Raw genomic sequence first — 56415 nt, forward strand, 5'->3', positions numbered from 1 at the left:
TCGTGTTGGTCGACCCCGCCTACACCTCGCAGGCGTGTCCGGAGTGCGGGTGGGTGTCCAGGGCGAATCGGCCGGCGCGGGGCCGGTTCGTCTGCACCGGGTGTGGCCTCGCTGGGCACGCCGACCACATTGCGGCCCGCAACATCGCCACACGCGGCATTGCGGGCTGGGCTGTTATCAATTAGCCACACGCTACCGGCCTCCCTTCACCCAGACGGGACCGCGAGAGCAAACCACCAGCTTCAAACGGTGGTAGTTGATACGGGAATGCTGCTGTGGCCGTCCATTGATGCGCGGGCTGTTTCTCCGCACCATTCTTGGAGTAGGGCAGACTTTTACCCGGCGCCGAGTTCGTAGACCGAGCACTGGCCGCTGCGGAAACGCAGCGTCGCGAAGCCATCAAGGGCCGTGTCATTCTCGGTGAGCGCCCATTTAACGCCATATTCGCGGACGAGCCGCGCGACATTCTCCGCCGACGGCTGCCGGAACATCGTGTCGTTCGCCGCCAGCCGTTCCTGGTCCGCGAATGGGAGGGCCAGGTAGGAGAGGCCGAACGGCTCGCTCCGCGACATCGTGCTCTGAGCGTACGCCCACCCCTCCACCAGCACCCGGCGCTCGCTGTAGGCGGACACCCAGAAATGGCGACTGTCGCACACCTTCCAGCCGACGGGCCGGCAGTGCGCGTTGGTCGCCACCACGTCGTCGGGCGAGGAGTGATCCCGCAGCCACCGCCCGGCCTCCAGCGCACCCTGCGGCACCATGCGCACAGGCGGCGGCGCCTCGTGGTGGCTCGACGGCCCGACCCCTTGGGCCAAGGTGGCCGGCACCGCGTAGCCGGTGAGCAGCGCGACCACCGCCAGCACTACGGGTCCGCGCCGCAGCGTGACGGTCGCGACGACCCCCGCGAGCACGAGGTATGGCAGCGCGAGGGGGAACAGCCCGTGGACCGGCACGTTCGGTCCGAGCAGCGCTCGGACCCCCACGGCCAGCCCCACTCCCAGCGCCACCCACCACTTGGCGGCGGCGAATCCGCGCTCCCGGCCGAGAGCGGCCACCCCGGCGATGGACGCGATCGAGAGGTACGGTCGAGCGCCCTCCAGGAAGTAGTACTGGCTGGCCGACGGATGCCCCAGCAGCACGACGGCGCCGATGCCCCCCGCCCCGATCCCGAGCAACAGCAGCATGCCCGGATCCCGTAGGACCGCCCGCCTGGCCAGCACGCCCAGCACTCCCGCCCACACGCACGCCAGGCAGATGAGGTGAATCCCCGTCAGCCCCGCGATCGGCCACACGGAGGCCCTGGCAACCTGCTTGGGTCCGAGGTCCATCACCAGCCCCCAGACCGGCCGCATGCTCGCGAACGGCGCGAGCACCAGCCCCTGCCGCTGACCCCCGAAGACCACGAACTGCGCGAACGCCAGACCGGCCAGCATGATCCCGATGCCCACGAGTGCGGGCCGCGACCACCGCTCGGTCAGCGTGCTCCTGACGTTCACGAGTGCGGGTCGTGACCACGGCTCGGTCGATGTGTTCTCGGCACCTACGAGTGCGGGCCGCGACCACCGTCTGACGATCAGTACGAGCACCAGCCCACCCAGCAACAGCGGCAGGAACGTCGCCTTTGCCCCGGTCAGCGCCACCGACAGCACCCCGACCAGCACCCACCCGCCCCACCCGGTCTGCTCCCGGCGCAGGTACCCAACGAGCACCAGCACCACAGGGACGCAGAGCAACGCCCCGAACGTCTGCGTCGGACTCGTCCACACCGTGAACATCGACCGCGACGTGAACAGATTGCTCGCTCCCCAGTACAGCTCCGGGCTGAAGGCGAAGTACGTCACGAAGACCGCAGCCACGCCCGCCCACCACCGCCCGGTCACCCGCCTGGCGAGCACCGCCAGCAGCACGACCATGGCCACCATCATCGGCAGCATCGACAGCCGGTAGAGGAGCGTCTGTGGTTCGATCCCGGTGACCCAGCTGGTGGCGGCCATCTCGGCGTAGACGTACCAGTGGTAGGACAGCGGCTCAGCCAGGACCGTCGGGACCGTCGGGGGCATGTGATGCTTGAGCTCGCCGAGCAGGGCGAGGTGGTAGGGCATGTCGACGTAGGGAGTCGCGTTGCCGGGCCAGGTCAGGCCATGGCCCCCGTAGAACGACAGGGTGCTCCAGACGACGAGATAACAGACGACCGCGGCCAGGGCCCACGCGCACCACAGGGGCATCCACTCGCGACCAGCCGTCCCCGGTCCCGGCCCCGACCGCCAGTACCGTCGTAGTCGGGGTACGGCGACGAAGGCGGCGATCACCGTAACGGGCCAGACGAGCACGAGCAGCGGTAGCCCGACCGCGCGCGCCGGGATGTAGGCCAGCACCTCGACCGCGTACCCCAGCGCCAGCCCTGCCGCCAGCTCCTCGGCGAGCGACCCGCGCCCCCGTGCCAACGCCCGCCACAACAGCGTCCCGGGAACCAGCACGCCGACACCGGTATAGCCCCCGAAAGCGGCAATGTCCCGGACGGAAACCCCGCGCCAGACGAGCGCCGCCGCAGCCACCAGGCCCACCAGCCCAACCGGCACCCAACCGGACCACCCCCGCTGCCCGGCCACCGGCGAGGCCACCGCGCTCTTTGTGGCTGTGATGGTCATGCGATCGCCACGTTCTGGTCCGCCGTGACCGTCACGCTCTTTGCGGCTGTGATGGTCGTGCGGTCCTCACGTTTTGGTCCGCCGTGACCGTCACGCTCCTTGCTGGCCGCCACGTTCTTCGCGGTCGTGATCGTCATCTTGTCGCCACGCTCTTGTCCGCCCCGGTCGTCATACGATCACGGTCACCAGACGGGTGAACTCGGCGGTCAGGTCCACTCCATCCCAAACCCGGTGAAAGCTCAGCGCGCTCCCCACCGGCACCATCCGATCGACCCCCCGACCCGCCAGCGCCCCCGCCAGCAACTCCAGCTCGGCCGGGACGAACCCGAAGTGCGTCATCGTCTGATCCCGGCGCTCCACCAGCCGAGCCAGCTCGCCAAGGCCATCGAGCCGGGCGTGTGCGAACGTCCCGGCGCCCAGCCACCGTCGTGGCGCCGCCTCGGGACCGGCCAGGGTGACGCTGGCCAGCGCGTTGCTGTGGAAGTCGATGGCGTGGGCGTCGCCGTCGGCGGCCAGTCCGTACGTGGCGACCCGCTTCTCGACCGCCATCGCGGCGTCCACGGACCACCCCCGCTTGGCCACGGCCCGCGCGAGCCAGGCGGTGAACTCCTCGCGCGCCACATCGCAGTCGGCGACCGAGCCGACCCAGTAGACGGTGCGCGGCGACGAGCAGGCCGCCTGGTCGAACCAGTAGGCGTCGTTGGCGAACCCCTCGGCGACCGCTCCCCGCGTGGCGGCCGACGCCGACAGCCAGGCCGTCGCCCGGAGCACCGCGAACGACGTCCGATCGGGAAAGGTCAGGTCACGCGCGTGCGGGGCTAGTGGATGGCGGCGGATCTCGCCGACCGCGGCGTCGCCGCCCCAGATGACCCGCAGGTCGCACGCCGCTGACAGGGCCGCGGTGACGGCGTCGGACCGGTCGTACGTGACGATGCGCTGCGTAGCGGCCACCACCGGATCGGCGTCGGCCAGCGACTCCCGCAGCGTCCGCGTGATCGTCTCGGCCACGGCGCCCGCGCGCGGCGACAGGCGTACCACGTTGCGGTTGCCCATCAGCGCCGACAGGGCCCAGGAGTAGACGAAGACGGTGTCGACGTTCGCGGGCGGGACGTGGAACACCAGGCCGCGCGGCGCCCGCAGGTGATCGCCCCGGGGCCCGTCGAGAATCCGCGTCAGCTCGCTGGGCCGCAGGAAGAAGCCCAGCGAGGCCAGCTCGGGATGACGTCGCGCCAGCTCCGGACTCAGCAGGCGCCTGCCGAACCCGGTGAGGAACCCACGAATCCGCTCATCACCCACCGCGAGCGGCTCGCCCCCGGACATCTGCCCGATCAGCGTCTCAACTGAGATCTCCCGGCAATCGGGGAACCTGGACGAGACGTCGCTCATCATGCCGCCGACCGTGCCGAGGTGTCGCTGCAGCCGCGCGCCTCCGCTCTGGGCAGCCGCCCGAGCACCGAGAACCGCTTGCCCGGCCACACACCGTCGTCCACCCCGTGCACCACGCCGAGGTCCTCCGTCAGCAGCACGTGCCCCGGATAGGACGTGGGCAGCGTACTGACCACCTCGATCAGCCCCGGCACGCCGGGCGGCGCCTCCTGCCACGTCTCCGGATCGCGGATCACGACATCGGCGAAATCAGGGCAATAGAGCCCGCCGCCGTCCGGCCCCTCCAGGAACACCGTGCCGATCTGCTCGACCATCCCGTAGAAGTCGTGGATACGCCGCAGCCCGCACTCCTCGCCCAGCCGCCGGCGGAACGTGGCGTTGTCGACGGCCTGCTCCGCCAGCCGTTTCCAGCCCCCGGAGTGGATCAGCACCCCTTTCGAGAGGTCTAGCTCACGCAGGTGAGACCACACCATGAACGTGAACCCGAAGATCAGATAGGGCGCACCACCGTGCCGCGCGAGAAAGCCCTTGACCGCCTCGGCATCCAGCTCGCCACCCTCGTCGAGCACGAAGGTGTGGTCTCTGCCGAAGTGCATCATGCCGAGCACGCCCGCCCCACGAGCGCTCAGCGTGGCGGCGCGTATCGCCGATCGGCTGTCGACGATCAGCATCGGCAGCCGCCGCTCGCCCAGCACCGCGCGGAGCGTCGCCGCCAGCATGCGCGGCTGCGCGGCCGCCGCCTCGCGGTCGAGATAGACGCGGCTGGGCCGCTGCCCGGTCGTACCGCTGGAGGTGAGCACCCTGAACACCGCGCTCTCCGGCACACTGCGCAACTCGTGCGTCTTGAACAGCCGCACCGGCAGCCACGGCAGATCCGCCACCCGCTCGTAGGGCCCCACCGCCCCGATCGCGTCGAGAATCCGGCGGTACGGCAGGCAGGCCCGCCGATGCCGCTCGGTCAGCGCGACCAACTCGGGCAGCAGCGCGGCTTCCTTCGCGTCCTGGGACAAGGTGAAGACGCTCACGTGCGGGCCTCCAGAGCGAGGTAGTCGATCTTCCCGGTGCCGAGCAGCGGCAGCCGGTCCACGCCGCGTACGTCGAACCCGCTCCAGTGGAGCCGCAGCTCGGACCCCAGCCGCCGGGCGAGCGTGGTGCATCCCTCGGCGTCGAGGCCCTCGGCCCAGACCGTGACACGGTCGTCGCCGCTGGTGGCCGCGACGGGGCCGCGGTCGCGCAGCAGGCGTTCGATGTCGTCGAGGTTGACGCGTACGCCGAAGACCTTGGCGATGCGTTTCATCCGGCCGGTGATGTGGAGGAAGCCCTCGTCGTCGAGGTGGCCGAGGTCGCCGGTGCGCAGCACGCCGCCCAGGTCGTCGCCCCTGGCCAGGTCGTCGGCCGTTTCGGCGTAGCCCATCATCACGTTGGGGCCGTGGTAGACGACCTGGCCGTCGTCGATGGTCAGGTGACCGCCGGGGACGGCCAGGCCCACGGAGCCGGGCTTGGCGGCCAGGCGGTCGTGGGGGAGTACGGCGATGCGGGCGGTCGCCTCCGTCTGGCCGTACATGACGAGGAAGCGCTGGGCCTTGGCGGCGAACTCGGTGACCAGGTCGGCCCGCAGCCGCCCGCCCGCCTGGGTCATGGTGGTGAGCGCGGGATGCTCGACCGGGTCGAAGCGGAGCTTGCGCAGCATCTCGTACTGGTAGGGGACCGCCGCCAGTGAGGTGCACCGGTGTTCGTCGAGCATGGTCCAGAAGGATCGCTCGAGCAGGCCCGCGTCGGTCAGCACCACGGTGGCGCCCGCGGCGAGATGGCTGTTGAGCACCGACAGTCCGTAGCTGTAGTAGAGCGGGAGGCTGGTCGGCGCGATCTCGCCGGGCGCGATGGCCAGGGCGGTGGCGATGGCGTGGGCGTTGGCCGACACGGCCGACCGCGACAGTCGCACGAGCTTGGGGTTGCCGGTCGAACCCGAGGTGGCGAGCAGGACGGCCAGGTCCGGATGGGGCTCGGGGGTGCCGCCCCGGGCACGCCGTAGGCCGTCGGCGGCTCGCGTGAAGCCGAGCAGGGCGGCGGGCTTGAACCTGGCGGCCAGCTCGGCCAGCGCGCCGGGCGGCAGGTCGGGGTCCAGCAGCGCGATGGGCCTGCCCGCCTGGAACGCCGCGAGGTAGCGCAGCACGGACGGCAGATCGTTACGCATGCCGCAGAACACCGGGCCGGGCGGCAGCGCGGCCAGCGCCTGCGTGGCGCTCGCGATCCGAGCCGCCAGGTCGTCACCGGTGAGCACTCCCGGCTCTCCGGCGACGACTATCCGCGCGTCCGGATGCGGAAGGCACAGCGGTGTCTGCGCGTCCGGGTGCGGAAGGCACAGCGGTGTCTGCGCGTCCGGGTACGGAAGGCCCTCCCGAGGGGTCAGGTCCTCGCCGACCCGCGGTGAGGAACCGTCGGCGGGTTGGGGTGCGCCGGAGTGTCCGGAGTGTAGGGAAGCGTTCATGAAAGACCGCCCGTCCATCGTGTCGGAGACTTACAGCACCAGCCCGCCGTCCACCCCGATGACCTGCCCGGTGATGAAGCAGGCGTCGGCGGAGAGCAGGAAGGCGGCCGCGGCGGCCACGTCGCCGGCGGTGCCCAGGCGGCCGAGCGGGGTCGCGGCGACGGTGTCGGCGCGGGCCCGGTCGTCGAGCGTGGAGAGCATGTCGGTCTGGATGTAGCCGGGTGCCACCGCGTTGACCCGGATGCCCTGGGGCCCGAGCTCCTTGGCGGCGGCCAGGGTGAGGCCGAGCACGGCGGCCTTGGTGGCGGAGTAGACGGCCTGGCCCGGCGCCCCTTTGCGGCCCATGACCGAGGAGACCAGGACCACGGCCGGGTCGGTGCCCCTGCGCAGCAGCTTGACCGCGGCCTGCAGGGTGTGGGTGGCGCCCAGCGCGTTGACGTGGAAGAGCCGGCTCACCACGTCGCTGTGCATCATGCCGAGCAGGCTCGCCGCGTGCCCGCCCGCGTTGATCACCAGGGCGTCGAGCCGCCCGTGCCGCCGGTGGATCTCCCGCATCATGGCGGACACCGCGGCGGGGTCGGCCACGTCGCCGTGGACCGTGTCGGTGCGGCCCCCCGTCTCGGCGGCCACCTCGGCCGCCGCCTTGGCGGAGCGCTCCTGGTCGCGCCCGTGGAGGACGACCTCGTGACCGGTCAGGGCCAGCCGCGCGGCGACGGCCCGGCCGATGCCCAGCGTGGAGCCGGTGACGAGCGCGACCCGGAGGTCAGGTGACGGCGTCGGCACCGTGCTTCTCCAGCAGCTCGGCGGCCTTGGCGAACGAGCTCATGTCGATCATCTCGTCCGTGTCGATCATGATGCCGAACTCGTCCTCCATCGCGGCGACGAGGGCCATGTGGGCCAGTGAGTCCCACTGCGGGATCGCCCGGTATTCGAGCCCGTCGACGTCCCGGTCGGCCGGCAGGCTCAGCGAGGCGCGGAAGACGCCGCGCAGGCGGTCGAGCTGGCTCATCTCTGCTCACTTTCTGTCTTCGGACAACCACGTAGTGTAGCCGTGATCGTCCGTCAACAGAAACCAAGCACCCGTCGTGAGTAATAGAACCGTATAACGGCGAGTGCCCGCTGTGCCGGGCTGAGAATGTCGCCTGGGGCGCGTCAACCGCTACAGGGGGAATGATGGACGAATCCAATCACTGGTACGGGCACTCTCGCATACTAGGCCGATACTGTGAAATGGCTGATGACACTCCCCGGCGAATACAGGGTTTTCTGCAGCACGGCTGGAACTATCTCCACGGATTCCCGCCCAACGACCACTGGTGCAGCCCTGGCTACCCCCGTTTCGTCTGGTCAGACGTGCTCAGGCGGCGTGGCTGGTCGATGGGTCGCCGTGGTCACTATGTCATCGGCGCGCCGTGGATCTACCTTCTTGATATGGAGCCTGGAAAGGCGGCGGCCCCCGAAAGGAAGGGTACGATCTGGTATCCCTTCCACGGCTGGGAAAAGCATTCGGTCACCGGCGACCATGCCCGGCTGGCTGCCGAAATATCCGAAGTGGAGACGGAGCCGGTGACAATCTGTCTTTACTGGTTGGAATTCGCTAATCCGGACATTCGGCGGGCTTATCGGTCGGCGGGTTTCCGGGTCATCTGCCATGGTGAGCGCGGTTCGCGGTGGGACGGCAGGGGGCGCGACTTCCTGTCCGGCCAGCTGGCCGAGCTGCGGCGGCATCGCCGGGTGGCGTCCAACCGGCTCGGCAGCGCGCTGTTCTACGGCGCCTCTGTGGGCTGCGACGTCGCCGTCTACGGAGACCCGATGCAGCTGGAGGACGAGCGGCCCGAGTACGGCGGCACCGCCCGCCGCATGCGGCTCTGGCCCGAACTGCACGGCGCGCGCGTCGACCCCGAGGCGGCCAGGGAGGCGGCCCGGCAGGAGCTGGGATTCGAGTATCAGGCGACACCGGAGGAGCTACGGCGAATGTTCGGCTGGAAGCGGGCGCGATGCGCATGAACGAGGCACCCGAGAATGTCCGGCTGATCGGCGGCGAGATGCTGCTGTGGTCGGACTCATCCCATACGTCCGGTGTCACGGACTGGCGGGGCGTGGCCCTGGAACTGGTCAGACGCCTGCTCCCCATCGAGACCTGCGAGGGCCGTGAGGGCCGCCAGGGCGGAGAGGGCGGAGAGGGCGGAGAGGCCAACGGAGCCGAGAGGGGCGCGAGGGCCAGGGTGCTGCTGGTCGGGCCGCACCCGCGCGGCTTGGTGGACGAGGTGGTGGCGCGGGCCGCGTCGGTGGCCGTGGTGCTGCGCTCCTATCCCGACGCCTGCGCCCTGGCCGAGCGCCATCCCGATCTGGCCGTGCACTGCGGCCGTCTGTCAGCGCTGCCCGAGGGCGAGCCGTACGACCTGGTCCTGGCGCTCGACGGGCTGCGGCGTACGCACTCGGCCGAGGAGGTCGCGCCGCCCTGGCGCGAGTCGCTGGGCGCGCTCGCCGCCCTCGTCGCGCCGGGCGGGCGGTTCGTCCTGAGCGTGAGCAACGACCTGGGCATCGACCGGTTCGTCGAGGCCAGGCCCGCCGACCGGGACGGCGGCGACGAGCACTGGGAGCCGCACGGGTTCGACCAGGGCTACCCCGACGGGCCCGGCGCCCTCGACGAGGAGCTGGCGGCGGCCGGGCTGACCCCCGAGAGGTGTTACGCCGCCTATCCGGGCCGCGCGGCGCCCCGCGCGCTGCTCGCCCGCGAACTGCTCGGGTGCGACCTGCCCGACGCGCTCACGGTGCCGTTGAGCGCCCGTGGCGGCGACAGGATGCTGGTGGCCGATCCGCTGCGGCTGACCCGGCTGGTGTTCAGCCACGGCCTCGGCGAGCAGCTTGCCCCGCTATGGGTGGCCATGGCGACCAGACCCTCGGCCGCGCCCACAGCGCGGGGGGACGTGCCGCTCGGCCAGTACGAGGACGCGCCCACGGACCTCGGCCAGTACGAGGACGTGCCCACGGACCTGCCGCTCGGCCAGTACGAGGGGTCGCCCACGGACCTGCCGCTCGGCCTGTTCGAGGAAGGTCACGCCGTACACGAGGTCACCTGGGGCGCCACCCGCCGGCTGCCCGACGGCGTCGAGCGAGCCATCCCCGCGGGCCGCGTCGTGGAGGAGGTCCTGATCGAGGCGTGCGCCCGCGAGGACGTACGGGCCGTCCGTGACCTGCTCACCGTGCTGGGCGACTGGGTCGAGATGGGCGGCGACGCCGCGGCCGACAATCTGGTCTGGGACGGCGAGCGGTTCGCCGCCATCCATGCCCTGCCCGCGCAGCCCGACCGACCGGCCGACCGCGTGGTGTTGTGCCGGGTGTTGTGGCGGTTCGCGGTACGCCTGCTGGCCGCCGGTCACCACCACCCGTGGCCGTGGCCGCGGCAGGCCGAGCAGCTGGCGTTGACGCTCTGCGGCATGGCGAACCGGCCGTGCGACCAGGCGGATCTCGACCTGGCCCGCAAGCTCGACGCCGAGCTGGGGCAGCCGGCCGAGCTGAGCGACGCCGCCCCGACGTACCGGGACCTGCTGGGCGCGCGGGACCGGCTGGCCGACCAGCTGACCGCCGCGCTGGCCAGGGTGTCCCGCCTGGAGACCAAGCTCACCTACCGCGAACGCGAGCTGCTGCGGGCCAAGGGCCGGCTGAGAAAGACCCAGCGGAAGTCGGCCGCCTACCGCAGGACGCTCGGCTACCGGCTCTCGCGCCGCCTGGCCCGCCCGCGCAGGGTCGCCCGCCGGGTTCTGCGCCTGCTGTCCGGCTGACGAATGCGCCTGCTGTCCGGCTGACGAAGAGGAGTTTCCGTGCCGGTTCTTTCGGTGATCGTCCCGTTCTACAACGTTGAGAAGTACATCGGTCCCTGCCTGGATTCGCTGGCCGCGCAGAAGCTCCAGGACCTTGAGATGATCTGCGTGGACGACGGCAGCACCGACGCCAGTGCCGCCGTGGTCGAGGCCCGGATGGCGGCCGACCCGAGGATCAGCCTCATCCGGCAGGCCAACCAGGGGGTGGGGCGGGCCCGCAACATCGGTGTCCGCCGGGCCACGGGCCGCTACCTGGCCTTCGTCGACGGTGACGACAAGGTGCCGCCCCGCGCGTTCCAGCGGCTGGTCGCCTCCCTGGAGGCCACCGGTTCCGATCTGGCCTGCGGCAACGTCATGCGGCTGCACCGCAACCTGCTCGTACCCTCGTGGGCGCACAAGCAGGCGTTCGCCGAGTCGCGCAGGCGCACGCACATCACCCGCCACCCGCTGCTGATCCGCGACCGCATGCTGTGGAACAAGGTCTACCGGCTCGACTTCTGGAACGCCCTTGGCCTGGTCTTCCCCGAGCGCATGTACGAGGATCAGCCGGTCGCCATGGCCGCGCACGTGGGCGCCTCTTCGGTCGACGTGATCAAGAGCATCGTCTATCACTGGCGGCAGCGCGACGAGGAGTGTTCCTCGATCACCCAGCGCCGCCTGGAGCCGGCCAACCTGCGGGACCGCCTGCTGTCGGTGCTGGAGACGGCCGCGCTGCTCACCACCGGCGCGCCCGCGCTCAAGCCGGACTTCGACCGCGACACGCTCGAGATCGACATGAGCGTCGCGGTGGAGGCGATGGCCATGATGGGCGCCGCGGCCGATCCCGGCCTCGTCGACCTGGTCGTCCGCTATCTCGACGGCGTCGCGCCGGAGGCGTGGCAGAGCATCCCGTTCGCGCAGCGGCTCCAGGTGCACCTGCTCCACGGGCGTCGCCTGGACGAGCTGGCGCGCGTCTTCGAGCAGGACCGCGCGGGCCGCCTGCTTCCGCGGGTCAGCCCGCCGGGCCTGCTGCGCAAGCGCTGGTACGGCCGGCACCCGGCCATACCCAGGCACCTGTCGGAGGTGTCGGCCGAGCTCAAGCTGTCGGCCCGGCTGGTCGAGCTGGATTGGCGCGACGGCGAGCTCGGTGGCATGGGCCGGGTGAGCATCGGCCGGTTCGACGTGTCGGACCTGCGCCGTACGAGTGCGCAGGTGTGGCTGCAGGAGCGCAGGACCGGCGAGCTCGTCGCGCTGTCCGACCAGCGCGTCTCACCGACCTGGGAGAGCGTCGAGCAGGAAGAGGGCGGTGCGGTGGCCGAGCACGGGTTCTCCTTCGCGTTCGCGTTCGACCCGGCGACGCTGACCCGCGCGCAGCTCGCCCGGCTCGGGCACTGGGATCTGCGGGTACGGTTGCGCGGCCCCCGGCTGAAACTGGAGGCGAAGGTCGTCGGATCGCGCTGGCTGCTGCCGCTGGTGCCCGCGCCGAAGCGCAGGGCGGGCGTGTGGCTGGTGCCGGTGCGCGGCGGCGGCGGGGCCTGGGGACTGCGGCTGCGCCGGGCCGAGGCGCTGATCGGCGAGTGCCGGGTGGACGGCGACGACCTGGTCTTCTCCGGCGAGCTCAGTGACCCGGGCGACGGCGATCCGGTGTTGCGGCTGGTGCGCAGGAGTGACGGCGAGGAGATGTACTTCCCCGTCACGCTGGCCGGGCAGAACTTCCGGGCCCGGGTGTCGCTGGTGGACATCGACGAGGTCGTCGGCCGTGAGGCGCGCTGGGACTTCGTCATCGACCAGGGCCGGGAGATCCGGCCGCTGGTACGTACCCGGGCACGGCCGCTCGTGACGGTCGCCGAGCGGCGCTTCCTGGTGGACCGGGGCGACGACGGCTGCCTCATGCTCGCCGAACGATGAGACAGCCGTCAGTCCAGGATGGCCCGCAGCCGGTCGGCGACTTCGTCCTGCTGCTGGTCGGTGAGATCGGGGAAGAGCGGCAGCGAGAGCTGCTCGGCGTAGTAGGACTCGGCTTCGGGGCAGATCCCGCGCCGGTAGCCGAGGTCCTCGAAGACCGGGTGCCAGTACGCCGGGATGTAGTTGACCTGCACCCCGATGCCCTCGGCCCGCAGGCGCTCGTAGACTTCCCGCCGGCGGCCGCCGCGGATCCTGACCGGGTAGAGGTGCCAGCACGGCGTGGTGTACGGGCGCCGCGCGGGCAGCGTCAGGCCCGGCAGGTCGCCGAGCAGCGCGTTGTAGCGGGCGACCAGCTCGATCCGCCGCGCGCGGAAGCCTTCGAGCCGCCGCAGCTGGCTGAGGCCGAGCGCGCAGAGCACGTCCGGCAGCCGGTAGTTGAGGCCGAAGTCGTGGACCTCCTGGTGCCAGCCGCCGTGGCCGGGATCGCGCTGCTCGGCCGGGTCGCGGACCAGGCCGTGGTTACGGAAACGGGCGGCGCGGACATAGCGGTCATGGTCGCGTACGGCGACGGCGCCGCCCTCGGCGGTGGTCACGGTCTTGGTCGGGAAGAACGAGAACGTGGTGAGGTCGGCCTGCTCCCCGACCGGCCGGTCCTTGTAGCGCGAGCCGAGGGAGTGGGCGGCGTCGCCGATCAGCACGGCTCCGGTCCGGTCGGTGATCGCGCGGAGTTCGTCGTAGTCGGCGGGGTGGCCCGCGTAGTCGACCGCGGTGATCGCCTTGGTGGCGTCGCCCGTCAGTGACTCGACCGAGGCGGGATCGAGGTTGCCCGTGTCGGGCTGCACGTCGGCGAAGACGACCCGGGCGCCGCGCATGGCGGCGGTGGCGGCCGTCGCCACGAACGTCAGCGGCGAGGTGATCACCTCATCTCCCGGCCCGACCCCGGCCGCCGCGTACGCGACGTGCAGGGCCGCCGTGCCCGACGTGACCGCCAGGCACGGCACGCCGCCCGTCCACCGGGCCAGCTCGGCCTCGAACGAGCCGACCATGGGCCCGGTCGTCAGCCACTCGCCGAGCAGCACCTCGGTCACGGCCTGGACATCGGTGTCGGCGATCGACTGCCGTCCGTAGGGGAGCATCAGACGCCCACCGTCACCATGGCGCGCAGGTCCTCGACCGACAGCCAGCGGTCGTTGGTGTCGGAGCGGTAGGCGAAGCCGTCCGGCAGCAGCTCGCCGCCCTGCGGGGGCACGTAGCCCCAGCTGGCGATCGTCGGCTGCACGACGTAGCGGTCGCTCAGGCGAAGCGTCCTGCGGCCGTCGTCGGGGCCGATCATCTCCTCGTGCAGCTTCTCGCCTGGCCGGATGCCGATCTCGTAGACCGGGCTGCGGGGCGCCAGTGCCTGGGCCAGGTCGGGCAGGCGCATGCTGGGGATGCGCGGCACGTACAGCTCGCCGCCCTGCATCAGGTCGAAGGAGTCGACCACGAACCGGACGGCCTGGTCGAGCGTGATCCAGAACCGGGTCATCCGCTTGTCGGTGATCGGCACGCTGCCGCCCTCCTGGGCCAGCCGCAGGAAGAACGGCACCACCGAGCCCCTGCTGCCCACCACATTGCCGTAGCGGACCACCGCGAAGCGGGTGACGTGGCTGGCGGCGTAGTGGTTGGCCGAGACGAACAGCTTGTCGGCGACCAGCTTCGAGGCGCCGTACAGGTTGATCGGGCTGGACGCCTTGTCGGTGGAGAGCGCGACGACCTTGCGCACGCCGCAGTCGATGGCGGCCTCCACCACGTTCTGGGAGCCGGAGACGTTGGTCCTGACGTATTCGAACGGGTTGTACTCGGCCGTGTCGACCTGCTTCAGCGCCGCCGCGTGCACGACGTAGTCGATGCCGTGCATGGCCCTGGCCAGGCGCTCCCGGTCGCGTACGTCGCCGATGAACCAGCGCAGCCGCTGGTCGTCGTCGAACAGGTGACGTGCCTCGTACTGCTTGAGCTCATCGCGCGAGAAGACCACCATGCGGCGCACGTCGAGGTGGTCCAGCGCGTGCCGGACGAACGCCTTGCCGAAGGACCCAGTGCCTCCGGTGATCAGAATTGACGATCCACTGAGAATGCTCACGCGGCCCCCCGCCGTAGTCATCCGAGCTGCCCGGTAGCATAGCGCGATCGTTCGATGACACAGGGTCGCAGAGGGGAATGGGGCTTCGGTGCGGATTGTCGGAATCATCCAGGCGCGCATGGGCTCGACGCGCCTGCCGGGCAAGGTCTTGCGCGATCTCGGGGGCCGCTCCGTGCTGGGCTGGGTGGTCCGTGCGGTACGCGAAGCGGGCGCGGTCGACGACCTGGTGGTGGCGACCACCACGGAGGCGGCCGACGACGTGGTGGTGGCGGAGTGCCGCCGGCTCGGCGTGTTCTGGCACCGAGGGCCGGTCGACGACGTGCTCACCCGGTTCACGCAGGTGCTGCGGGGTCGCCCGGGCGACGCCGTCATGCGGTTCACGGCGGACTGCCCGCTACTCGATCCGGTGGTGATCCGCGAGGCCGCGCTGGTCTTCCGCGCCGTGCCCGGCCTCGACTATCTGAGCACGAGCCTGGCGCGCACACTGCCGCGCGGGCTCGACGTGGAGATCGCGGGGCTGGCCGCGCTGAAGCGGGCCGACCTGGAAGCCACCGCGCATCACCGCACGCACGTCACCTCCTACCTCTACACGCATCCGGGGGAGTCGCGGCTGCTCGGCCTCGCCTACGCGCCGTCGGCGGCCGACCTGCGGGTCACGCTCGATACCGAGGACGACTGGCGGCTCATCTCACGGGTCGTCGCGGAGCTTGGCGATCGGTGCGTGCCGGTACGGTCGCTGGTCGGCTGGCTGCGGGAGCGGCCCGAGGTGTGCGAGCTCAACGCGCACGTGACGCAGAAGGCGTTGCAGGAGGCGTGACGCACCGGGTGGGGTTCCGCTGCGACGCGGGCGTGGCGAGCGGGGTCGGCCACCTGATGCGCTGCGTGGCGCTGGCCGAGGAGCTGTGCGGGCGGGGGGCCGAGGTGCTGTTCCTCGGGGACGTGGCGGGGTCGGCGTGGGCGGAGTCGCAGTTGCGGCAGCGCGCGTTCCCGCTGTGCCCGGCGCCTTCGGAGCCGCGGGCGCTGGCCGAGCTGGTGCGGGTGCTCGGGCTGGACGCGGTGGCGCTGGACTCGTACGTGCTGGCTCCCGATACGGGCGCGGCGCTGCGGGCGACGGGCACGGCGGTGCTGGCGATCGTCGACGGCGACCCGCTGGGCCAGGAGGCGGACCTCTACCTCGACCAGAACCTCGGCGCCGAGCTGCGCCCCTTCCGACACTCGGGGCAGGCTGCGGATGGGCCGTGGGGTGGGCGGCTGGCGGGGGCTCGCTACGTGCTGTTGCGGGACAGCGTCCTGCTGATGCGGGGGACCGCCCGCCGCCGCCCGGCCCGGCCGGAGGGGCCGCTGGTGCTGTGCTTCTTCGGCGGCACCGACAGTGCCGGTGTGGCTCCGGCCTGGGCCGGGGCGCTGCGTGCCACCGGGCTGCCGTTCCGGGCGACCGTGGTCAGCCCGGTGCCGTTCGAGGTGGACGGGCCCGTCACGGTCATCCCGCCGACGGACCGGCTGCCCGGCCTGATGGCCGAGGCCAACCTGGTGATCACGGCGGCTGGCTCGGCCGTCTGGGAGCTGCTGCACCTGGGCGTGCCCACCGCGCTGAGCTGGGTGGCCGACAACCAGCTGATCGGCTACGAGGCGCTGGTCGGCGGCGGGCTCGCGGCGGGGCTGGGACCGGCCCCGGACGCGGCTGCCGTCGGCGTCCTGACCCGCCTGCTCGCCGACCCGGCGGCCCGCGAGGAGTACGGCAGACGCGGCGCCGGGCTGATCGACGGCCGCGGCAGGGAACGCGTCGCCGACGCGCTGCTGGCCCTCCTCTGAACGAGCCCTCCGCTGAACGAGCCCTCCGCTGAACGAGCCCTCCGCTAAACGAACACTGAGCCGGGCGCTCGTCAGACCAGGTCCCAGGTCAGCGGGGTGCCGAGTGTGGCGTCTCTGGCGAAGCGGCGGCCCATCACCTGCGCCGCCGCCGCCGGCGGCAGCCCCCCGGCCGGCCGGATGGAGCGGACGTTCTGCTCCGTCACCGGCTCGCCCGCCCGCACATCCCGTACGACATACAGCGACCGCCGGAACCGCAGCCCCTCGCGCTCGGAGGCCCGCGGCCCGATGACCGCGCTGCCCAGCGACTGCCAGGCCCGCTCGCTCTCCACCACGAGCGCCGCGAGCTCGGCGGGCTCCAGCGAGAACGCCGAATCCACACCCCCGTCACCCCGGTCCACCGTGACGTGCTTTTCGATCAGGCACGCGCCGAGCGCGACCGCCGCGAGCGCGGCGCCGATGCCGGGCGTGTGGTCGGAGACGCCGACGACCGCGCCGGTGAGCCCGGCGAGCAGCGGCAGCGAGCGCAGGTTGCTCTCGGCGGGCGCGGCGGGGTAGGAGGCGGTGCAGGCCAGCATGGCGAGCTGTGTGCAGCCCGCCTCGCGGGCGGCCTCCGCTGCGGCGTGGATCTCGCCGATCGACGCCATGCCGGTGGAGATGATCAGCGGCTTCCCCGTCGCGGCGGCGAGCCTGATCAGGGGCAGGTCCACGATCTCCGAAGAGGCGATCTTGTAGGCCGGGGCGCCGAGATTCTCCAGCAGATCGATGGCCGTGGGGTCGAAGGGCGAGGAGAACGGGATGAGCCCCCGCCCGCGAGCCCTGGCGAAGATCGGCTCGTGCCACTCCCATGGCGTGTGCGCCCGCTCGAAGAGCCGGTAGAGCCGCTCGCCGCCCCACAGCTCATGGTCGTCACCCAAGCGGAAGGCGGGGCCGTCGGCGTCGACGGTGATCGTGTCGGGGCGGTAGGTCTGCAGCTTCAGGGCGTGCGCGCCGCTGTCGGCCACCGCGTCGACGATGGCGAGAGCCTGTTCGAGGCGGCCGTTGTGGTTGCCCGACATCTCGGCGATGACGAAGGGGGGCTGTCCCGCCCCGATCGCGCGCCCGGCGATGGAGATCATGCGCTGTCCTTCCTCAAAGAGTCGTCCCTTCTGATGAGTTGCACAGTGACGACGTCGCGGCGGACGCCGTCGATGTCGCGCCCGTGGACGGCGACCTCGGCGAAGCCGAAGCGCCGGTGCAGCCCCCTGGCCGCCTCGCTGCGGGCGAGCACCTCGCCACGCAGCGTGGTCAGCCCCAGCGGCCCGAACGCGTGGTCGATGGCGGCTCGCTCCAGCCCGATCCAGGCCGGCAGCAGCGCGCCCGACGGCTCCAGCCCGGCCAGATCGAGGTAGAACCCCCACTCGCCGCTCCGCGCGGCGGGGTCGAGCTCGGAGAACGTCACGACCCCCGCGGGGGTCCCGTCGTGAACGTAGATCAGCACCCGTCTGGCCGGATCGTCTTTTACCCCGGCCCACCACCGGGCGTGCTCGTCCTCGGCGATGACGTGGGTGGTGAAGCTCGCCGCCCGCACCCTCGGGTGGTTGCGCCATCGGCGGATGGCGGGCAGCTCATGGTCGTGTACGGGTCTCAGCACGACTTCCCCCTACTCAGCGCGCTCGATCCATTGCACAACGTAGCGGATCCATCCGGCAAAGAGCTGATCAGAGTGCGGCATCGAACGTCGTGCCGGAGTGATGACCAGGGCATGCTGCCCTCGACCCCAACTACCCCGACCCCAAGGGAGCTTCTCGGTATGACGCCCATGCTCAGCGTCGTCGTCCCGATCTACAACGTGGAGCCGTATATCGGCGAATGTCTGGAATCTCTGGCGGCTCAGACGCTGGAGGACATCGAGGTCATCCTCGTGGACGACGGCTCACTGGACGGAAGCGCGCGGGTGGCCCGCGAGTTCGTGGCCCGTGACCCCCGCTTCGTTCTGATCGACCAGTCGAACCAGGGCCCCGGTCCGGCGCGCAACGCGGGGATCCGGCGGGCCCGCGGCACCTATCTGGCCTTCGCCGACAGCGACGATGTCGTGCCGCCCAAGGCGTACGAGCTGCTGGTCGAGTCGTTGCGGGAGAGCGGCTCGGACTTCGCGTGCGGCGGGGTGCTGCGCCTGAGGGAGGGCGAGCTGGCCGTGTCGTCCATGCACGAGAAGGCGTTCAGGCGCCCCGCGCGGGGCGCGCACATCCGGGAGCGCCGGTCCCTGGTCAGGGACCGCACGGTCTGGAACAAGGTCTACCGGCAGGACTTCTGGCGCGAACACGAGCTGGAGTTCCCGGCGGGGATCTATGAGGATGTGCCGCTCAGCATGCGGGCGCACGTACTGGCGAAGGGCGTCGACGTGCTCCCCGACATCGTCTACCACTGGCGCAAGCGCGAGGAGGGGGAGAGCTCGATCACCCAGCGGCGGATGGAGCTGCCGAACCTGGCCGAACGACTGGCCGCCATCCGCGCGGTCCGGGCCTTCCTCAGCGAGCAGGAGCCCGAGCTGGCCGACGCCTTCGACGGCGTGGTGCTGGAGAAGGACCTGCTGTTCCTGTTCCAGGCGCTGGAGTACGCCGAGGACGACGAGGTCGGGCCGCTGCTCGAACTCTCGCAGGAGTGGCTGGCCGGGCTGAGCCCTGTCGCTCTCGGCGAGGTGGCGTCGCTGCGCCGGCTCGAACTCCACCTGCTGAGCCGCGGCCTGGTCGAGGAGCTGCGGGTGGTGCGCAGGTTCCGGCGCGACTCGGTCGACGGCACCCCCATCGTGCCGCACGAGATCGGCTGGTACGGCGACTATCCCTACTTCCGCGACCGGACCCTCCAGATCCCCGACGCCGTCTTCGAGGCGAGCGACGAGGTCAAGCTGCTGGCCACGGTCCATGAGTGCGGCTGGACGGGCAGCCGCTTCGAGGTACGCGGTGAGGTGGCCCTCCACCGGGTGGCGCGCGAGCCGAACCGGCTCAGCATGTGGCTGACCGACGGCGAACGCCGGGTCCCGCTGGAGGTACAGCGCACGGGCGGGCAGGGCGTCTCGGTGGAGATCGATCCGGCACGGCTCGAAGAGGGCGGCCCGAGCTGGCGGCTGCACGCCCGGGTGGAACTGTGCGGCCTGGTGCTCAAGGCGTGCTTTCGCGACGCCGAGGCGCAGAAGGTCTGGCGGCTGTCGGTGCCAGGATGGTCAAGAACCGGCATGGACATCGCCCAGTAGTTCCAGAGAGTAATTGGATCACGGCGGTGCGTCGCCATGCTTGGAAGCCATGAGGACCTATTCGCTCGATGACGTCTACGCGACACGCAAGCGGAGAGACTCCTGGTGGACCGTGTACTTCGTGGACCCGGTCGCCTGCCGGGCAGCTCTGCTGGTGGCCAACCACACACGGTTGACGCCCAACCAGCTCACGGTGGTCTCGCTGGTCCTCGGCATGGTGTCCGCCGTATGTCTCGCGATGGACCTGCTGGCCGCGGGGGCGGCCATGTTCTATCTGAGCTTCATGGTGGACTGCCTTGACGGCAAGATAGCGCGGCTCAAGGGCTCGGGGACGCCCTTCGGCCTGTGGCTCGACTACGTCGGCGACCGGATCAGGGTGGTGTGCTGCGCCACCGGTCTCGCTTACGGCCAGTACGCGATCACCGGCGACGTCCGCTACATCGTCATGGGCGCGGCGGTGGCGGTGGTCGACCTGTTCAGGTACGTCAACGCGCCGCAGATGAAGCGGGTCCGCGAGACGGTCAAGGCGGAGCGGGAGGCCGACGGTGAGGCCCGGGCGGAGGAAGAGGACGAGCCCGAGGTGCGGATACCGCGCCAGAGGCCGCCGATGAGCCGGTCACGTCGTCTCGTGCGGCGGATCAACAAGGCGATGGTCCGCCGCCGTATCCGCGCCCACCTGATCAGCGGCATCGAGTTCCACGCCGCGGTGTTCGTGGTCGCGCCGCTCGTGGGCACCGTGGCGCTGATCCCGGTCTCCGCGGTCGCCAGCGTCTCGTTGCTGGTCAACGAGGTCTACCTCGTCCACCGGATGTGGCTCTTCACGCGCAAGCACAGCGTGCCCTCCACGAGGAGCCGAGAGCACGTTCTCGTCTAAGTTTTTCGGGGGTTTTCATGTCAGACCGGCCCATCTTCGTCGTCGGCTGTCCGCGCTCCGGCACCACGATGCTGCAGCTCATGCTCCACTCGCACCCGCGGATCGCGGTGCCGCCGGAGACCAGGTTCCTGGTGCCCGTCTACCACCGGCGCCGCTCGTTCGGCGACCTGCGTGTCGAGGAGCGCCGCCGCGCGCTCGCGGAGTGGATCGCGGGCGACCGCAGCACCAAGTTCCGCGAGCTCAAGATCGACAGGGAGGACTTCGTCCAGCAGGTCGTGGACGGGCCAGGGACGCTCGGCTCGGTGCTCGGCACCACCTTCCGCATGTACGCCGACCGCTTCGACAAGGCCCGCTGGGGAGACAAGCGGCCGAGCTACGTCAAGCAGGTCGACATCCTGCTCAGGCTCTTCCCCGACGCCCAGTTCATCCACCTGATCAGGGACGGCCGCGACTGCGTCTCGTCGCTGAAGGAGATGCCCTGGTACACGCTGGACTCCTTCCACGCGATCTCCACCTGGGCCGAGGCCATCGACGCGGGCAACAGGCTGCGGCGGATGCTGCCCGAGGACACCTACTACGAGCTGCGGTACGAAGACCTCACCGACGACCCGGCGACAGAGATGAAGAAGCTCTGCCACTTCCTCGACGAGGACTTCGACCCGAGCACGGTCTCTCCGCGCGAGGCGGCCACCGTGGCGGTCCCCGCGCACAAGGTCTGGCACAGCAACACGCACGGCGAGGTCACCCGCTCCAGGGTGGGCAGCTGGGCCAAGCGGCTGGAGGACTGGGAGATCTCGCTGTGCGAGCAGGTGCTCGGCGACCGGCTGGAGGCCAACGGCTACGAGCTGTCCGGCGCGCCGGCGGCGTCCAAGGAGCATCTGGTCACCTGCCACAAGACGATGCAGAAGCGCCGCGCCAACCGGATGCGCAAGATGGTGCGCGACCGCATCAACCGGCTGCGCGAGCCGAGCCCGGTCGCCGCGCTGCTCACCTCGAAGCAGCAGCTGCTCGCCGGGATTCCGCAGCCGCGTAACGAGTCGCCCGAGCTGGCCCAGCGCGCGCGATAGCAGATTTGCTCGTCACCTGGTCAGGTGGACGAACAGGGATTCCCAGCGGTCCAGCACGTGGTCGAGCCGGAAGGCGGCGGCTCGTGCTCGAGCGGCGGCGCCCAGGCGCCGCCGCTCCCACGCCGAGCCCATCAGCCGGGCCAGCGCCGCGCCGAACGCGCCGACGTCCCCGGCCGGGACGAGCACCGGCGCCGCCGATCGCACCCCGCCCGACACGTCGAACGCCACCGCGGGCACCCCATGCGCCGCCGCCTCCAGCAGCACGATGGGCAGCCCCTCGTGCTCGCTGGTCAGCCCCACGATCGCCGCCTTCAGATATTCGCCCGTCATCCGGGCGGCGGGGACGCGGCCCCTGAACACCACCCGATCCCCGACCCCCTCGCGCACGGCGTGCGCGCGCAGCCGCTCCAGCTCACTACCGTCGCCGATCAGGTGCAGCTCCCACGGCGCCGGCGCGCCGGCCCTGGCGAACGCGCTGATGAGCCGGTCGAATCGCTTGACCCCCTCCATCCGCCCCACCCCCAGCACCCGGGGCGTCTCCAGCCCGGACACCTCCTCCGGCCAGCGCGCCAGCGGGTTGGGCAGGGCCCAGGTGTTGGGCAGCAGCGCGTCCTCGGAGAAGCGCCAGGCGTCGTCCTCGCTGAGGAAGACCGCCTGGTCGAGCTTGGGGTAGTGCTGTCTGATCGAGCCGAGGTGCCAGCAGCCGCGGGCGTGCTCGTACGAGCCGTGATACTGCCCGACCCGATGGAGCGAGCCGGGCAGGACGGACGTGAGCCGCGTCACCACCCCCGGCGAGGTCAGCACCGCGAAACCCGTCCGCATCGGGCCGAACAAGGCGGCCAGCCGCTCGTCGGCCCGCTTGCGTGCCCGCGGGCTCTGCGGTCCCAGGGGTTCCGGGCTGATCACGTGGCGATGGTAGTCGGGCTCCTCGACATAGCGGAACGGCGCCGTCGCCCGGTGCAGGCCGACCACGTGCACGTCGTAGCCGCGTTCGGCCAGCCCCTGCGCCAGGGTGTGCGTCACCTGCTGGATGCCTCCCAGCGTGTCGGCGTCCATGCAGGCGAACACCACGGTCACGACGCCGCCCGGTGCCCGAAGAAGGCGTCCACGACGCGCGCGGCGGCGTCCCCGCGCTCGTCCGCGCACCACAGCTCGCGGAAGGCCGCGTACCGCTCGGCATGGGCCGCGTGTACGGCCGGCAGCTCGCGCAGCGCCTCGACCACCTCCTCGGTCGTCGTGACGCACGGCCCGGGGGCGATGGCGGGCAGGTCGTGGTAGACGCCTCGCTCGGTCAGCCGGTACTCGTCCCAGTCGTCGATCAGGAACACCATGGGCTTGCCGGTCAGCGCGTAGTCGCACATCACCGACGAGTAGTCCGTGAGCAGCGCGTGCGAGGCCAGCATCAGGTCGTTGATCTCCGGGTACGACCCGGCGGGCCGGACGAAGTGCCTGATGTGCTGCGGGGTGCTGAAGCGTTCCACCGGGTGCGTGCGCAGGATCAGCACCCACTCGTCGGCCAGCTCCTCGGCCATCAGCTCCAGGTCCGCCCGGACCGATCGGCCGCTGTTCTTGGCCCGGTCGCGATAGGTGGGCGCGTAGAGCAGGATCTTCCTGCCGGGCGGTATCTCCAGCCGTCGCAGGACGTCGTGCCTGCTCTCCTGGCGCACCAGCGCGTCGCAGCGCGGCGTGCCGTACCTGAGGACCTGACCCGTGTAGCCGTTGGAGGGCAGGAAGACCCGCGAGAACTCGGCGCTCGGCGAGACGAGCGCGTCCCAGCGGGCGACGGCGGCGCGCCACTCGGTGCGCGGGCGGTCGAAGTCAGCGCGCAGGTCGGGCGCGTCGAAGCCGACCGACTTGATGCCCTGGCCATGCCAGGTCTGGAGATAACGGGTACCGGGCGGTTTCGGGTAGTTGAGCGGGAAACCGTGGCTGTCGACCCAGATGCCCGCGCGGGCCAGCAGCCAGACGTACCGCCAGCCGCCGCGGCGGACGAGCCGGGCGTCGGCGGGGAAGTTCGCCCGGCACCTGGCCACCGACCAGAAGACGCGGATCGGCAGGCCGCGCCGCCGCAGCTCCTCGTAGATGGCGCGCGGGCTGCCGGTGTAGCCCTTGCCGACGTCGGCCTCGAACAGGGCCAGGTCAGGGCGGGGCGGGAGCAGGCGGATCACCGTCTTGTAGAAGCGCAGCTTCATCGCCGGTGTGCTGAACCGCCGCAGCAACCGGCGCTTGATCCGGTGGAGCCGTGACCTGACCGAAGGGACGCGTACGCGCAGGTAGGCGGCGTTGCCCTCGGCCGTGACCGTGCGCGCCATTTGCAGCGCGATCGGCTCCATGTCGGGCGGGGCCATCAGCCGGTCCGTCGTGGTGCGGCCGTCGCTGTTCCTGGTGAACCCGATGCGCGGCTCGCACGAGGCCGTGGGCGTGAAGGTGATCTCACTCACGTAGCCGCCGTCACCGGACGGAACCGGCTCGATGGGGACGCGTTGGCCGCCGAGCTGGAGGAAGGCCGTCCAATCGACCGGCAGCACCCCGAAAGGGTCGTAGGTGTGCACGCTCATCCGGATCCGCTCGCCGTCCCCGGCGATCTCGGTCACCTCGTGCCGCAGCCGGGCCGCGGTGTAGGGCAGCTCGGCCATCCGCAGCCGGGTGATGTCCATGCCGGGCGTGACCGTCGTGCCCCAGTACGTCCGTCCCTCATGGCGTACGGCGGCCCGTGGGGCGGCACACGGGTCGGGCAGCGACCGGGCGGCCACCAGCAGGTCGTCGACCCGGTCGCCGAGGATGAGATGGCAGCAGACCCGGGCCATCGGCTCGATCCGCTCGAACACCTCAAGCGGGATCTCCTCCAGGTACGGCCGCACGACGGAGGCGAACTCCTTCGCCCACACCCGGCCGCGCCTGGGCAGCGGGTTGAGGTAGACGCGCAGGTCCTGCCTGAGGAAGCGGTACTGCCGGTCGGGCACCAGGTCCGCGGCGTCGTGGGCGCGCAGCACGTCGTCGCTCATCCGGGCCGCCACCACGCGGTGCCGTACGTTGTCCATCTCCTTGATGTTGAGCGAGATGGAGCGGTCGTCGGGCGCGCGGTGCCAGTGGTAGACCACCCAGGGCACGACCGCGAACCGGCGCGACACGGCGTACAGGCCGGCCGCGAAGACGTGGTCCTCGTAGTGGATGTCCTCCGGGAAGCGCAGCCCGTTCTCGCGTAGAAAGCGCACGTCGTAGAGCTTGTTGGTGCTGAAGCAGTCGAGGAACAGCTCGGGCTCCGCGCCGATGCCCGCCACGACCCGCCTCTTGGCGAACAGCGACGGGTAGTAGGGCGCCAGCCGGCCGTTCCGCTCGTGCAGCCGGGAGATCTGCCCGGCCACGAAGTCGGCGCCGGTCCGCTCGATCTCGCCGAGCAGGCTCTTGCAGGCGTGCCTGGGCAGCTCGTCGTCGCTGTCGAGGAACATCACGTACGGCGCGGTCGTCGCGTCGAGACCGTCGTTGCGCGGCGCGCCGCAGCCGCCGCTGTTGACCTGCCGGCGCAGGTAGCGGACACGGGGATCGGACCGCGCCAGCTCGCTCGCCACCCGGGGGGTGTCGTCGGTACTCGCGTCGTCGGCGATGATCACTTCGAGGTCGCGTAGCGACTGGCCGAGTACCGAGCGCACGGCCCTGGGCAGGCGGGCCGCGTCGTTGTAGGTGATCACGACAACAGTGCAGTCCGGCATGCTCATCTCCCCCGGAATGTCCCCCGAAATAAGACATGTAGGGATGAACTGCCCCAGCATCGGGCGAAGTGTCCGGACTTGATGGTGTCTTTGCTGATATCAGCGCGACTGATCAGCCGGCCGATATCAGCGCATGAGACGTCCGATCAGCCGGGCCGATGTCAGCGCATGAGACGTCTGATCAGCCAGCCGATGAGCAGCAGCCCCGCGATCGCCCCGGCGACGGGCGCCAGGCGCTTCAGCAGCGGCGTCCCGGCGATCTCCAGGAGGTCGAGCGCCTCCTCGTCGGGCGTGCGCGACGTACGCAGCGTCCCGGCGGGCCGGACGTCCTCCTCGGGACCGGGCACCACGCTCAGCCGCGGCTCGCCCTCCAGGGGCTCTGCGGGTACGGCTGCAGGCACGGCGGGCGCCTCGTGAGCCGGCTCGGTCAGCAACTGCGCGAGGTTGGCGGCGAACTTGTCGATGAGCTTCGCGCCGACCTCGGCCATGACCCCGCGCCCGAACTGGGCGGGCCGGCCGGTCACGTTGAACGACGTCTCCACCCGGACCGTGGTGGACCCGTCGTCCGGCGTCAGCGTGGCCTTGACGGTCGCCGAGGCCGTCCCCGCGCCGCGCGCCTCCTTGCCCGACGCCTCGATGGTGAGCGTATGGGCGTCCTTGTCGACGTTCTCGAACCGGGCCACGCCACGGTAGGTGACGGTGATCGGGCCGACCTTGACCTTCATCCGGCCGGTGAACTCGTCGCCCTCGAAAAGGTCGAGCGAGGCCCCCGGCAGGCACGGCGCGACCCGTTCGACGTCGAGCAGTACGGCCCACGCCTGCTCGACCGGCACTGGAACGCTGAACTCATGCTCGAACCGCATCGCCATGGATCCGCTCCTCTCCGCTGATTGCGACATTACGACTGAGAAGGGGCGCCCCGAAAGGGCGCCCCCTCGAACCGGTCAGGGAGACCCGGCGGCGTGCAGAATCGCGCGATGGGTCAGCACCCTGGCCAGGTGCCGGCGATAGTCGGGCTGGGCGTGCAGGTCGGAGGGCGGAGAGGTGCCGGCCGCCGCCTCCTCGCACGCCTGCCGTAGGTCATCGCTCAGCTGCCTGCCCCGCAGGGCGGTCTCGACCGCGTGGGCCCGTACGGGCGTCGGGCCCATGTTGGTCAGGCCGATCCGCGCCTCCTCGATCGCTCCGTTGGAACGCTTGACCGCCGCGGCCACCCCGACGATGGCCCACGACTGCGCGGTCCGGTGGAACTTCTCGTAGTGATAGCCCCAGCCGGCGCCGAGCTTCGGCAGCCGCACCCCGACCAGGACCTCTCCCGGCCGCAGCGCCGACTCCAGGTAGTCGACGAAGAACTCGGCGGCGGGGATCTCCCGCTCGCCCTCACCCGACCTGGCCACGAAGACGCCCTCCAGCGCCAGGACCACCGCGGGCAGGTCGCCCGCCGGGTCGCAGTGCGCCAGAGAGCCGCCGAACGTGCCGCGGTGGCGTACGGCGGGATCGGCGACCGTCGCGGTGGCCTGTGCCACGAGCGGGCAGTCGGCGTTGACCACGCCGGAGCGCATCACCTCGTCGTGCGTGGCCATCGCGCCGATGAAGACGTGGTCGCCACGGTCGTGCACGCCCGTCAGCTCGGGCAGGCGGCCCACGTCGACCAGCTTCGACGGGTAGGCCAGCCGCAGCCGGAGCAGCGGGAGGAGCGACTGGCCACCGGCGAGGACCTTGGCGTCCTCGTCGGCGGCGAGCTCCTGGACGGCCTCGCCGAGCGAGCCGGCGCGGACGTAGTCGAACTGGGCCGGGATCATCGCAGCGCCCTCCAGATCCGCTCGGGTGTACATGGCATCTGGATGTCGTGGATGCCGCGTGGTCGCAGCGCGTCGACGATGGCGTTGACGACCGCCGGGGTCGAGGCGATCGTGCCGGCCTCGCCGACGCCCTTGGCACCCAGCGGATTGCTGGTGGCCGGGGTCTCGGTCCGGTCGGTGACGAAGTCCGGCAGGTCCATCGCCGTCGGCAGCAGGTAGTCGGCCATCGTGGTGGTGAGCAGGTTGCCCTCCGAGTCGTAGACGGCCTCCTCGTACAGCGCCTGCGCGACGCCCTGCGCGATGCCGCCGTGGATCTGGCCCTCGACGATCAGCGGGTTGACCACCGTGCCCACGTCGTCGACCGCCACATACGAGCGGATCTTCGCCATGCCGGTCTCGGTGTCCACATCCACCGCGCACAGGTGGGTGCCGTGCGGGAAGGAGTAGTTCTCCGGGTCGAAGGTGGCGTCGGAGTCGAGCCGGGCCTCGACGCCCTCGGGCAGGTCGTGGGCGGTGAACGCGGCGTAGGCCAGCTCCTGGATGGTCTTCTGGGAGTCGGTGCCCTTCACCTTGAACACGCCCTCGGCGAACTCCAGGTCGTCGGGCGAGCATTCGAGCAGGTGCGAGGCGAGCTTCCTGGCCTTGTCCTTGACCTTGTCACACGCCTTGAGCACGGCGATGCCGCCGACGGTCAGCGAGCGCGAGCCGTAGGTGTCCATGCCCTTGTGCGCGATCGCCGTGTCGCCGTGGAGCACCGTGATGTCCTCGAACGGCACGCCGAGCGCGTCGGCCGCGATCTGGCTCCACGAGGTCACGTGTCCCTGGCCGTGCGGGGAGGTGCCGGTGATGACCTCGACCTTGCCGGTGGGCAGCATGCGTACCGAGCCGTGCTCCCAGCCGCCCGCGCCGTAGTTGGCCGCGCCGAGCATCCGGGACGGGGCCAGCCCGCACATCTCGGTGAACGTGCTCACCCCGATCCCGAGCTGGACCGGGTCGCCACGGTCACGCCGGTCGGCCTGTTCGGCGCGCAGCTTGTCATAGCCGAACAGCGCCATCGCCTTGTCCGTCGCCGCCTCGTAGTTGCCCGAGTCGTAGGTCAGCCCGGAGATGGTGGTGTACGGGAACTCCTCGTGCTTGATCCAGTTGCGCCGCCGTACCTCCAGCGGGTCCAGGCGCAGCTCGGCGGCCAGCTCGTCCATGATCCGCTCGATGCCGTACGTCGCCTCGGGCCGGCCCGCGCCACGGTAGGCATCGGTCGGCATCTTCGTGGTGAAGACGCCCGTACAGCCGAACTCGTAGGCGTCCATCTTGTAGATGGCGTTGAACATCGACGCGCCGAGCAGCGGCACGCCGGGCGTGACCAGCATCAGGTAGGCGCCCATGTCGGCCAGCAACTCCACCTGCAGCCCGCGGATCCGCCCGTCGGCTTCGGCCGCCAGCCTGAGGTGCTGGATCTGGTCGCGGCCGTGGTGCACGGTCAGGTTGCCCTCGGAGCGGGACTCCGTCCACTTGACCGGCTTGCCCAGCCGCCTGGTGAGCAGCAGGCACAGCACCTCTTCGGCGGTGACCTGCAGCTTGGAGCCGAACCCGCCGCCCACGTCGGGCGCGATCACCCGGATCTTGTGCTCCGGGATGCCGGTCACCACGGCCAGCATGACGCGCAGGACGTGCGGGATCTGCGTGGCCGACCAGAGCGTGAAGGAGTCGCCGTCGGTGGTCGCGAGCACCGCCCGCGGCTCCATCGCGCTCGGGATCAGCCGCTGCTGAATGTAGGTCCGGTCGATGACCACCGGCGCGTCCCTGAAGGCGGCCTCGATGTCACCCGAGGTGATCTTCGCGGTGAACGCCTGGTTGCCCGCCTCGTGCACCTTGGGGCTGTCAGGGGTGAGCGCCTCGTTCATGTCGAGTACGGGCGGCAGCGGCTCGTAGTCGACCTCGATCGCCTCCAGCGCGTCCGCGGCCCGGTAGCGGTCGGTGGCGACCACGCAGGCGACGGCCTCGCCCACGTAACGCACCTCCGACACGGCCATCGGCGGGTGGTCGGGGATCACGATGTCCTCGCTCACCGGCCACGCGCACGGCAGGCTGCCCTGCTCGGCGGCGAAGTCCTGGCCGCTGAACGCCGCAACGACACCCGGCAGTTCGCGTGCCGCCGAGACGTCGACCCCGGTGATCCGCGCGTGCGCCATCGGGCTGCGCAGGAACGTGACGTGCAGCATCCCCGGCTGCACCAGGTTGTCGGTCCACTGGGTGCGCCCGGTCAGCAGCCGCGCGTCCTCCTTGCGCTTCCTCGCCTTGCCGACCTCGGTCATCGCGTCTTCACCGCCTGGCCCATCTCCTGGGCGCCCCGGCGTACCGCGCGGACGATGTTGCAGTAGCCGGTGCACCGGCAGAGGTTGCCTTCCAGGCCCTCCCTGATGGCGTCCTCCGACGGATCCGGATTGTCCCTGAGCAGGTCGATCGCGGCCATGACCATGCCGGGGGTGCAGTAGCCGCACTGCAGGGCGTGTTCCTCGTGGAAGGCCTGCTGCATCGGGTGCATCGACCCGTTGGCGCCCAGGCCCTCGATGGTGACGATGTCGCAGCCGTCGGCCTGCACGGCGAGTACCGAGCAGCTCTTCACACTCTTGCCGTCGAGCATGACGGTGCAGGCGCCGCAGTTGCTGGTGTCGCAGCCGACCGGGGTGCCGGTCTTGCCCAGACGATCTCGTAGCAGGTGGACGAGAAGGAGCCGCGGCTCGACTTCCTCCTCGTACTTGACTCCGTCGACGGTGATGGCTGTCCGAGGCATACGTCCTCCCAGAGGAGCGCGGGAAAGGCGGACAAGGCCAACGTACGCCGGTGTTTTTCCCGGTCAAGGGTTACTTGCCGCGGATCACCCGCGCGATTACGGCGACGAACCCCGCGAAGCCCAGCCCGATGATGACCAAAGACACCAGGACCAGGGGGTCCGTGATCTCATGGGTCAGGATCAGGATGCCCAGCACCACGAAAAGCATGCCGCTCAGCAGCGCCATCCAGTCCGTCCGGTGCACGCGGCGCGGCTTGTCGACCTCACGCGCCACGCCGCACCTCCATGTCGCCGATGCCGCCCCGCAGGTTCAGCACGATCGTCGGAATGGCGCCCTTCGGGCGCGTGTCGGGCTCCAGCACCTTGTCGAACTTGACGTCTACGCCGCCTCTGAGCGACTGGTCCACCTTGATGTCGCCGACCTTGTTGGTGGCGTGCACCTCGACCCGCGCCGTCGGTGGCACGATCACCATCAGCTCGCCGATCGAGACCTTGGCGTTGACCGTCAGGCTCGCGCCCGGCGTGAGCTTGAGCTCGGACAGGTCGAGCCGGCCGTCCCCGACGCCCACGTCGTAGATCCGGCTCGCCTCCGCCATGGTGGCCGGCCGCCAGACGAAGTCGCCGACATTCCGCGGCAGGTCGCCGACCATCAGGCCGAGACCGATCAGCAGGGCGACCAATGTGCCGGCCGCGACCAGGCCCGCGCCGCGACCCCACCAGGCGGCGATCAGCAGCCCGGCGCCGATGGTGACGAGTACGGCGCCGCCGACCAGGGTGGGACTGACCCCCGAGGCGGACCTGGCTTGGACCGCCACGACGATCCCTCCAATGATGATTGCCAGCAACATGGTCATGGCGCCGATGAACGATCTGGGCCGCTTCTGCTTCTGGCGGGGCGGGGGCGTCGGCCTGCCGTACAGGGCGGGGTCGTACGGCGAGTAGCCGCCGGCTCGTTTGCGCGGGTCGAGCGGCTGGAAGGGGCCGTTCGGCGCGAACGGCTCGCCGTAGCTGAGGGCGGTCATCGGGTCGGCACGGAAGCGCGGCGGCGCGGGCGGTGTGGGCGGCTGGGGCGTCTGAGGCGGCGTCTCGGGGGCGGACCTCCGGTGCGGCTCCGCGCTCCCGTGCGGCTCTGCGCTCCCGTACGGCTCAGCCCTCTCATACGGCTCGGCGCGAACGGCGGCCGGGGTGTCGATCGGCGCTCGCGTCGGCTCGTCGGCGGCCCGGTCGTCGATCGGCACGTCGGCGGGGACGGGGTTGACGCGCGTCGGGGCGGTCGGCGGCTCCGATACGACGGGAGACGCGGTCACCGTCTCCGTCGGCGTCTCCGCCGCCCTGTCCGTCTCCGTCACCGGTTCGCGTGTGTACGGGGCGGCGGCCGGGCGGGGCCGCGCATAGCCCGTCGTGGGCGCGGTTTGGCCGGGGATGGGCGCATACGTGAAGTCGTTCAAGTACGGCTCGGACTCGCCCGGCTGGGCGCGGTGGGTGAGCCGCTCGGGCATCGACCGGACCAGGCCGAGCAGGTCCACGCCGTTGGTGTGCGCCGCGAGCAGCCCGATGGCCAGCATCATGCCGACCACCAGCGTGCCCGAGTCGAGCCAGACCGTCGCCAGGTTGAGGCCGAGCCCGGCGGCGAGCACCGCCGTCAGCAGCGCCATCACGGTGTCGGCGGCGAAGTCGCGCCCGGTCCACTGCTCGATGTAACCAGGCCGTCCGTTCGGCTCCTTCATCAGCAGGAACGCCGCGATGTACAGGAACAGCCCCATCCCGGAGCCGAAGAGCAGCACCGCGAAGGCCACGCGGAACACCACCGGGTCGATCCCCGTGTAGCGTCCGAGCCCGGCGCAGACTCCCATGACGAAGCGCCCCTCGCTGCTACGTCGCAGCGCGGTCGGCGGAGCGGCCGGTTCCTTCGGTGGTGCTTCTGTCATGCCACTATCGTGGCCCCACCGGCCCGCCGTACGCATCCGGGAGACCCCTGACCCGACCCGGGGGTTGTTCCCTGATGTCCATAACGCGGCCTTCATGTGACGATGGCGATGTTATGGCTGACCAGAAGACTCTTGCCCAAGCCGGTGGCGACGCGCCCTACCGCCGGATGATGCGCCCCATGGAGGGCCGGCTGCTCGGTGGCGTGGCACAAGGGCTCGCGGCTCAGCTGAAGCTCGATCCTGTGGTGATCAGGCTGATGTTCGTGCTGCTCAGCGTGGTCGGCGGGGTCGGCGGGGTGGCGTACGCGGTGCTCTGGATGATCACGCCTCGCGTGCCGTACGAAGGGCAGCCGCCGCAGCGTGACTGGAGCCAGCTCGCGGCGTTCGGCGCGATCAGCATGGCGCTGGTCGCGTTCGGCTGGCTGACCGGCGCCTCCCAGGGGGGCATCGCCATCCTGCCGTTCGCCGTGGTCGGCATCGGCGCGCTCATCCTGTGGCAGCAGGCCGATCCCGAACGCCGCCGCAACTGGGTGAGCGGGGCGACGAAGAGCATCCGGAAGAACCGGGTCCGTACGCTGCTCGGCATCGCGCTCGTCGTCATCGGCGCGGCGGGCTTCCTGGCCGCTCAGGGGGAGCTGTCCAAGGCCAGGCCTGGCCTGCTGTTCACCGTGGTGGTGGTCGGCGGGCTGGCGGTCATCGCCGCGCCCTGGCTCGCGGGCCTGTGGAAGGAGCTCCAGCTGGAGCGGCGCGAGCGCATCAGGTCGGAGGAGCGGGCCGAGGTCGCGGCGATGGTGCACGACTCGGTCCTGCACACGCTCACGCTGATCCAGCGCGTCGCGCACGACCCGCGCGAGGTCACCAGGCTGGCCCGCGCGCAGGAGCGCGACCTGCGCAACTGGCTCTACCAGCCCGCCCAGGACGCCGACGCGACGCTCGCCGCGGCCGTACGCAGGATCGCCGCGGAAGAGGAGGACGCGCACGGCGTACCGATCGAGGTGGTCTGCGTGGGCGACATCGAGCTCGACTCGGCTGGCAAGCTCGGCGCCATGCTGAAGGCGTCGAGGCAGTCGATGGTCAACGCCGCCAAGTACTCCGGCAGTCCGTCCATTTCCGTCTATGCCGAGGTAGAGGGCGAAGAAGTCACGATTTTCGTGAAGGATCGTGGCAAGGGATTCGACCTCAACGCGGTGCCTCTCGACAGAATGGGGATCAGGGAGTCCATCATCGGGAGAATGGAGCGTCACGGCGGCACCGCCAGGGTGCGCACCGAGCCCGGTGAGGGCACGGAAGTGATGTTGACGATGAAGGTGGAGAGGCAATGACCAGGGTGCTGATCGTCGACGATCACCGGCTGTTCCGTTCCGGCGTACGGGCCGAGCTGGGCGACTCGATCCAGGTCGTCGGAGAGGCCGAGGACGTCGAGACGGCGGTCAAGGCGATCGCCGAGCTCGCTCCCGACGTGGTCCTGCTCGACGTGCACATGCCCGGTGGCGGCGGGCAGGAGGTCCTGCGCAGGGTGCTCGGCGCCGGGTCGCAGGTACGCTTCCTGGCGCTGTCGGTGTCCGACGCGGCCGAGGACGTGATCGGCGTGATCCGCGGCGGCGCCCGCGGCTACGTGACCAAGAACATCAGCGGCACCGAGCTGACCGACGCCATCCGCCGGGTGGCCGACGGCGACGCGGTCTTCTCGCCGCGGCTGGCCGGGTTCGTGCTCGACGCGTTCGCCTCGTCGGAGGCGCCGTCGATCGACCCGGAGCTCGACTCGCTGACGCAGCGCGAGCGCGAGGTGCTGCGGCTGATCGCCCGCGGCTATGCCTACAAGGAGATCGCCAAGGAGCTGTTCATCTCGGTCAAGACGGTCGAGACGCACGTGTCGTCAGTGCTGCGTAAGCTCCAGCTGTCGAACCGGCACGAACTGTCCCGCTGGGCCACAGCCCGACGTCTGGTCTAGCGGTTCTTGGGGTTCGGACCGGCGGCGATCGGTAGACCTGTTCGCCGGTCGCGGTCGCTCTGAGGCACGCCAGGCGCGCAGGCGAAACTGGGGGAGCGCCGGCTCGTGTCGCTTTGGCGGGCCGACATGCTGGCTTAGTTGGCTCTGGCATGCGACATTTCCAGAATGGGCAGGGACGTGCCGGTCGTCGTGTTCAGTCGGGACGATCGTCGGAAATATCGGGAAAAAGTGCGACGATGCCTGGACGTTTTCGCGCAGATGCTCCGCGAGGCTCGCTTCGAGGTCGACCGGCCCCTCGCCGGGCTGGAGATCGAGCTCAACATCGTGGACGCCGCGGGCGAGGCGGCCATGCGCAACGCCGAGGTGCTCGCCGCGATCGCGCAGCCAGACTGGGCCACCGAGCTGGGCCAGTTCAACATCGAGATCAACATCGAACCCCAGGAGCTGGGCGCCGACGGGTTGCTCAGGCTGGAGAACGACGTCAGGGCCCGCCTCAACCACGCCGAGGAGCGCGCCCAGTCCGAGGGCGCCCACCTGGTCCTGATCGGCATCCTGCCCACGCTGCGCGAGCAGGACATCGGCGAGGGCACGCTGTCGGCCAACCCGCGCTACCGGCTGCTCAACGAGCAGATCTTCGCCGCCCGTGGTGAGGACCTGCACCTGTCGATCGAGGCGATAGAACGCCTCGACACCCACGCCGACAGCCTCGCGCCCGAGGCCGCCTGCACCAGCGTGCAGCTCCACCTGCAGGTCAGCCCGGAGCAGTTCGCCGCGCACTGGAACGCCGCCCAGGCCATAGCCGGGGCGCAGGTGGCCGTCGCCGCCAACTCGCCGTACCTGTTCGGCAAGGAGTTGCACCGCGAGACCAGGATCACGCTGTTCGAGCAGGCCACGGACACCCGTCCCGCCGAGCTGAAGGCTCAGGGCGTACGGCCGCGCGTCTGGTTCGGCGAGCGGTGGATCACCAGCGTGTTCGACCTGTTCGAGGAGAACGTCGCGTACTACCCGGCCCTGCTGCCCCTCTGCGAGGATGAGGACCCGCGAGCCGTGCTGGAGCAGGGCCGCATCCCGGAACTGCACGAGATGACCCTGCACAACGGCACGATCTACCGGTGGAACCGGCCGGTGTACGCGGTGGCCGGTGGCGCCCCGCACCTACGGGTGGAGAACCGGGTGCTGCCCGCCGGGCCGTCCGTGGTCGACATCGTGGCCAACGCGGCCTTCTACTACGGGCTGATGGCCGTACTCCCGCATGCCGAGCGGCCGATCTGGAGCCAGATGTCGTTCGCCGCCGCCGAGGACAACCTGAACAGCGCGGCCAGGCACGGCCTCGACGCGCGTCTCTACTGGCCGGGGCTGGGAGAGGTGCCCGCCGGCGAGCTGATCCTGCGCCGCCTGCTCCCGCTGGCCCACGAGGGGCTCGACAAGTGGGGCGTGGACCGGAGCGTGGCCGACCGGCTGCTCGGGGTCATCGAGGGCCGGTGTCTGTCGGGCCGTACCGGGGCGACCTGGCAGGTCGAACGGGTACAGGCGCACGGCGGCGACCGGCACGAGGCGCTGCGGACGATGACGCTTGATTACATAGAGCGGATGCACGGCAACGAGCCGGTGCACACTTGGGACGTGTGACGCCTTTGAGCAGAGCCCTGGCCCTCGTCCTGGTGTTACTCCTGGCCGCGTGCGGGCTGTCCCGGCCCGCTTCCATGGACGCGTCAGGGGCCGACACGTTCGAGGGTGACGTACGGACGGCGCGGGAGTTGACGGAGGCGTTCTGGAAGCAGCAGTTCAGCGCCCTCGGCCGGACTTACCGCCCTATTGCCGACTTCGTACCCTATTCCGGGAGCTCGGGGCCCAACTGCGGCGGCCAGCCCGCTGTCCCGAACAACGCCTTCTACTGCCCTGACGGACATTTCATTGCCTATGACCAGGACTGGATGGAGTCGCTCTGGAGCGAGATGGGGGACGGCTCGGTCTACCTGATCATCCCCCACGAGTTCGGGCATTCGGTGCAGGCCCAGCTGCGGTCCGGCTTCGACCTGAACGTACAGGCGGAGCTGCAGGCCGACTGCTACGCGGGCGGCACGCTGTCGTCGCTCGTCAGCTCGGGCGCGCTGCGGGCGGAGCCGGGGGACGAGAACGAGCTGATCCTGAACCTGGAGGCGGCGGGCGACCCCACGGATGACTGGCTCAACCCCAGCGCCCACGGCACGGCCCAGCAACGCCAGCAGTCCTTCGCCAACGGCCTCAACGGCGGGGTAGGCGCCTGCTGATCTTTTGTCGGGGTTCGCGGCAGATGGGCGAGGGCCTGCTGGGGATGTACTCGCGTGTCAACCCAAAGGATGATGCGGCCGATCATGACGTCGGCATACCGTTGCCTCATGCCATTGGGAGAGATCGGTTGGCTGCGCGGGGGCGCCTGCAGATCCAGTGATCCTGAGCTGTTCTTTCCGCTCGCGCCCTCCGCCACCCAGGAGGCACGCGCCAAGGCGGTCTGCGCCACCTGCCAGGTCCTGACCGAGTGCCGCTCCTACGCGCTGACGGCAGGGGAAACGGACGGCATCTGGGGCGGCCTGACCCCGGAGGAGCGCCGACGCTCCCGCTTCCCCTCCGGCTGGCGCAGCCCAGCCGCCAGTTAGCGCCGAGAGGTCACGCCGTGGCCTGTGGTTGGCCCGGCCCGTGAGGGACAGAGGCGACGTAGCCTGCAGGAGTGCTGCTTCGCTCGATCGCCGTGCTGGCCGTGGCCAACGTCCTCAACAACCGGGTGGCGCCCCGCCTCGCCCCCCTGACCTCCGTCGCCGCGACGGCCGCCCTGGTGGCGATGGCGCGACGGTCCGGGGTGTCATGGCAGGAGCTCGGGTTCGAGCACGGGCCAAGGGGCGCGGCGATCGGCGGCGCCCTGGCGGCGGGTGTCGCCGCCGTCTACACGGCCGGGGTCGCGATGCCACGCACCCGGCCGCTGTTCCAGGACGACCGCGCCCTGTCGCTGTCGCGCGCCCGCGTCCTGGAGGAGGCGCTGGTGCAGGTCCCTCTGGGCACGGTCCTGCTGGAGGAGATGGGTTTCCGCGGCGCCCTGTACGGCACGCTTCGCCGTACCCACGGGACCGTCGCGGCGACGGCGGCGTCATCGGCCCTGTTCGGGCTGTGGCACATCCTTCCGGCCATCGACATGTCCCGCGCCAACCCGGCACTCGGCGCCCTGGCGGCCGGTGAGACCCCTGGCCGCCTGGACACCGCCCGCGTGGTGGCGGGCAGTGTGGTGTCGACGGCCGCCGCGGGCGTCCTGTTCTGCGAACTACGCCGCCAAGGCGGCTTGACGGCCCCGACCATGCTGCACCTGGCGACCAACTCCCTCGGCTACCTTTTCGCCAGAATCGCCGGAAAGCCCCGTCATCCGGCGGCCACCCCCGCCGGCAGGACCGCCAAGACCGGCGGGGCTCGCTAGGGCCGCCAAGACCGGCGGGGCCCGTCTCAGGGGACGGTCCAGGTGTGGGTCAGGCCGTTGTGACGGTTTGGAAGCCCTCCGCGTAGTGGCCTTCGCCGAAGCCGGCCTGTTCGGCCCACGCGGCGAAGCGGCTCTTCACGAAGTCGGCGAAGCCCTCGATGTGTCCCACCTGGCTGACGTGCGACTGCAGGGCCGCCAGCTTGCGGTCGATCGCCTCCGTGATGTCCGTCCAATGGTTGGGGGTGGAGCCGCCCATGAGCCAGACCTCGCGGACCGTCCAGGCGTCCAGGCCCTCGTCCTTGACCAACTCGGGGAAGGCGTACGGGTTGCGGGCGTCGGGATAGACGGCGTCGAGGGTGGAGCCGCCCACCGCGCGGTGGTCGGGGTGGCTCGGGGCGATGAACTGGTAGTTGCGGTCGGGGTGGTGGGTGATCACCAGGTCGGGACGTACCTGGCGGATGACCCTGGCGATGTCCTTGCGCAGCGCCAGCGACGGCACCACCGTGCCGTCCGCGTGGCCGAGGAAGCGGACGTCCGTGACGCCCACCGCCTTGGCGGCGGCCGTCTGTTCGGTTCTGCGCAGTTCGGCCATGCCGGTGTTGTCGAGCGTACGTTCGTTGCCTCCCGCGTCGCCGTCCGTGACCAGCAGGTAGGTGACCTCGACCCCCCGATCACCGAAGAGGGCGACCGTGCCCGCGGCGCCGAAGTCGGCGTCGTCGGGGTGCGCGGTCACGACGAGTACCCGGTTGATCTCGTTGTCGGCGAGCATCTTCTCCCTTTCGGATCGTTCTCTGACGACAACCAGTGGTTCACGGCCGACATTCCAGGCTGCTGGATCCGTCGCCACGGGTTCAGGGCTGGAGTTCCAGGCGGCCGGGGAAGGGGGTTTCGGGGGTCGGGGGCTGATGGGTGGGTTCGTGGTTCCAGGGGTTCGGAGGGGATTGTCGGTTTTGGGGGGTGGGATTCCAGGCGTCGAGGCGCCGTTTGTCGGTGGAGAGTCTTAACCTGGGTGCGTGCCGACCCAAGTCTCTGTTGACCACCCCTTGCTCGATGGCCTCAACCCGCAACAGCGGGAGGCCGTGATCCATCACGGCGGTCCGCTGCTGATCGTGGCGGGGGCGGGATCAGGAAAGACGCGGGTGCTCACCCATCGCATCGCCTACCTGCTCGGTGAGCGGCAGGTGCATCCGGGCGAGATCCTGGCCATCACCTTCACCAACAAGGCCGCGCGCGAGATGAAGGAGCGCATCGACCGGCTCGTCGGGCCCAGGTCGAAGGCGATGTGGGTGATGACGTTCCACAGCGCCTGCATGCGCATCCTGCGCCGCGAGGCCAAGCGGCTCGGGTTCCCCTCCAGTTTCTCCATCTACGACCAGGCCGACTCGCAGCGGCTGATGGCGATGGTGTGCAGGGAGATGGATCTCGACCCCAAGCGCTACCCGCCGCGGTCGTTCTCGGCCCAGGTGAGCAACTTCAAGAACGAGCTGGTCGACTACGAGACCGCGCTCGACAAAGCGGGCTCCCACTTGGAGAAGGTGCTCGCCGAGGCCTACAAGAGCTACCAGCGCAAGCTCACCGAGGCCGGCGCGATGGACTTCGACGACATCATCATGAACACGGTGACGCTGTTCCAGCTCTTCCCGGAGGTGGCCGAGCACTACCGGATGCGCTTCAGGCACGTGCTCGTCGACGAATACCAGGACACCAACCACGCCCAATACATCCTGATCAGGGAGCTGGTGGGCCGCCCCGACCTGCGCACGGCCGACGGCGAGCTGGTCCGTTCTGGCGCCGACCAGTCAGAGCTGTGCGTGGTCGGCGACGCCGACCAGTCGATCTACGCCTTCCGTGGCGCGACGATCCGCAACATCCTGGAGTTCGAGCGCGACTACCCCGACGCGCGCACGATCCTGCTGGAGCAGAACTACCGCTCCACCCAGAACATCCTGGCCGCCGCCAACGCCGTCATCGCCCGCAACGAGTCGCGCAAGCCGAAGAACCTCTGGTCCGACCAGGGCGACGGCCCCAAGATCGTCGGTTACGTGGCCGACAACGAGCACGACGAGGCCATGTTCGTGGCCCAGGAGGTAGATCGGCTCAGCGACGAGGAGGGCGTCAAGGCCGGCGACGTCGCGGTGTTCTACCGCACCAACGCGGCCTCCCGGGTGTTCGAGGAGATCTTCATCCGCACCGGCCTGCCCTACAAGGTGGTCGGGGGCGTGCGCTTCTACGAGCGCAAGGAGGTCAAGGACCTGCTGGCCTACCTGCGCGTGCTGGCCAACCCCGCTGACGTGGTGTCCATGCGGCGCATCCTCAACGTGCCCAAGCGCGGCATCGGCGACCGGGCCGAGGCGATGCTCGAAGCGCTCTCCTCGCGCGAGCGCATCTCCTTCTGGGACGCGCTGCGCAGGGCCGATGAGGCGTACGGCATGGCGACGCGCTCGCTCAACGCGGTGCGCGAGTTCGTCGCGATGATCGAGGGGATGATCGGCAAGGCCGAGGGCATGCCGCCGTCGGCGCTCGCGGAGGAGATCCTGGTCGCCACCGGTTACCGCGCCGAGCTGGAGGCTTCGGAGGATCCGCAGGACGAGTCCCGGCTGGAAAACCTCAACGAGCTCATCTCGGTGGCCTCGGAGTTCGAGGAGGCCAATCCCGAGGGCACGCTGGTGGAGTTCCTGGAGCAGGTGTCGCTGGTGGCTGACGCCGACCAGATCCCCGAAGCCGACGGCGGGCAGGGCGTGGTCACGCTGATGACCCTGCACACCGCCAAGGGGCTGGAGTTCCCGGTCGTCTTCCTGACCGCGATGGAAGACGGCGTCTTCCCGCACATCCGCTCGCTGGGCGAGCCGAAGGAGCTGGAGGAGGAGCGCCGGCTGGCCTACGTGGGGATCACCAGGGCCCAGAAGCGCCTCTACCTCACGCGGGCCGCCGTACGCAGCTCGTGGGGCTCGCCGTCGTTCAACCCGGCCTCGCGGTTCGTCAACGAGGTGCCGGTGCAACTGCTCGACTGGCGTACCCCGCCGGAGAAGTCGGCCTGGAGCGCGGCGACCCGGCGCGAGCCCGCGCAGGCGGCGGCGCCGAAGAAGGGCGCCCGCACGGTGCCCACGCTGGCACCGGGCGATCGGGTGACGCACGACGCGTTCGGGCTGGGCACCGTCGTGTCCGTGGACGGGGTGGCGGAGAAGACCAAGGTCAAGATCGACTTCGGGAGCGGAGGCGAGAAGACGCTGCTCCTCGCCTACGCTCCGCTGGAAAAACTCTGACCGCTGGAAAAGCTTCTGACCGCTGGAAGGCTTCTGACCCGTCGGGTGCTCAGCTCTTCTGCTGCTGCTGGGCGCCCTTCGGGAGGGCGCTGCCCTTCTTCCACTCGGTCCAGTTGAGCTGCCAGTAGCTCCACCCGTTGCGCCAGTCGAGCTTGCGCTTGGTGCCGGTGATCTTGACGACGTCGCCGCGCTGGGCGATGCCGTAGAACCACTTGGCGCCGGCCGGAGTGGCACGGACGCAGCCGTGGCTCTGGTTAGAACGGCCTAGGAACTGGTAGTAGCCCGCGCTCTGATGCACATACTCGCCGCTGTCGGAAATGCGTACCGCCCACGGGATCTCCTCCTTGTAGTACTGAGGGTCCTTGGGGTCGGTGACGCCCATCCACGCCGAGGTCATGGTCTCCAGCGGCTTCTTGTTCATCGTGAGATGGGTGCCGCTGGTGGTCAGGTAGACGTCCACGCCGTTCTTGACCATGCCGCCGCGGCCCGCGCTGATGGGGATCGACTTGACGAGCTTGCCGTCGCGCCGGACCTTCATCACGTGGCTGCGGGTGTTCACCACCGAGATGTTGGAGTAGCCGACGGCGAAGCGGCGGCTGACATCCTTGGCGGCCTCGTTGCCGGGAATCTGGCTCAGGCGGGCGTTGAGCTGAACCTTCTGGTGCGGACGCCAGTACGTCTTGGTGCGGTAGACGACCTTGCGGTCGGTCACCCAGCGCCAGGCGCCGTCGACCGGCCGGTCCGCCTGCACCTGCAGGACGGTCTCGGCCGCCGCCCTGTCGGTCACCTTGCGGTCGAACGTCACGATGATGGGGAAGCCGACGCCGACCTTCTCCTTGGCTTCACCTTCGGGGGTGATGTCGGCGATCTCCAGCTTGGCCTTCTTCGCCGCGACCTTCTGTACCGGGCTCTTCGGTACGGCCTTCCTCGGCACGGCGGCGCCGGCCGCGTGCACCGGGGTGGCGGCGGCGACCTGAGCCACCGGGGCAGGTGTTCCTTCCGTGCTACAGGCCGCCACCGTGGTGATCAGGGCGGCCAGAGCCAGCATCCGGGGGAGGGGATTCAAGGGTTACTCCAGGACTATGTCTACGCATCAGGCGTCTCATAAGTGAGACAACCAAAAGACGCCATACGTGGACGCCTGGCGATAACGATCATGTAACGCCTCTCGGGGTCCTGGTTTACGGCCCCGGCGCGCCCGACTCAGTCGTTGAGCTTGGTGGTGATCTTGCTCGCGGGCGGCGACTTGATCGAGACCTTGGCGCCCCAGCCGGTGTAGCGGGTCTCGGTCGTGACCGCCTTGTCCTCCCACCAGGAGATGTCCAAGAAGTCCGTGGCCTGCCACGTGGTGGTCAACTGGCTGGGGAGCCCCTTGGCGTCGACCTTGAGGGCGTACGTGACGGTGGCCTCGGTGTCGGAGCGCATCGGGATCGAGCTGCTGAACCAGGGGGAGATCTTGAAGAGCTTGCTGAAGGTGATCTGGCCGCGGTAGGTGGACCCGCTGAGCTTGCCGTTCTTGACCAGGGCGGCGAGCGTCGCGGGCTCGGCCGGACTCACCACCTGGCCGAACCAGCTGCTCATGGTGCTGAGGTTCATTTTGCTGTACGTCTTGAACCAGGTCTTGCCCTTCGGCATGTCCTCGCTCAGGGTGCCGCCCGACACCCACGCGACGTCACCGATCGCGATGGTCCGCTCGGGCGTGGTGTTGTGCCCGTCGTACAACGGACTGGAGAACTTCCCGGTGATGTCCCAGCCGGTGATCCCCTTCTTGCCGAACTGAATGCTGCCGGTGCGCCGGACCAGCGGATCCTTGTTGACGGCGCCGACGAACGCGCTGGTGTCGGTGAAGCGGACCCCGTGCCCGGCCACGAGCTGCGCTTTTAACGCCGCGACGGGGTTCTTCGGCGCCGCTTGAGCGGGGGCGGACGAGACGAGTACGGCGACGCCGGCCGTGAGTGCGGTGATCATGAGTTTCATGAGGCGCCATCTTGCCGACAAATGATCACGACAGCACCTCATTACCCGCGCGGGAAAGCCATGATCGCCGCGTGGACACCCGAGTCGGCGCGAATGACGCCGGGCTCGGCGGAGGACCCAATAGGGTGCCGGGATGCGGGTACTGATTTCGGGTGGGGCGGGGTTCATCGGGAGCACGATCGCGTCGGCGTGCCTGGACGCGGGGATCACGCCGGTGATTCTCGACAACCTGGTCACGGGGCGGCGGGAGTTCGCCGAGGGCCGGACTTTCTACGAGGGCGATATCGCCGACGGGATGCTGGTCGACAAGATATTCGCCGAGCAGCCCGACATCGAGGCGGTCGTTCATTGCGCCGCGCTGATCGTGGTGCCGGATTCGGTGGCCGATCCGGTCGGCTACTACCGGGCGAATGTCACCAAGAGCCTGGAGTTCGTGGATCACCTGCTGCGCAACGGGTGCGAGCGGATGATTTTCAGCTCCTCGGCGTCGATTTACCGCACCGGGGACGATCATACGGTCGACGAGCGGTCGCCGCTCGATCCGCAGAGCCCCTACGCGCGGACGAAGGCGGTCTGCGAGGCGATGTTCGCCGATATCGCGGCGACCCGGCCGATCAACGTGCTGTCCCTGCGCTATTTCAATCCGATCGGGGCGGATCCCGCGATGCGCACCGGGTTGCAGCTGCGGCGGCCGAGCCACGCGCTGGGCAAGATGATCGGCGCGTACGAGGAAGGCGTGCCGTTCGAGATCACCGGCACCGACTACTCCACACGTGACGGCTCCGGGATCCGCGACTACGTCCACGTCTGGGATCTGGCGGCGGCGCACGTGGCCGCGTTGCAGCGCTTCGATGACCTGTCCGAGGCGGAATCGGTCATCAATCTGGGCACCGGCTCAGGGACGACCGTGCGTGAGCTGGTCGACGCGTTCAACCGGGTGGTGACGCGACCGGTCGAGGTGGTCGAGACCGAGCGGCGGCCCGGCGACGTGGCGGGCGCCTACACGCGCAGCGACCTCGCGCACCGGCTGCTGGCGTGGCGGCCGCGCTACTCGATCGAGGAAGGGATCAGGCACTCGCTCGACTGGGCCGCCGTACGTGACTCGCGCCTTGCCGAATGAGCGCCCTGCTCATCACCGGCCCCGCGCGCTGACTACGTCAAGCAACCCCGCCTCTCCCGCCTGGCGATGGGAGAGACAGGAGATGCGTGAGCCCGGCTGTCTCACGGTGGAGCCGAGCGTGAGCCCGGCTCCTACGAGAGAGCCGAGCGTGAGCTCGGTTCTCTCGTGGTGAAGCTGTACGGCGGTTCGGTGGTTACTTCGCGATGCTGCTGAGCGGAACCGTCAGCGAAGGAATCTCGTCCGTGCTGTCCGTGCCGTCCTTGAGCTCGTCCGTCACCTGGTCGGCCGGCGGCGCGGTGATCTTCACCGCGTTGCCCCAGCCGCTGTACAGGGTCTCGACGCTGAGGGCCGACTCGTCGTCCGTGTTCGAGGAGAGCGCGGCCAGCGGCATCGTCGTGACCAGCCGGGAAGGCAGGCCCTTGGCGTCGACGGTGAGCTTCCAGGACAGAGCGATCTTCGCCGTCTTCTTGCTGGCGGCGCCGAGCATGAGGTTGCCGCGGAAGGACGGGGAGATCCTGCGCAGCTCACCCACGGTGATCTTGCCCACGTAGCCGCCCTTGGCCGGCTTGGCGCTCTTGAACAGGGTCTTGAGCGTGGCCGACTCGGTGAGGTTGAGCGGCTGGCCGTAGACGCCGCTCAGGCCGGAGAACGGCACGTTGCGCATCCTGACCCAGGTCTTGTCCGCGGGCAGCAGGTCTACCCAGAGCCCGCCGGACAGGTACGACGTCTTGCCGATCGTGATCGTCCGCTCGGGCCTGGACAGGGCCTTGAGGGTCTTGTCCTCGTCGTCGCCCGATCCCATCCCCTTGAGATTGAACTTGCCGGTGATGTCCGACGCGGCGACGCCCGTCTTGCTGAACTGGTACGCCCCCGACCGACGGGTGATGATGCCCCGCATCCGGCCCTGGACGGCGGTGGTGCGCTCGCTGAACTTCACACCCTTGCCGGCGACGAACTGCTTCTTCACCGCGGCGACCGGGTCCTTGGCGGCCGGTGCCGCCTGTGCCGGCCCGGCAGCCAGGAGTGTGGCGGCCGACGCTAAAGCCAGCCCCGTGATGATGCGCTTCATATCAATTCCCTCGTCTCTTGATTTACGGAAGCGGGAGGATCCTGCCAAACGAAGATCACGACGATATCTCAACCGATTGTCCGCAGCGAGGAAAATATGTGGATTTTTCGTGCAGAAGGGCCCCGACATCGTCGGGGCCCCTTTGTGGAAATTTCTGACTATGGGGTGTTTCCATCGTCGTCAGGCGGAACGCTGACGTAGTTCCTGTCGATGGCGGCCGGTGGCTCGGGGGCCTTCTTCGTCAGGTCCTTGACGTCCGCGACCTGGTCGGATGGAGGCGCGGTCACGTTCACCGCGGTGCCCCACTCGGTGTATCGGCTTTCGGTCGTGGCGTGGAGGGTGGCCTTCTTGGTGGCCTTCATGGACCACGAGATGGCCAGTCGCTTCACCAGTTTCCGCGCGTCGAGCGTCAGGCGCCAGGAGATCATGGTTTTGGCGGGTTCGCCGGTCGGCTTCATCGCGATCTGCTCGCGGAACGTCGGCGACAGCTTGTACAGCTCGGCGAAAGTGATCGAGCCGCGATACTGGGCGCCCCTTACCGTCTTCGTCTTGGCCAGCAGGTATTTGAGCGTCGCCGGTTCGAAGACGTTGATGAGCTGGTCGCCATAAGCGGCCGAGGACGGGCTGCCGTTCATCCCGACCCAGCTCTTGTTCTCGGGTAGGAGGGTGCTGTACAGGCCGCCGTTGACGTACATGCGCCGGCCCACGCTGACGAGGTAGATCCGCTCGGTGAGCAGGTCGACGGCGTCGGCGATGGAAGCGTCCTTAGCCGCCATCTTCTTCAGCCGCGCCCGTTCCTGCGGCGTGAGGATGGGCGTACGGGTGTTCTCGGCGCCCGCGATGCCCTTGGCGTCGAACCCGATCACGCCCTGCCTGTCGGCCTGGGTGTAGGACTCACCGCCGATCTTGATGCTGGTCCGCTCGGCGAACTTGACTCCCTGCCCCGCGACGAACTGCTTCTTCAACGCCGCCACCGGGTCCGCCGGTTTGGCCTGCGCGTACGCGGGAGCGGCCACGGCCAGCGCGGAAACTGCCACCGCGCCGGCGATCCATCGCCTCATAGATGTGGGTGCCCTTCTTCAGATGTCCCGAAATATCGTGCTGAAGTGAGATCACTGTCACATAACGGGATAACTGAGACCCGATGACCTGGTCAGGTCAAGCTTGGGGCTAGGCTTCACTGGCGGAAACGCCCGGCACGCACGCACGGGGTGGCCCGGGCCGTCGAACATTTCAGTCGGACAAGCGTCGAACATCAGTCGGATAAGCAAGGACGGACCCTCGTGGACCTGTTCGAACATCAGGCGAAGGAGCTCTTCGCTGACTACGGCATCCCGGTGCCACGCGGCATTGTCGCTCACACCGTGGAGGAGGTACGGGCGGCGGCTGAGCAGCTGACCGGCCGCGTCGTCGTCAAGGCCCAGGTGAAGACCGGAGGCCGCGGCAAGGCCGGTGGCGTGAAGGTGGCCGATGACGCCGCCGACGCCGTTGACAAGGCCAACACCATCCTGGGCATGGACATCAAGGGCCACACGGTCCACAAGGTGCTCGTGGAGGAGGCCAGCGCGATCGCGGAGGAGTACTACTTCTCCTTCCTGCTCGACCGCGCGAACCGTACCTTCCTCGCGATCTGCTCCGCCGCGGGCGGCATGGAGATCGAAGAGGTCGCGCACACCGCGCCCGATAAGGTGGCCAAGATCCCGGTCTCCGCGCTGGACGGCATCGACCGCGCCAGGGCGCGGGAGATCGCGGCCGCGGGCGGTCTGCCCGAGAAGGCGCTCGACGGCGCCGCCGAGCTCATCGAGAAGCTCTGGTGCGCGTTCGTCGACGAGGACGCCACGCTGGTCGAGGTCAACCCGATGATCCTGTCGGCTGACGGCCAGGTGAAGGCGCTCGACGGCAAGGTCACGCTCGACGACAACGCCGCGTTCCGCCAGCCGGAGCACGAGGCGTACGCCGACAAGAACGCCGAGGACCCCCTTGAGGCCAAGGCCAAGGAGAAGGACCTCAACTACGTCAAGCTCGACGGTGACGTGGGCATCATCGGCAACGGCGCGGGCCTGGTCATGTCGACGCTCGACGTGGTCGCCTACGCCGGCGAGGCGTTCCCCGGCAAGCCGTCGCCCGCCAACTTCCTCGACATCGGCGGCGGCGCCTCGGCCGAGGTCATGGCCGCGGGCCTGGAGATCATCCTCTCCGACCCGAGCGTGAAGTCGATCTTCGTGAACGTCTTCGGCGGCATCACCTCCTGCGACGCGGTGGCCAACGGCATCATCTCGGCCTTCAAGCTGCTGGAGAGCCGCGGCGAAGCGGTGACCCACCCGCTGGTGGTCCGGCTTGACGGCAACAACGCCCTGCTCGGGCGGCAGATCCTGGCCGACGCCGCGCTCCCGCGCGTCGAGCTGGTCGACACGATGGACGACGCGGCCAAGCGGGTCGCCGAGCTCGCTGCGGTAGGTGCGTGACACATGGCTATCTGGCTGACCGAGAACAGCAAGATCATCGTTCAGGGCATGACCGGCGGTGAGGGCACCAAGCACACCCGCCGCATGCTCGCCTCCGGCGCCCGCGTGGTCGGTGGCGTCAACGCCCGCAAGGCGGGCACGACGCACGAGGGCCTGCCGGTGTTCGGCACGGTGAAGGAGGCCATGGAGCAGACGGGCGCCGACGTGTCGGTCGCCTTCGTGCCGCCGGCCTTCACCAAGGACGCCGTCAAGGAGGCCATTGACGCGGAGATCCCGCTCTGCGTGGTGATCACCGAGGGCGTGCCGGTCCACGACTCGACCGAGTTCTGGGCGTACGCGATCGCCAAGGGCAACAAGACCCGCATCATCGGCCCCAACTGCCCCGGCATCGCCTCGCCCGGCGCCTCCAACGCCGGCATCATCCCCGCCGACATCACCACGGCCGGCCGTATCGGCCTGGTGTCCAAGTCGGGCACGCTGACGTACCAGCTCATGTACGAGCTGCGCGACTTCGGCTTCTCGACCGCGGTGGGCATCGGCGGTGACCCGGTCATCGGCACGACGCACATCGATGCGCTCCAGGCGTTCCAGGACGACCCGGGCACCGACGCGATCGTGATGATCGGTGAGATCGGCGGCGACGCCGAGGAGCGGGCCGCGGCCTACATCGAGCAGCACGTCACCAAGCCCGTGGTGGCCTACGTCGCGGGCTTCACCGCCCCGGAGGGCAAGACGATGGGCCATGCCGGCGCCATCGTCTCCGGCTCCGCCGGCACCGCGCAGGCGAAGAAGGAGGCCCTCGAAAAGGTGGGCGTCCGCGTCGGCAAGACTCCGTCCGAGACCGCGCGCCTCATGCGTGAGATCATGCAGTCGCGCTGATTTCCGGCTGAAGACCGCCCCGCCCGTTTCGTGGCGGGGCGTCTTTTTTGTGCCGAGCCGGTGGGTGGCGTCCCCTGTGAAACCGCGGAGACCCCCCAAAGAGGGCGAAAAATGGGAGAGGGAAAGCCCTGCGCGCGGCGCGTCAACCAAGCGTTGGTTGGTAAAGCTTGAGAAAATAACTACTTGTGACGGCGCTTCTCGAATCGGTACTAGGTCGGCTGCCCGGCGTCTCGAGTGATGACGACGAGACGCGCCGGCCGCTGCCCGTGTCCGGGATGCTCGCCGCCGCCATCACGCTGGGCGTCGGCCTGGCCGTTCTCACCACGCTGACCCTGGTCGGGTGGATCGCCGCGCCGCGCGGTGCGCTGGGCGCGGGGCTGCCGGGCGTGTTCCGTACGGCGGCGCAGGTGTGGCTGGCCGCCCACCACGCCGGGTTCGCGATCCCCGGCGGCAAGGTGGGGCTGCTCCCGCTCGGCCTGACGATCCTGCCCGCCGTGCTGCTCTACCGCGCCGGGCGGTGGATGGCGCGCGACGCCGACCTGCGGCTGCGGCTGCCCGCGCGGCTGCCCAAGAACAGCCCGCGCGAGCAGGCCAGCGCGCGCCGCCGGGCCCAGCTCGTCCTGGTCGCGCAGGCCGGAGTCTCCCTGGCCGCCCCCTACGCCCTGCTCGCCGGGCTCATCGCGCTCGTCGCCCGCAACGACATCACCCAGCCGTTCATCGGCGAGGCGCTGGTCAGCCACTTCGTGCTGGCGTTCTTCGCGGGGGCGCTGGCCACGGCGCGGACGATCGGCCCGTGGCGGGCGATGCTGCGCCTGCTGCCCGAGCGGGTGCGCGCCCTGACCGTCGGCACGGCCGTCGCCACGGCGGTGCTGCTCGTCGCCGGGCTCGCCCTCGTGCTGACGGCCCTGATCGTGAACTTCGGCCAGGTACGCGAGCTGTCCAACGTGCTCGCGCCCGGGTTCGTGGGCGGCGTGCTGCTCCTGCTGGTCCAGATCCTCTATCTGCTCAACACCGTCATCTGGGCCGCCTCCTACATCGCCGGGCCGGGCTTCGCCGTCGGCGCCGACACGCTGGTCGCGCCCACTGGCGTGCAACTGGGCACGGTGCCGAGCCTGCCGCTGCTCGGCGCGCTGCCCGAGAGCGGTCCCGTGCCCGGCTGGACGATGGCGGTGATCGCGCTGCCGTTCGCCGCCGGGACCGTGGCCGGGATCGTGGTGGCCAGGATGGCGCCGTCGCCTTCGTACGAGGCCGCACCGCTGTGGGGCTTCTTCACCGGGATCACCACTGGGCTGGTCGCCGCGCTGCTCGCCGCGCTGTCCGGCGGCCCCATCGGCGGCGGGCGGCTGGCCACGGTCGGGCCGTCGCCGTGGGAGGTGGCGCTGTCGGTGGGCCTGGAGGTGGGCGTCGCCGCCGGCATCTCCGCGGGCGTGGCCAACGTACTCCTGCTCAACAGGCGGGCCCGAGCTCCACTCGACAAGGCCGCGGTTCCGGTACGCAAGGCGGGCGCCGCGATCGCCAGGGCGGCGAGCAAGGTCGGCCTGGCCGAGGCCGACGCCCGGCCCCTGCCCGGCCACTGGATGGACGCCACCGAGGCCGACACCCAGGCCATTCCGGTGATCCGGGACGACTGGCAGGACGAGCACGCCTCGGCCGCGGCGGAGACGCTGGCCCAGGCCCTGCCGATCCTGCCGGAGCGGGACCGCCCACCGCGTACGGACATCGTCGATGAGTCGGACGATCGTGGCGGCCATGTCATCTACGTCGATCCCTACGCCTGGGATCGCGACTGAGGGCCTGTTCTGGTGTCCGCCGGCCGACGGAGCCGCAGGGCCGCGACTATCAGCAGGGCCACTGCGCCTGCGGTGAGGATGGCGTTGCTGGCCAGGTCTTCCGCCAGGCTGGTCGGTTGGGTGAGCGGGACCGTCGGGGTGATGTTCCGCTGGGGGAAGGAGTGCCAGGCGTAGGTCAGCATGGCGCCGCCGGCGAGCGCCAGCCGGTGGGCCTGCGACCAGCCGGCGCGGTGTGACCAGCGGACCACCACGGTGGCGACGGTGACGAACAGGGTCAGATAGATGATCACGCTGAGCCACGGCGGGAGGGGGATCGCCTCCGCCAGCCAGGGCGTGAAGCCGGTGGGGTCGACCGCGTACAGCAGCACGAAGACCGCTCCGGCGACCATGGCGAAAGCGCCGACGACCCACGGGCTGGGGGCGCGGCCGCGCAGCAGGGTGACGTCGGTGGTGCGCCTAGGGAGGCGGATGCCGGCGACGATGATCGCGGCGATGACGACTCCGGCGCCGATGAGCTGGAGCGCGGAGGCATGGCGGCCGAAGACGGCCTGTGCGACGCCGCTGCCCAGGGCGACGACCGCGTACAGCACGCCTGCGACGGTGAGACCGATCTTGCCCAGCCATGGCGTGGTGCGCCGCGAGCCGGCGAGGGTCTCCGCGACCGCGATCGGGGCGCTGATGCTGAAGACCGTGTGCACGCCGACCATGAACAGCGTCCATGGTCCGGCCAGGCCGAGCTCGGGGATGAAGCCGTACTCGAGGGTGTGCGCGCCGACCATCCAGTTCGAGTCCCACAGCGTCTGGGTGACGAAGGCCTCCTCGATCATGCCGTAGGCCAGCGCGAGGGTCATCATGGCGGGCCAGCCGCGTCCGGTACGGCGGGCGAACTCACGGATGAGGAGGGCGCCGCCGCCGTACAGGGGGGCCAGGCCGAGCAGGTTTTGGATGTGGGTGATCGGTGCGTTGCCCATCAGGTACTCGGCGGTCAGTGGCGCGAGGAAGAACAGCCCGATGGCGGGCGCCAGGCGAGGGAGTAACGCTCTTTGGCTCATGTCTCCTGGATATCACCACTAAGCGCAAAAATACAATCGTGTAAATTTCTTCTAGTGTAAGATTCTGCCATGGAGGAGACGCTGCGCGAACGCAAGAAGCGACAGACCAGGCACCTGCTCATCCGTACGGCGATCCGGCTGTTCACCGAGCAGGGCTACGAACAGACCACCGGCGCACAGATCGCCGCCGCGGCGGACGTGGCCACCAAGACGTTCTTCAACTACTTCCCGAGCAAGGAGCACGTGCTGTTCGCCGACGTCGAGCGGTTCTACGGGCTGGCGCTGGAGGTGATCGCCGACCGCGCCCCGGACGACACGCTGCAGCAAGTGCTGCGCAGGACCTACGACCAAGCCATCGCCCACTACCTCACCCAGGGGCCGTGGACCGGGGACCCGGAGCTGAAGGAGCTCTACCAGAGGCTGCTCGCGACGGTGCCCGCCGTACAGGCGATGGCCCTTCACATGATGTTCGACGCGCAGCGCCGGATCGCAGCCGCGTTGTTGGCCGCATTCCCCGACAGGCTGGACCCCATCAGTGCCGCGGCGGCGACCGGCGCGTTCATGGGTGCGGTGCAGGCGGCCGGGATGGCCAGCCTGGAGATGTACGGCGAGGCGGAGCAGGAGTATTTGGCGTCAACCGGACGGGCCGTGAACATCGCGATGCGCGGCCTGGACTCGCTGTGATGAGGTCGGGGTTTCCCTCAGGTCAGGGCTGCACCGCGCCCAGGAGTTCGAGTACGTCCGGCGGGAGCTTCTTCTGGGCCGCGTCCCTGAACTGGGTGAAGCACTCGCCCTGCGACGAGACGGTGCCCGCGCCCTTCATGCAGTTCTGGTAGGCGGAGTATTCGTCCATCAGATAGAGCTGCATCGCCGTGGCCATGGCCGACAGCGTGAGGGCGACCGAGGAGATGGCGATGCCGCCCACGGCGATGCCCCGCGGCTTTTCCGCGCGCTTCAGCTGGGGCAGCGCGCGAATGCCCGCCATCAGCGCGAACACCGCCATGACCAGCCCCGCCAGCGGCAGCATGAACGTCATGGCCAGCGCCGCGATGGCCAACCAGATGGCTCGGCGGCCCGCGGAATCCGCGGGATGCTGACCCGTCGGTGCCTGCACCGGTGTCGACACCTGACCTCCTCTGCGTCGCCGGACGAAGAGCGGATACGCTTGCAACCCCACCCCGGTTTTCTCATTGGAGTGCGCGTGTCAAAGGCTGGGCGGCTCGTCGTCCTCGTCTCCGGCTCTGGAACAAACCTACAGGCCTTGCTGGACGCTTCGGCCGACCCGTCCTACGGCGCCCGCGTGGTGGCTGTCGGTGCGGACAGAGACGGCATCGAGGGACTGGCTCGGGCGTCGCGGGCTGACGTCCCTACTTTCGTCGAAAAGCTGGGTGATTACGAGAAGCGGTCGGAGTGGAATATCGCGCTCGCCGACCGGATCGCTTCCTACGAGCCCGATCTGGTGGTGTCGGCGGGCTTCATGAAGATCATCGGCGCACCGACGCTCGACGCGTTCCCGGTGCTCAACACCCATCCCGCCCTGCTGCCCTCCTTCCCGGGTGCGCACGGGGTGCGTGACGCGCTCGCTCACGGGGTCAAGGTGACGGGCTGCACGGTCATGCTGGCCGATTCCGGCGTCGACAGCGGGCCGATCGTCGCCCAGGAGGCCGTGGCCGTACTACCGGGTGACGACGAGGCGGTCCTGCACGAGCGCATCAAGACCGTCGAGCGCCGCCTGCTCGTCGAGATCGTCGGCCGGATGGTCCGTGAGGGCTGGACGGTCAGTGGACGGACTGTTCGCATCGGTAACCAACCAGGACAGACCGTCCGCATCGGTAACCAATCAGAAGGGGAATCGAAGTGACTCGCATCGCCATCCGGCGCGCGCTGATCGCGGTGTACGACAAGTCCGGGCTGGAGGAGCTGGCCAGGGCTCTGGACGGCGCGGGGGTGGAGATCGTGTCAACGGGCGGCACCGCCGCCGCCATCGCCTCCTACGGCATCCCCGTCACCAAGGTCGAGCAGCTGACCGGGTTCCCCGAGTGCCTCGACGGCCGGGTCAAGACGCTCCACCCGCGCGTACACGCCGGGCTGCTGGCCGACCTCACCAAGCCGCACCACGTGGCCCAGCTCGACGAGCTGGAGATCGACCCGTTCCAGCTGGTGGTGGTCAACCTCTACCCGTTCGAGCAGACGGTCGCCTCCGGCGCGTCCGACGAGGAGTGCGTCGAGCAGATCGACATCGGCGGGCCCGCGATGATCCGTGGCGCCGCCAAGAACCACAGCACCTGCGCCGTCGTGGTCGACCCGCGCTTCTACGGCGACGTGGTGGGCGCGCTCGGCGAGGGCGGCTTCACGCTGATCGAACGCCGGCGCCTGGCGGGCATCGCCTACGCCCACACGGCCTCCTATGACGTGGCCGTGGCGTCCTGGTTCGCCAGCGCCTACCGGGTCGACGACGACTGGCCCTCGTTCATGGGCGCCACCTGGAAGCGCAAGTCGACCCTGCGCTACGGCGAGAACCCGCACCAGTCCGCCGCCCTCTACAGCGGCGGCCTCGACGGCCTGGCCAACGCCGAGCAGGTGCACGGCAAGGAGATGTCCTACAACAACTACCTCGACGCCGACGCGGCCTGGCGGGCGGCCTGGGACTTCGTCGAGCCCTGCGTCGCGATCATCAAGCACCAGAACCCGTGCGGCATCGCCATCGGCTCCGACGTAGCCGACGCGCACCGCAAGGCGCACGCCTGTGACCCGGTCTCGGCGTACGGGGGCGTCATCGCGGTCAACGGGGCCGTCACGGCCGAGCTGGCCCGGCAGATCGCCGAGGTGTTCACCGAGGTCGTCGTGGCGCCGTCCTACGAGCCCGAGGCGCTGGCCGTACTGACGCAGAAGAAGAACGTCCGCCTGCTGATCTGTCCCTCGGGCCCGGCCAACCCCGCCGAGTTCCGCCGGATCGACGGCGGCCTCCTCGTCCAGCAGACCGACCGGGTCGACGCGTCCGGCGACGCGCCGGAGCACTGGCAGCTCAAGGCGGGCGAGCCGGTCTCCGAGGAGATGCTGGCCGACCTGGCGTTCGCGTGGCGGGCCTGCCGCTCGGTCAAGTCCAACGCCATCCTGCTGGCGTCCGGCGGGGCGACCGTGGGTGTCGGGATGGGGCAGGTCAACCGGGTCGACTCGTGCCGCCTGGCGGTGACCCGCGCCGACACGCGGGCCAAGGGGTCGGTGGCGGCCTCGGACGCGTTCTTCCCGTTCCCCGACGGGCTGGAGGTGCTGATCGAGGCGGGCGTCAAGGCCGTCGTGGAGCCCGGCGGATCCGTCCGCGACCAGCTGGTCATCGAGGCGGCGGAGAAGGCGGGCGTGGCGCTCTACTTCACGGGGACGCGCCACTTCTTCCACTGACGGTCCGACGCACTATTCCAGCGCGGTCCCAGGCAAAAGGGCGGTATGAACCCGCCCTTTTGCGCACAAGCATAAGTAATGTCCGGTTACGCTGTGGGCCTTGCCGCTCGTCCGTTCTCCGGGAGTACTCCTTATGGCGCCGCTCGACTCGGTTCTGTATGCCTTCGTGACCATGAACGGGATCGCCACCAGCCCGGTCATGTTGGTGGTGCTCGCCTTCCTCGGCGCCTACCTCGGGGCGCGCGTCGTGGAGGTCATCCCGTTCACCCGCCGCATCATCGAGCGGCGCGCGGCCCAGATCGCCGAGCGCGAGTAGCCCGCCCGGCCGCCTGAGCGTCTCAGGCGGCCGTACCTGAACATCTCAGGCGGCTGTACGGGACTGGCTCCAGGCGAGTTTCGCGGCTCCGGCGAGTCCGGCCCGTACTCCCAGGGTGGTCGGCTCCACCTTCACCGCCCTGACGAACGCCAGCCCGGCCACGTCGTCCAGCGCCCGCGCCAACGGGTCGAACAGGACCGGTCCCGCCGCTGAGACGCCGCCGCCGATGACCACCTTGGTGAGCTCGACCGCCGCCGCGGTCGAGGCGATCATGCCGGCGAGTGCCCTGGCACCCCGTTCGAACGCCGCCACCGCCACGGGATCCCCACCCGCCGCGTCCCGCGCCAGCGCCCGCGCGTCGGCCGCGCCGTTCTGCCCACCGGCCGTGCTGTTCTGCGCGCCGGCCGGGCCGTCCAGCGCGTGGGCCGGGCCGTCCAGCCCGTCAGGGCGGCCCGGGGTCCAGCCGTTGGCCAGTGCCCAGCGGGCCAGGTTCGGGCCGCTGGAGTAGTGCTCGACGCAGCCGCGCCCGCCGCACTCGCAGCGCTCGCCGTACGGGTCGATGGTCATGTGACCGACATGTCCGGCGTTTCCGTTGGGGCCCAGGAGCGGGACGCCGTCGATCACCAGTCCGCCGCCGATCCCGGTAGACACCACGATCCCGAGCAGCGAAGAACTCCCGCGCCCCGCCCCCAGCCAGTGCTCCCCGAGCGCCATGCACTGCGCGTCACCGGCCAGCATGGTCGGCAGGCCGGTCAGCGCGCCGACCTCGTCACGCAGCGGGAAGCCGCGCCAGCTGGGCATGTTGACGGGGCTGACGGTCCCGGCGGCCAGGTCCAGCGGCCCGGCGCAGCCGATCCCGACCGCCTCCGGCGCCGGACCGTCTCCGGTCACCTCCTCGATCAGCGCCGCCAGAGCGACCATGACGTCCGTACGCGGCGTGGGCCGGGTCGCGGAACGCAGCATGGAACCCGTCTCGTCCACCAGCGCGGCGGCGAGCTTGGTTCCCCCGATGTCGATGGCGAGTACGCGGGCCATCAGTGTTTGTGGTGGTTGTCGGGCTGGCGGGGATCGCCAGGATGTTCCAGTCCGGGCACGAGTTCGACCTTGGCCGCCCGCGACTCGTCGAGCCACCGCGCGAACATCCGCCGCCGCGCGGCCTCCCGCTGCGAGACCGCACCGGGGAAGGGAGCTGGGGTGGGCGCCGGTTGGGCCACCGCCACGTGCCAGCCCAGGGCGTCCTCGACCGGACCGACGAGCATCCCGTACGGCCGGCGCGGGATGGCGTCGGCGATCGCCGCAGGCAGGGAGCCCAGCGTCACCGGTCCCAGCGGTTCCAGATCGTCGGCCGTGGCGGCGGCCGCCTCGGCATGGTCGGCGAACACCCGATGGCGTACGACATGCCAGGCCACGCCCTGTGCCGTCCCCTGTGCCGTCGCGGGCGCCACCCCCTGTGCCGTACCTGGCGCCGCCTCCTGTGCCGTCGTCGGCGACCGCCACTCCGGCGGCACCTCGACTGTGGCGGTCAGGTGCTCGAACAGCGCGCGGACCCACGGGCTCCCGTTGTACGCGGAGGCGTTGATCGACCCCAGCTCCACCGCGGCCAGCGGGTCGAGCCGCCCGACCTCCACCGGCGACAGCCCGCGGGCCGTGGCCTCGTCCTTGCACAGCGCCTCGGTGAGGATCACCTGCGTCAGCCACCTGGCCAGCTGCCGGTCCTCGGAGCTGCCCGGCAGCGGCAGCGCCGCGCTGAGCGGGCTGTCGCGCAGCTCGCGGACCCGCCGGTCCAGCGGCTCACGGGAGATCGGCCGTCCGCCGACCCAGCCGATCACCGCGCCCACGCCAGGCGCGGTGCCCGCTCCGGTCGCGGCGGGCCGCTCCCGTACAGGAACGCCTGCCCCGGTCGCCGAGGGCCGTTCCAGCATGGGACCGCCCGCCCCGGTCACGGGGGGTCGCTCCAGTACGGGACCGCCCGCTGTATCAGTGAGAGCATGGTTCATCGGGAGACCTCCAAGCGGACGGCGGGGGCGTACTGGCAGCGGCCGTACCACATGACCTTGGCCAGTGCCCAGAAGTGCCCGGCCGCCATGTCGTACGGCACCTCCACGGGGAACGAAACGTCGACAGTCTCGCCCG

General features: G+C 70.1%; 53 protein-coding genes (1 of these 53 only partly in view). 24 read left to right on the forward strand and 29 right to left on the reverse strand.

What is annotated here, in order from left to right; genetic code table 11:
- Positions 1–2: 2 nt before the first annotated feature.
- A complete protein-coding gene (locus ACIBO2_RS00005; RefSeq protein ID WP_397294554.1) occupies positions 3–185 on the forward strand; it encodes a zinc ribbon domain-containing protein in 183 nt (60 codons plus the stop codon).
- A 150-nt stretch (positions 186–335) separates the two neighbouring features.
- Here the strand turns inward: ACIBO2_RS00005 and ACIBO2_RS00010 are convergent, their stop codons facing one another.
- Genes ACIBO2_RS00010 through ACIBO2_RS00040 form a run of 7 tightly spaced genes read right to left on the reverse strand, consistent with a single transcriptional unit; the run spans position 336 to position 7531 of the window.
- Positions 336–2648, reverse strand: coding sequence for a hypothetical protein (locus ACIBO2_RS00010; RefSeq protein WP_397294556.1), 2313 nt, complete (start codon positions 2646–2648; stop codon positions 336–338).
- Positions 2645–2785: a hypothetical protein gene (locus ACIBO2_RS00015; protein ID WP_397294558.1), complete on the reverse strand. Its 141-nt coding sequence runs from the start codon at positions 2783–2785 to the stop codon at positions 2645–2647. The genes ACIBO2_RS00010 and ACIBO2_RS00015 overlap by 4 nt, the downstream gene beginning before the upstream one ends.
- Positions 2786–2816: 31 nt before the next feature.
- Positions 2817–4037, reverse strand: coding sequence for an acyl-CoA reductase (locus ACIBO2_RS00020; protein WP_397294560.1), 1221 nt, complete (start codon positions 4035–4037; stop codon positions 2817–2819).
- A complete protein-coding gene (locus ACIBO2_RS00025; RefSeq protein ID WP_358548841.1) occupies positions 4034–5059 on the reverse strand; it encodes an acyl-protein synthetase in 1026 nt (341 codons plus the stop codon). The genes ACIBO2_RS00020 and ACIBO2_RS00025 overlap by 4 nt, the downstream gene beginning before the upstream one ends.
- On the reverse strand, positions 5056–6522 hold the full coding sequence (locus ACIBO2_RS00030) for an AMP-binding protein (protein WP_397294562.1): 1467 nt from the start codon (positions 6520–6522) through the stop codon (positions 5056–5058). Before ACIBO2_RS00030 ends, ACIBO2_RS00025 begins: the two co-directional genes overlap by 4 nt.
- A gap of 30 nt (positions 6523–6552) precedes the next feature.
- Complete coding sequence (locus tag ACIBO2_RS00035; protein ID WP_397294564.1) at positions 6553–7305, reverse strand: SDR family NAD(P)-dependent oxidoreductase; 753 nt, start codon at positions 7303–7305, stop codon at positions 6553–6555.
- Positions 7286–7531 (reverse strand): acyl carrier protein, encoded by a 246-nt coding sequence (locus tag ACIBO2_RS00040; protein WP_357948443.1) that lies wholly within the window; start codon positions 7529–7531, stop codon positions 7286–7288. Before ACIBO2_RS00040 ends, ACIBO2_RS00035 begins: the two co-directional genes overlap by 20 nt.
- A gap of 578 nt (positions 7532–8109) precedes the next feature.
- Between ACIBO2_RS00040 and ACIBO2_RS00045 the strand changes: the two genes are divergently transcribed.
- From ACIBO2_RS00045 to ACIBO2_RS00055, 3 genes are read left to right on the forward strand one after another with little or no spacing between them, the layout of a single operon-like run.
- Positions 8110–8529 (forward strand): hypothetical protein, encoded by a 420-nt coding sequence (locus ACIBO2_RS00045; RefSeq protein WP_397294566.1) that lies wholly within the window; start codon positions 8110–8112, stop codon positions 8527–8529.
- A complete protein-coding gene (locus ACIBO2_RS00050; protein ID WP_397294568.1) occupies positions 8526–10307 on the forward strand; it encodes a hypothetical protein in 1782 nt (593 codons plus the stop codon). Before ACIBO2_RS00045 ends, ACIBO2_RS00050 begins: the two co-directional genes overlap by 4 nt.
- Positions 10308–10346: 39 nt before the next feature.
- Positions 10347–12233 (forward strand): glycosyltransferase family 2 protein, encoded by a 1887-nt coding sequence (locus ACIBO2_RS00055; protein ID WP_358548828.1) that lies wholly within the window; start codon positions 10347–10349, stop codon positions 12231–12233.
- Positions 12234–12241: 8 nt separating this feature from the next.
- On the opposite strand, the gene ACIBO2_RS00060 is transcribed toward ACIBO2_RS00055, so the two are convergent.
- Together ACIBO2_RS00060 and pseB are read right to left on the reverse strand one after the other, a co-directional pair.
- Complete coding sequence (locus tag ACIBO2_RS00060) at positions 12242–13366, reverse strand: DegT/DnrJ/EryC1/StrS family aminotransferase (protein ID WP_397294570.1); 1125 nt, start codon at positions 13364–13366, stop codon at positions 12242–12244.
- Positions 13366–14349, reverse strand: coding sequence for a UDP-N-acetylglucosamine 4,6-dehydratase (inverting) (pseB, locus tag ACIBO2_RS00065; RefSeq protein ID WP_358548822.1), 984 nt, complete (start codon positions 14347–14349; stop codon positions 13366–13368). The genes ACIBO2_RS00060 and pseB overlap by 1 nt, the downstream gene beginning before the upstream one ends.
- Positions 14350–14437: 88 nt before the next feature.
- Between pseB and ACIBO2_RS00070 the strand changes: the two genes are divergently transcribed.
- Both ACIBO2_RS00070 and ACIBO2_RS00075 read left to right on the forward strand, forming a co-directional pair.
- On the forward strand, positions 14438–15166 hold the full coding sequence (locus tag ACIBO2_RS00070; protein WP_358548820.1) for a glycosyltransferase family protein: 729 nt from the start codon (positions 14438–14440) through the stop codon (positions 15164–15166).
- Positions 15163–16161: a PseG/SpsG family protein gene (locus ACIBO2_RS00075; protein WP_397294572.1), complete on the forward strand. Its 999-nt coding sequence runs from the start codon at positions 15163–15165 to the stop codon at positions 16159–16161. Before ACIBO2_RS00070 ends, ACIBO2_RS00075 begins: the two co-directional genes overlap by 4 nt.
- 71 nt (positions 16162–16232) lie before the next feature.
- Here the strand turns inward: ACIBO2_RS00075 and pseI are convergent, their stop codons facing one another.
- A complete protein-coding gene (gene pseI, locus ACIBO2_RS00080; RefSeq protein ID WP_397294574.1) occupies positions 16233–17276 on the reverse strand; it encodes a pseudaminic acid synthase in 1044 nt (347 codons plus the stop codon).
- On the reverse strand, positions 17273–17791 hold the full coding sequence (pseH, locus tag ACIBO2_RS00085) for a UDP-4-amino-4,6-dideoxy-N-acetyl-beta-L-altrosamine N-acetyltransferase (RefSeq protein ID WP_358548811.1): 519 nt from the start codon (positions 17789–17791) through the stop codon (positions 17273–17275). Before pseH ends, pseI begins: the two co-directional genes overlap by 4 nt.
- Positions 17792–17950: 159 nt before the next feature.
- Here pseH and ACIBO2_RS00090 point away from each other — a divergent pair, with 159 nt between their 5' ends.
- Genes ACIBO2_RS00090 through ACIBO2_RS00100 form a run of 3 tightly spaced genes read left to right on the forward strand, consistent with a single transcriptional unit; the run spans position 17951 to position 21331 of the window.
- Positions 17951–19390 (forward strand): glycosyltransferase family 2 protein, encoded by a 1440-nt coding sequence (locus ACIBO2_RS00090; protein ID WP_358548808.1) that lies wholly within the window; start codon positions 17951–17953, stop codon positions 19388–19390.
- A 49-nt stretch (positions 19391–19439) separates the two neighbouring features.
- Positions 19440–20264, forward strand: coding sequence for a CDP-alcohol phosphatidyltransferase family protein (locus ACIBO2_RS00095; protein WP_358548806.1), 825 nt, complete (start codon positions 19440–19442; stop codon positions 20262–20264).
- A gap of 17 nt (positions 20265–20281) precedes the next feature.
- Positions 20282–21331: a sulfotransferase gene (locus ACIBO2_RS00100; RefSeq protein ID WP_358548804.1), complete on the forward strand. Its 1050-nt coding sequence runs from the start codon at positions 20282–20284 to the stop codon at positions 21329–21331.
- A gap of 12 nt (positions 21332–21343) precedes the next feature.
- On the opposite strand, the gene ACIBO2_RS00105 is transcribed toward ACIBO2_RS00100, so the two are convergent.
- From ACIBO2_RS00105 to ACIBO2_RS00140, 8 genes are all read right to left on the reverse strand, one after another.
- The gene (locus tag ACIBO2_RS00105; protein ID WP_358548801.1) at positions 21344–22408 is read right to left on the reverse strand and encodes a glycosyltransferase; all 1065 of its coding nucleotides are present in this window, start codon (positions 22406–22408) and stop codon (positions 21344–21346) included.
- Positions 22405–25041: a CDP-glycerol glycerophosphotransferase family protein gene (locus ACIBO2_RS00110; RefSeq protein WP_358548799.1), complete on the reverse strand. Its 2637-nt coding sequence runs from the start codon at positions 25039–25041 to the stop codon at positions 22405–22407. The genes ACIBO2_RS00105 and ACIBO2_RS00110 overlap by 4 nt, the downstream gene beginning before the upstream one ends.
- Before the next feature lie 161 nt (positions 25042–25202).
- Entirely contained in the window at positions 25203–25910 is a 708-nt protein-coding gene (locus tag ACIBO2_RS00115) for an SRPBCC family protein (RefSeq protein WP_358548797.1), read from the reverse strand.
- Positions 25911–25985: 75 nt separating this feature from the next.
- Complete coding sequence (locus tag ACIBO2_RS00120; RefSeq protein ID WP_358548866.1) at positions 25986–26840, reverse strand: xanthine dehydrogenase family protein subunit M; 855 nt, start codon at positions 26838–26840, stop codon at positions 25986–25988.
- A complete protein-coding gene (locus ACIBO2_RS00125; RefSeq protein ID WP_358548795.1) occupies positions 26837–29152 on the reverse strand; it encodes a xanthine dehydrogenase family protein molybdopterin-binding subunit in 2316 nt (771 codons plus the stop codon). The genes ACIBO2_RS00120 and ACIBO2_RS00125 overlap by 4 nt, the downstream gene beginning before the upstream one ends.
- Entirely contained in the window at positions 29149–29631 is a 483-nt protein-coding gene (locus tag ACIBO2_RS00130; RefSeq protein ID WP_358548793.1) for a (2Fe-2S)-binding protein, read from the reverse strand. Before ACIBO2_RS00130 ends, ACIBO2_RS00125 begins: the two co-directional genes overlap by 4 nt.
- A 70-nt stretch (positions 29632–29701) precedes the next feature.
- On the reverse strand, positions 29702–29905 hold the full coding sequence (locus ACIBO2_RS00135; RefSeq protein ID WP_358548790.1) for a hypothetical protein: 204 nt from the start codon (positions 29903–29905) through the stop codon (positions 29702–29704).
- Positions 29895–31559, reverse strand: coding sequence for a PspC domain-containing protein (locus ACIBO2_RS00140; protein WP_358548788.1), 1665 nt, complete (start codon positions 31557–31559; stop codon positions 29895–29897). The genes ACIBO2_RS00135 and ACIBO2_RS00140 overlap by 11 nt, the downstream gene beginning before the upstream one ends.
- 113 nt (positions 31560–31672) lie before the next feature.
- On the opposite strand from ACIBO2_RS00140, the gene ACIBO2_RS00145 reads away from it, so the two are divergent.
- The 6 genes from ACIBO2_RS00145 to ACIBO2_RS00170 all read left to right on the forward strand — a co-directional run bounded on the left by ACIBO2_RS00145 (position 31673) and on the right by ACIBO2_RS00170 (position 36952).
- Positions 31673–32881 carry a PspC domain-containing protein gene (locus tag ACIBO2_RS00145; RefSeq protein WP_358548785.1) on the forward strand — a complete coding sequence of 403 codons (1209 nt, stop codon included), beginning with the start codon at positions 31673–31675 and terminating at the stop codon, positions 32879–32881.
- Positions 32878–33510 carry a response regulator transcription factor gene (locus ACIBO2_RS00150; protein ID WP_225293703.1) on the forward strand — a complete coding sequence of 211 codons (633 nt, stop codon included), beginning with the start codon at positions 32878–32880 and terminating at the stop codon, positions 33508–33510. Before ACIBO2_RS00145 ends, ACIBO2_RS00150 begins: the two co-directional genes overlap by 4 nt.
- Before the next feature lie 228 nt (positions 33511–33738).
- Positions 33739–35139, forward strand: coding sequence for a glutamate--cysteine ligase (locus ACIBO2_RS00155; RefSeq protein WP_358548783.1), 1401 nt, complete (start codon positions 33739–33741; stop codon positions 35137–35139).
- Entirely contained in the window at positions 35136–35780 is a 645-nt protein-coding gene (locus ACIBO2_RS00160) for a neutral zinc metallopeptidase (RefSeq protein ID WP_358548780.1), read from the forward strand. Before ACIBO2_RS00155 ends, ACIBO2_RS00160 begins: the two co-directional genes overlap by 4 nt.
- A 108-nt stretch (positions 35781–35888) precedes the next feature.
- Positions 35889–36146, forward strand: coding sequence for a WhiB family transcriptional regulator (locus tag ACIBO2_RS00165; RefSeq protein ID WP_225293697.1), 258 nt, complete (start codon positions 35889–35891; stop codon positions 36144–36146).
- Positions 36147–36217: 71 nt separating this feature from the next.
- Positions 36218–36952 (forward strand): CPBP family intramembrane glutamic endopeptidase, encoded by a 735-nt coding sequence (locus ACIBO2_RS00170; protein WP_358548775.1) that lies wholly within the window; start codon positions 36218–36220, stop codon positions 36950–36952.
- A 49-nt stretch (positions 36953–37001) separates the two neighbouring features.
- On the opposite strand, the gene ACIBO2_RS00175 is transcribed toward ACIBO2_RS00170, so the two are convergent.
- A complete protein-coding gene (locus tag ACIBO2_RS00175; protein WP_358548772.1) occupies positions 37002–37721 on the reverse strand; it encodes a PIG-L deacetylase family protein in 720 nt (239 codons plus the stop codon).
- Between the two features lie 274 nt (positions 37722–37995).
- Between ACIBO2_RS00175 and pcrA the strand changes: the two genes are divergently transcribed.
- A complete protein-coding gene (pcrA, locus tag ACIBO2_RS00180; RefSeq protein WP_358548864.1) occupies positions 37996–40215 on the forward strand; it encodes a DNA helicase PcrA in 2220 nt (739 codons plus the stop codon).
- A gap of 49 nt (positions 40216–40264) precedes the next feature.
- Here pcrA and ACIBO2_RS00185 read toward each other — a convergent pair whose 3' ends face one another.
- Both ACIBO2_RS00185 and ACIBO2_RS00190 read right to left on the reverse strand, forming a co-directional pair.
- Positions 40265–41281: a L,D-transpeptidase gene (locus ACIBO2_RS00185; RefSeq protein WP_358548769.1), complete on the reverse strand. Its 1017-nt coding sequence runs from the start codon at positions 41279–41281 to the stop codon at positions 40265–40267.
- A 137-nt stretch (positions 41282–41418) separates the two neighbouring features.
- The gene (locus tag ACIBO2_RS00190; RefSeq protein ID WP_358548766.1) at positions 41419–42192 is read right to left on the reverse strand and encodes a hypothetical protein; all 774 of its coding nucleotides are present in this window, start codon (positions 42190–42192) and stop codon (positions 41419–41421) included.
- 133 nt (positions 42193–42325) lie between these two features.
- Between ACIBO2_RS00190 and galE the strand changes: the two genes are divergently transcribed.
- Positions 42326–43312 (forward strand): UDP-glucose 4-epimerase GalE, encoded by a 987-nt coding sequence (galE, locus tag ACIBO2_RS00195; RefSeq protein WP_358548764.1) that lies wholly within the window; start codon positions 42326–42328, stop codon positions 43310–43312.
- 193 nt (positions 43313–43505) lie between these two features.
- On the opposite strand, the gene ACIBO2_RS00200 is transcribed toward galE, so the two are convergent.
- Entirely contained in the window at positions 43506–44381 is an 876-nt protein-coding gene (locus ACIBO2_RS00200) for a hypothetical protein (protein WP_397294583.1), read from the reverse strand.
- Positions 44382–44539: 158 nt separating this feature from the next.
- Positions 44540–45442 carry a hypothetical protein gene (locus tag ACIBO2_RS00205; RefSeq protein WP_358548759.1) on the reverse strand — a complete coding sequence of 301 codons (903 nt, stop codon included), beginning with the start codon at positions 45440–45442 and terminating at the stop codon, positions 44540–44542.
- A 222-nt stretch (positions 45443–45664) separates the two neighbouring features.
- Between ACIBO2_RS00205 and sucC the strand changes: the two genes are divergently transcribed.
- The 3 genes from sucC to ACIBO2_RS00220 all read left to right on the forward strand — a co-directional run bounded on the left by sucC (position 45665) and on the right by ACIBO2_RS00220 (position 49515).
- A complete protein-coding gene (gene sucC, locus ACIBO2_RS00210) occupies positions 45665–46846 on the forward strand; it encodes an ADP-forming succinate--CoA ligase subunit beta (protein ID WP_397294585.1) in 1182 nt (393 codons plus the stop codon).
- A 3-nt stretch (positions 46847–46849) separates the two neighbouring features.
- Positions 46850–47725: a succinate--CoA ligase subunit alpha gene (gene sucD, locus ACIBO2_RS00215; RefSeq protein WP_219531323.1), complete on the forward strand. Its 876-nt coding sequence runs from the start codon at positions 46850–46852 to the stop codon at positions 47723–47725.
- 185 nt (positions 47726–47910) lie between these two features.
- Complete coding sequence (locus ACIBO2_RS00220; protein ID WP_358548755.1) at positions 47911–49515, forward strand: DUF6350 family protein; 1605 nt, start codon at positions 47911–47913, stop codon at positions 49513–49515.
- Here ACIBO2_RS00220 and ACIBO2_RS00225 read toward each other — a convergent pair.
- On the reverse strand, positions 49494–50567 hold the full coding sequence (locus ACIBO2_RS00225; protein WP_358548753.1) for a hypothetical protein: 1074 nt from the start codon (positions 50565–50567) through the stop codon (positions 49494–49496). The two genes, ACIBO2_RS00220 and ACIBO2_RS00225, sit on opposite strands and share 22 nt — an antisense overlap.
- 69 nt (positions 50568–50636) lie before the next feature.
- On the opposite strand from ACIBO2_RS00225, the gene ACIBO2_RS00230 reads away from it, so the two are divergent.
- Positions 50637–51251 carry a TetR family transcriptional regulator gene (locus ACIBO2_RS00230; RefSeq protein WP_358548750.1) on the forward strand — a complete coding sequence of 205 codons (615 nt, stop codon included), beginning with the start codon at positions 50637–50639 and terminating at the stop codon, positions 51249–51251.
- A 22-nt stretch (positions 51252–51273) separates the two neighbouring features.
- Here the strand turns inward: ACIBO2_RS00230 and ACIBO2_RS00235 are convergent, their stop codons facing one another.
- Positions 51274–51693, reverse strand: a complete 420-nt coding sequence (locus ACIBO2_RS00235) for a hypothetical protein (RefSeq protein WP_358548748.1) — start codon at positions 51691–51693, stop codon at positions 51274–51276.
- 135 nt (positions 51694–51828) lie between these two features.
- Between ACIBO2_RS00235 and purN the strand changes: the two genes are divergently transcribed.
- The 3 genes from purN to ACIBO2_RS00250 all read left to right on the forward strand — a co-directional run bounded on the left by purN (position 51829) and on the right by ACIBO2_RS00250 (position 54282).
- On the forward strand, positions 51829–52428 hold the full coding sequence (gene purN, locus ACIBO2_RS00240; protein WP_397294588.1) for a phosphoribosylglycinamide formyltransferase: 600 nt from the start codon (positions 51829–51831) through the stop codon (positions 52426–52428).
- A complete protein-coding gene (purH, locus tag ACIBO2_RS00245; protein WP_397294590.1) occupies positions 52425–53966 on the forward strand; it encodes a bifunctional phosphoribosylaminoimidazolecarboxamide formyltransferase/IMP cyclohydrolase in 1542 nt (513 codons plus the stop codon). Before purN ends, purH begins: the two co-directional genes overlap by 4 nt.
- 133 nt (positions 53967–54099) lie before the next feature.
- A complete protein-coding gene (locus ACIBO2_RS00250; protein ID WP_358548739.1) occupies positions 54100–54282 on the forward strand; it encodes a hypothetical protein in 183 nt (60 codons plus the stop codon).
- Between the two features lie 45 nt (positions 54283–54327).
- Here the strand turns inward: ACIBO2_RS00250 and ACIBO2_RS00255 are convergent, their stop codons facing one another.
- The 3 genes in view from ACIBO2_RS00255 to ACIBO2_RS00265 are tightly spaced (each overlapping or abutting the next) and all read right to left on the reverse strand, a layout consistent with a single transcriptional unit that may run on beyond the window.
- Positions 54328–55317 (reverse strand): ROK family protein, encoded by a 990-nt coding sequence (locus tag ACIBO2_RS00255; RefSeq protein WP_358548736.1) that lies wholly within the window; start codon positions 55315–55317, stop codon positions 54328–54330.
- Positions 55317–56279 (reverse strand): hypothetical protein, encoded by a 963-nt coding sequence (locus tag ACIBO2_RS00260; RefSeq protein ID WP_358548733.1) that lies wholly within the window; start codon positions 56277–56279, stop codon positions 55317–55319. Before ACIBO2_RS00260 ends, ACIBO2_RS00255 begins: the two co-directional genes overlap by 1 nt.
- Positions 56276–56415 carry the 3' portion of a glycoside hydrolase family 38 C-terminal domain-containing protein gene (locus ACIBO2_RS00265; RefSeq protein WP_397294591.1) on the reverse strand. The gene runs 4048 nt beyond the window's last position, so the window shows 140 of its 4188 coding nt (coding positions 4049–4188); the start codon falls outside the window, past its right edge; its stop codon occupies positions 56276–56278. Before ACIBO2_RS00265 ends, ACIBO2_RS00260 begins: the two co-directional genes overlap by 4 nt.

The sequence above is a fragment of the Nonomuraea sp. NPDC050022 genome, from assembly GCF_044460705.1.
GTDB lineage: Bacteria > Actinomycetota > Actinomycetes > Streptosporangiales > Streptosporangiaceae > Nonomuraea.

Coding starts and splice junctions, on each gene's coding strand:
- ACIBO2_RS00150 (WP_225293703.1), top strand. CDS start 32,878: ATGACCAGGGTGCTGATCGTCGACGATCACCGGCTGTTCCGTTCCGGC.
- ACIBO2_RS00200 (WP_397294583.1), bottom strand. CDS start 44,381: ATGAAGCGCATCATCACGGGGCTGGCTTTAGCGTCGGCCGCCACACTC.
- sucD (WP_219531323.1), top strand. CDS start 46,850: ATGGCTATCTGGCTGACCGAGAACAGCAAGATCATCGTTCAGGGCATG.
- ACIBO2_RS00090 (WP_358548808.1), top strand. CDS start 17,951: ATGACGCCCATGCTCAGCGTCGTCGTCCCGATCTACAACGTGGAGCCG.
- ACIBO2_RS00095 (WP_358548806.1), top strand. CDS start 19,440: ATGAGGACCTATTCGCTCGATGACGTCTACGCGACACGCAAGCGGAGA.
- ACIBO2_RS00175 (WP_358548772.1), bottom strand. CDS start 37,721: ATGCTCGCCGACAACGAGATCAACCGGGTACTCGTCGTGACCGCGCAC.
- ACIBO2_RS00255 (WP_358548736.1), bottom strand. CDS start 55,317: ATGGCCCGCGTACTCGCCATCGACATCGGGGGAACCAAGCTCGCCGCC.
- ACIBO2_RS00060 (WP_397294570.1), bottom strand. CDS start 13,366: ATGCTCCCCTACGGACGGCAGTCGATCGCCGACACCGATGTCCAGGCC.
- ACIBO2_RS00050 (WP_397294568.1), top strand. CDS start 8,526: ATGAACGAGGCACCCGAGAATGTCCGGCTGATCGGCGGCGAGATGCTG.
- ACIBO2_RS00165 (WP_225293697.1), top strand. CDS start 35,889: ATGCCATTGGGAGAGATCGGTTGGCTGCGCGGGGGCGCCTGCAGATCC.
- galE (WP_358548764.1), top strand. CDS start 42,326: ATGCGGGTACTGATTTCGGGTGGGGCGGGGTTCATCGGGAGCACGATC.
- ACIBO2_RS00020 (WP_397294560.1), bottom strand. CDS start 4,037: ATGATGAGCGACGTCTCGTCCAGGTTCCCCGATTGCCGGGAGATCTCA.
- ACIBO2_RS00250 (WP_358548739.1), top strand. CDS start 54,100: ATGGCGCCGCTCGACTCGGTTCTGTATGCCTTCGTGACCATGAACGGG.
- ACIBO2_RS00225 (WP_358548753.1), bottom strand. CDS start 50,567: ATGAGCCAAAGAGCGTTACTCCCTCGCCTGGCGCCCGCCATCGGGCTG.
- ACIBO2_RS00230 (WP_358548750.1), top strand. CDS start 50,637: ATGGAGGAGACGCTGCGCGAACGCAAGAAGCGACAGACCAGGCACCTG.
- ACIBO2_RS00030 (WP_397294562.1), bottom strand. CDS start 6,522: ATGAACGCTTCCCTACACTCCGGACACTCCGGCGCACCCCAACCCGCC.
- ACIBO2_RS00145 (WP_358548785.1), top strand. CDS start 31,673: ATGGCTGACCAGAAGACTCTTGCCCAAGCCGGTGGCGACGCGCCCTAC.
- ACIBO2_RS00010 (WP_397294556.1), bottom strand. CDS start 2,648: ATGACCATCACAGCCACAAAGAGCGCGGTGGCCTCGCCGGTGGCCGGG.
- ACIBO2_RS00260 (WP_358548733.1), bottom strand. CDS start 56,279: ATGAACCATGCTCTCACTGATACAGCGGGCGGTCCCGTACTGGAGCGA.
- ACIBO2_RS00040 (WP_357948443.1), bottom strand. CDS start 7,531: ATGAGCCAGCTCGACCGCCTGCGCGGCGTCTTCCGCGCCTCGCTGAGC.
- ACIBO2_RS00205 (WP_358548759.1), bottom strand. CDS start 45,442: ATGAGGCGATGGATCGCCGGCGCGGTGGCAGTTTCCGCGCTGGCCGTG.
- ACIBO2_RS00110 (WP_358548799.1), bottom strand. CDS start 25,041: ATGCCGGACTGCACTGTTGTCGTGATCACCTACAACGACGCGGCCCGC.
- ACIBO2_RS00130 (WP_358548793.1), bottom strand. CDS start 29,631: ATGCCTCGGACAGCCATCACCGTCGACGGAGTCAAGTACGAGGAGGAA.
- ACIBO2_RS00190 (WP_358548766.1), bottom strand. CDS start 42,192: ATGAAACTCATGATCACCGCACTCACGGCCGGCGTCGCCGTACTCGTC.
- ACIBO2_RS00015 (WP_397294558.1), bottom strand. CDS start 2,785: ATGACGATCACGACCGCGAAGAACGTGGCGGCCAGCAAGGAGCGTGAC.
- ACIBO2_RS00120 (WP_358548866.1), bottom strand. CDS start 26,840: ATGATCCCGGCCCAGTTCGACTACGTCCGCGCCGGCTCGCTCGGCGAG.
- ACIBO2_RS00100 (WP_358548804.1), top strand. CDS start 20,282: ATGTCAGACCGGCCCATCTTCGTCGTCGGCTGTCCGCGCTCCGGCACC.
- ACIBO2_RS00140 (WP_358548788.1), bottom strand. CDS start 31,559: ATGACAGAAGCACCACCGAAGGAACCGGCCGCTCCGCCGACCGCGCTG.
- pseI (WP_397294574.1), bottom strand. CDS start 17,276: ATGATCTCCATCGCCGGGCGCGCGATCGGGGCGGGACAGCCCCCCTTC.
- ACIBO2_RS00115 (WP_358548797.1), bottom strand. CDS start 25,910: ATGGCGATGCGGTTCGAGCATGAGTTCAGCGTTCCAGTGCCGGTCGAG.
- ACIBO2_RS00125 (WP_358548795.1), bottom strand. CDS start 29,152: ATGACCGAGGTCGGCAAGGCGAGGAAGCGCAAGGAGGACGCGCGGCTG.